Below are 43,311 nucleotides of genomic sequence, written 5' to 3'. Positions count from 1 at the left end.
GCCTTGGTTTCCCGCGTCGGGGCTGCCGGCGCCTTGGTTTCCCGCGTCGGGGCTGTCTGCGGTCCGGTCAGCCGGCAACATCGAACCCCTCCCCGGTAAGCGCCACAAAGCGGTCTTCCAGGCTTTCGCGTTCCACGCCGAACCCCCGGACCCTGACGCCCGCCGCAACCAGGTGCGCCACGATGTCTTCCGGCAGCAGGGCGGGGACTGCGGGGCCAGCTGACGCCGGCAATGCGGCCAGCACCTGAACGCCATCGCCGCCCGGTTCAAGGGTGTCCGCCGCGGGGACCAGCCCCAGGCGGACCAGCTCCTGCCGGCCCAGCGCGGCGTCAGGAGTCTCCAGCCGGATCCGGACAGTGCCTTCACGGCGCAGGTCGGCGAGTGGCCCCTGGGCCACCAGCCTGCCACTGCTCATCACCGCCGCGTGGGTGCACATTTGCTCCACCTCGGCCAGGAGGTGGCTGGAGACGAAAACGGTGGTGCCGTCGTGGGACAGGGCCCGGATCAGGTTCCGCACCTCACGGGTACCTTGCGGGTCCAGCCCATTGGTGGGCTCGTCCAGGACCAGCAGCTCTCGGGCGGACAGCAACGCGCCGGCGATACCCAGCCGCTGTTTCATCCCCAGGGAATAAGCGTGGACCTTTTTCCCGGCGGCGTGGGCCAGCCCCACCCGTTCCAGGGCCTGGCCCACCCTCAGCTTCCGGGTGGCCGGGACGGTGTGGGGCCCGGCCGCGTCCATCCGGTGCAGGTTGGCGGCGCCGGACAGGAACGGGTAGAACCCCGGGCCTTCCACCAGCGCTCCCACCCGCGGCAACACTTTGTGCAGCTCCCCGGGCATGCTGGCGCCCAACAGCTTCACGGTCCCCGCTGATGCGGCGGCCAGGCCCAGGAGCATGCGGATGGTGGAGGTTTTACCGGAGCCGTTGGGCCCCAGGAACCCGAAGACGGTCCCGGCGGGAACGGCAAGGTCCACGCCGTCCACGGCCGCCTGCCGGCCGAAGTGCTTGGTCAGGCCGGAAGTCTCGATGGCCAGGCCGGAAGCGCCGGCCCGGGATCCCCCAACGCCCGCGCTCACTGCGCGGCGGCCGCTGCAGCCTGGAGCCGCTCCCCCGGGACCAGGCCGGCCAGGAGCCGGCCGTCGGCCATGACCAGGACAGTGAAGAGGGGGGTGGACAGCAGCTTTCCGCCGGGCACGTCCACGGCGGCCTGGGACAGCAACGGGTCCGCCAGCAGCGCGTTGGCGCCGGCACCGGTACCGCCGGCTGCGGGCGCCGGCACGGCCAGCACGCTGGTCCACCCGCTGCCTGTCACAGCCGGCCGCGGACCGGAAGGCGGCGTCTCCGAATCACCGACGTCGTGGGACAAACCGGGGGCAGGCGGCACAATTTCGCGGACGCTGCTGCCGGCCGGCGGCACAAACGTGAACAGCGAATCGTCCGGCGCGCCCAAGGCCAGGGCGGTGAACCCGGACCGGAAGGCCGGTGTTGCGGCTCCGCGGGCCGTGACCTGCACGGACAGGGGCAACCCTGTTTCGCCGTCCACGGCAATGGCGATCCTGCCCACCAGGGTGTCGGCGGTCCTGGGTTCGAGGAGGAGGTTGTAGGCCGCCCTGCCGGCCACCTCAACCTCGGCCCCGACAGAAATTTCGGTGTCCGGATCCGCTGCGGCCAGGAACCGGCCGGCGATGTCCGCCGGGGTGGCGGTTGACGGGTCGCCGGAGCCGCGGTCCGGAGCCTGCAGAACCAGGTGGGCGGCGGAATTGTCCTTGGAGGCGTAGAACCAGACATCCGTTCCGCGGCGCACCATATTGCGTTCGGCGAAGCTGCCGTCCGCCACCTGGACCCGGAGCTTGGCCGGGCCGTCGGCATAGACCCGGGCTGTGTGGTCCGCGGCGAGCAGCCCGGCAATGGACGCCACACTTCCGGCGGGACCGTCCCCGGCCGCCGCAGGACCCGACGAAGGCCCTGCCGCGGGGAGGTCCGGCAGGCCAAAATCCGTCGCCTGTTCCAGGGTGCCGGTGAATGACACGGCCGTGCGGGTGCCCATCAGTTCGATGACCTGCGCGGGTGTCCTGGCCGGCAACGGGTCGGCGGCACCGGCGGGCAGCGTCCCCACCAGCACTCCGGCGGCAATCACGGCCGGAACCGCCACCGAGGGCAGCCATCGGGTCCACACGCGGGAAACTCCCGGCGGTTTCCGCCGCGGGTGCAACTGACCGGATCCCGGAAGGGGGCTCATAACTTCAAGGGTACGCCTGTCCCCGACGGCGCGCAGGAGTCCGCGCACCTGGGGACGGGAGCTCCGGGCGCACAGGCGCGGTGGGTGCCGCCCTGGTCAGGCGGCGCCGAGGATCGGCCCGAAGCGGGCGCGGTCAGCCAAACGGGGATCCTCGCGGTCCGGCACCACCATCACGGGGCCCTTGGCGTGGTGCAGGACGCCGTCGGACGTTGATCCCAGCAGCATCCCCGTGAAACCGCCGCGGCCGCGGGTGCCCACGACGACCAGTTCGACGTGCCGGCCCTCGGCCACGAGGACCTCCACCGGTGACCCGTCGCGCAGTTGGGACTCGGCGGACAGGCCGGGATAGTGGCTCCGCAGCCAGGCCATCCCCGCGTCCAGGGTCACCTGGATGTCCGCGAACAGCGCCTTCCGGTCCAGCGGAGCGGGAACCCAGGCGAGGGAGCCGCTGTACTGCGGAACGGCGCAAACGACACGAAGGGAAGCACCGAGGCGAAGGGCCTGGTCCGCCGCCTCGAGGACGGCGATCCGTGCCTGCTCCGAGCCGTCCACGCCCACCACCACCACGTTTTCCACGGGCTGGTGTCCGGATTTTGCCTGTTCTGCCTTGACGCGCCGGTCCTCGGTGGTTTCCCCCAGCCGGTCGGAGCACACCAGGGGCACCGTGACGGTGGGGCACTTGGCGTGGGCGGGCAGGGCGCTGCTCACGGAGCCGAGCAGGCGGCCCACAAAGCCGCCGCGCCCGCGGGTGCCGAACACCAGAAGTTCAGCCGACTCGGAGAGGTCCAGGAGCACCCCGGACGCGTCGCCGTTCTCCACGGAGGAACTGACCTCAATGTCGTAGCCGGCGATTTTGTCCAGGGCCTGGCGCACGATGGCCTCGGCGCCTTCCCGGATCACGGAATCGTCAACGGTGGCGTAGCCTCCGTCCAGGCCGGATGCCGCGAAAATAGGGACGGAATACGCGGTCACAATATGAAGCGGCCGACGGCGGCGCACGGCTTCGCGGGCAGCCCACACCAGCGCGCACTGGCCATGCTCTGAGCCGTCCACGCCCACAACGATCCCCTGCGGAGCGGGTGTTTCGCCGCCGTCCTCACGCTCCGGGTCCGGATGCCACTCTTGTGCGCCCATGGGGCCGCCTCCTCGCGTTACCGCTGTGATGTTCCGGCCATTCTGCCAGACAGCGGGGCGTTCCCCCGCCACCGTGCACTGCGGCCGGAGCCGCCGGCGAAATTCCGCCTGCAGTTCCCACTATTCTCTGTCCGGTATTGCATGGCAAGCCTGTTCAGGAGCGGTTTGGCCGGGTTATCCACAGGCGTGGGGCACCCCCTTGGAAAGCGCGTTCAGCCGCTGGAGAATGTTTACGCCACGGTCTATCCAGCGGCCCGTTTGTTCTGTAGTCTTCAGGACATTGTTGGTCCGGGACTATGCCGTACGTAATCCATCAGGCTGCCCGGCCCCGCACGGCGGCCGGACTGAGGGGGAAACGGGGCGCACGTCGGCCAGGAGGCCGGCACCGGCGTTGAAATCCTTCGAAGGAGTGATCTGTAGTGTCTAGCCTGCCCCTGACTGCCAGGACCGAACAGACCACCACCGTTATCATCGGCACCGGACTTTCCGGCCTGGCCGTAGCTGCGGAGCTGCGCCGCCGGGGCGTGGACTCCATCGTGGTGGACGGGCTGGATATCCTCGGCGCCGCTTCGCCGCCCAATACCTCGTCCCTGCAGCGCTGTGACGCCGCTGATTCCGCCAGCCTGCAGGAACGCAACGAAATCCTCCGGCACCTGCGCAACTATGCCGCAAGCCATCACGTGGATGTCCGCAACACCACCCGGGCCGTGCAGCTGACCATGGTGGACGGCGTGGCTCTGGATGGGATTGCGGCCACCCCTACCCATTGGGAAGTGCATACCCCTACGGGCATCCTGCTTGCCGACCACATCGTCCTCACCCGTTGCGCCCACAGCCAGCTGCGGCGCATGCTCAACGACTTCGGCATCGCAGTGGGCAGGAACCTTGCCGCTGCGATGCGGGCCATCGGGATCTACCTGGTGGGAGTGGGCGAGCTGATTACGCCTTCACCCAAGGAAGTCCTGCGGCAGGCCAAAACCGTGGGGCTGGCCATCTCCGCCAAGGTCAACCCCGATGCCGGAACGCTCCCGGCTACCGGAAGCCTCGCCGTCCTGCCCTGCTAGGAACGTGCGGAAAGCCGGGCCCGGCGAAGCGCACCCGGCGGGCAGCCGGGAAGCACCGCGACCGCGTCAGCTCTCCGTGTCCTCCCGGTCGTTGCCGGAAAGCCGGCGGCGGGCCAGGACGGCCAGCGCCACCAGCAGGCCCACAGCCACCACAGCGAAAATCACGATGCTCCACTGGAACGGCTCCCCCGAACCGGCCGGCTCGGCGGGTTCTGCGGTGGTACCGGGCTGGGCGCTGCCCATCCCGGGAACGGTGGGGGCCGCCGTCGGGCTTGCCGGAACTGTACCCGACGGGGTGCCTGACGCAGCACCACCGGGCGAAGCGGCAGTTGCCGTGAAGCTGAAGGTCCCCTCAATGGGATGCGAATCGGAACTGACAACGCGCCAGGCCACGACGTATTCCCCGGCGGGGCCGCCTGCCCGCAGCTTTTGGGACACCACGTTGTCCACAATCTCCACGGCCCCGTCCGCCCACTCCGTCCCGGCCGCATCCTTGACCGAGATGGAGGGCCCGATGCCCAACGGGTTGTTGTTGAAGGTCACCGACACTTCTGCCGGCGGGGTGTCCACCGCAGCGCCCTGGGCCGGGCTGGTGGACTCGGCAGCGTCATGGGCGGCGGCGGGACCGGCCAGGCCCAGCACGGCGGCGGCGGAGACGAGGACACCGAGCAGGAGGCTCAGGAACTGGCGGCGGATGGAACGCATGGGGGGACTGCTCCTTGTGTTGGCTTCCTTACAGACTAGGGGAATTTGCCGGCCGATCCCCCGCCGCCACCATAGGATGCTGGTATCCCCACAGACTTCCCCCGGAGGACTAATGCTTAAGCAAGGCTCTGCCCTGGACCGGTACTTCAAGGTCACCGAGCGCGGCTCCAATCTCTCCCGCGAGATCCGCGGCGGGTTCGCCACCTTCTTCGCCATGAGCTACATCGTGGTGCTGAACCCGCTGATCCTCTCCGGCCCGGACTCCAGCGGCAACACCTTGGGCTTCACGGCCGTCGCCGCCGTGACGGCCTTTGTGGCGGGCATCCTGACCATCCTGATGGGAGCCTGGGCCAGGCACCCCTTTGCGCTGGCCACCGGGCTGGGCGTCAACGCATTCGTGGCGGTCACCGTGGCCACCAACCCGGGCCTGACGTGGCCGGACATGATGGGCCTGGTGGTCCTGTCCGGCGTCACCATGCTGATCCTGGTCCTTACCGGCTTCCGCACCGCCGTCTTCAAAGCCGTCCCGGATGGGCTGAAAACCGCGATCGTGGTGGGCATCGGACTCTTCATCGCGCTGATCGGCCTGGTCAACGCCGGGTTTGTCCGGCGCATCCCGGACGTGGCAGGCACCACCGTCCCAGTAGGCCTGGGCTTTGACGGCAAACTGCTGGGCTGGCCCACCGCCGTGTTTGTCTTCGGCCTGATCCTCACCATCGCCCTGGTGGTCCGCAAGGTCAAGGGCGCCATCCTGATCGGCATCATCACCTCCACCGTGATCTCCGTGATCCTGGAAATGACCCTGCACATCGGCCCCAGCTTCGATGGCGAAACGTCCAACCCGCAGGGCTGGTCCCTGGTGGCGCCGGCCTTCTCCGGCTGGGCCGCACCGGACCTGTCGCTGATCGGCAAGGCCAACCCGTTCGGCGCCTTCGAGCACCTGGGCTTTGTGGCCGCCACGCTGCTGGCCTTCGTGATCCTGCTCAGCATCTTCTTCGACGCCATGGGCACCATGGTGGGCCTGGCCAACGAGGCCGGCACCATCGATGAGCACGGCAACATCCCCGACGTGGACCGGGTGCTCCAGGTGGACGCCCTCGGCGCCATCGTGGGCGGCGGCGCGTCCGTCTCCTCCAACCAGATCTATGTGGAGGCCGGCGCCGGCATCGGTGAAGGCGCCCGCACCGGCGTGGCGTCAATCGTCACCGGCCTGCTGTTCCTGGTGGCCATGTTCTTCACCCCGCTGATCAACCTGGTGCCGTTCGAAGCGGTGGCCCCGGCCCTGGTGGTGGTGGGCTTCATGATGGTCTCGCAGGTGGGGAAGATCGACTGGCAGGACTGGGGCATCGCCATCCCGGCGTTCCTGACCTTCACGCTGATGCCGTTCACGTACTCCATCGCCAACGGCCTGGGCGCAGGCTTCATCGCGTTTGTGCTGATCCGCACCTTCCAGGGCCGGATCAAGGAAATCCACCCGCTGATGTGGGCCGTGGCGGCCGCGTTCCTGCTCTTCTTCGCCGTGGGTCCCATCGAGGCCGCCCTGGGCATGTAACTTCCCCTTCCCGGTGGGGTTACACGGGGGTGTTGGGCGCCAGCCCTTCATCCCCGGTCACCGCCCGCGCCTTCCGTTCCCGCAGCCGGTCCAACCGGTTCATCAGGGGCGAGGTGGTGGCACCGTGGATCACGATCGAGAGCGCCACCACCAGCCCCACGAAGGCCCACAGTTCCCGTGCCTGGCCGCCGAACTGGCCTTCGGCAAGGGCGTAGGCCAGGTAGTACAGCGAGCCGATACCGCGGATCCCGAAGAAGGACAGCGCGATCCGTTCCCGCGGCCCGGTTTTGCCGCCCAGCAGTCCCAGCCAGCCCGCCACGGGACGCACCACCAGCAGGAACGCCAGGGCCACCAGCACCTCGGCAAGCCCGACGCCGGCAAGCAGGCCGCGGGCAATCGCACCCCCCAGCAGCACCAGGATCACCACGGTCAGCAGCCGTTCCAGCTGCTCCACGTAGGAGTGCAGCACCCGGTGGTAACCGTGGCTGTGTTCGGCGGCACGAATGGTGACCGCGCAGACAAAGACCGCGATGAAGCCGTAGCCCTCCGCCAGTTCTGTCAGGCCGTAGGCCAGGAACGTGGCTGCCAGGGCCACAAAACCTTCCGAGTGGTTGGACAGCCGCAGGCTGTCCGCCTTGGCCGAGAAAAAGAGCCGCGCCAGCAGCTTTCCGGTCAGGAACCCCGCCAGCAGGCCAACAGTCAGCCGCCACACCACGTCCACGCCGAACCATTCCGGAAACCACTCCGACGGCTGTGAGCCCACCACGCTGATGATGATCGCCAGATAGACAAAGGGAAATGCCAGCCCGTCGTTGAGGCCGGCCTCGGAGGTAAGCCCGAACCGGACCTCGTCCTCCTTGTCCGCCTCGTCGTCGTGGTCCGCAGGCTCGCCCACCTGGACCTCCGAGGCCAGGACCGGGTCCGTGGGCGCCAGGCTGGCCGCCACCAACAGTGCAGCGCCAAGGCCCAAACCGAGGAACCACAACCCCAGCAGGGTCAGCCCCACGATGCACAGCGGCATGGCGATGCCCAGCAGCCGCCAGGTGGTGGCCCACCGCTTCCGCCCCACGGGCCGGTCCAGCGCCAGCCCGGCGCCCATCAGCGACACAATCACGCAGATCTCGGCAAGGTGCAGGACAAATTCGTTGTGGGCGATCGGGTCCGGGCTGGGCAGCGTGGGGATCAGCGCGAAAGCGGCCATCCCGGCGCCGAGGAACACCATGGGCATCGAAAAAGGCATGTTGCGCAGGGCTTTGGGCAGGATAGCGGCCACAAAGACCGCCAGCCCGGCGGCCGCGAAAAGGATGTTGGGACCTTCAAACATGGGGTACTGCTCCGGCCTGGATCGTGGCGCCCGTGGGCGCAGGCAAAGGGTAACGGTCCCCGGGGGAAGGGATTGCTCCACCATAGCCCCCGGGCGGCCCGAAAGTTCTTGGATTCCAGACAGTCCACCGGCGGTGTTGCTGGCATTCGCGGCCTGCATGCGGTGAGCTTGGACCATGGATCTGCTGCCCGCCGCCGTCGACGTCCCGCCCCGGCCCTGGACGGGCAGGTTCGACGGCGACGCGGCCGAACACCGCCGCTGGTGGCAGGCGGTGGAAGCAGGCCGGGACGTTGATGAGGATGCCAATGACGGCGGGGACACCGTGGCGGATACCGCACCCTGGGTGCCGCACGGCGGTGCCGCTGCCGGATCCGCGCGGGCCCGTCCCGCAGGCCGGAACGGTAACCCCAGCCCGGCGGTGCTGCTGGGCTTTGCCAGCGACGAGGGGGTGCGCCGGAACAAGGGCCGCACCGGCGCCGCAACGGCACCGGCGGCCATCCGGCGCGCGCTGGGGCCGTTGGCATTCCACCTGGACCGTGAGGTGGCCGACGCCGGCGACGTGGTGGTCTCCGGCGGGGACCTGGAAGCCGGCCAGGCGCGTGTCGGCAAAGCGGTGACGGCCCTGATCGATGCCGGCAACCTGACGGTGCTGCTGGGCGGCGGCCATGAAACCGCCTACGCCAGCTACCTGGGCGTCAGCGCGTCAGCGGCCGTCACGGCAGGCCAGCGGCTGGGCGTGCTGAACCTCGATGCGCACTTCGACCTGCGGGACGAACCACTCCCCAGCTCCGGCACCCCGTTCCTCCAGATGGCCCGCGCCGAAGCGGCCGCGGGCCGCGAACTCCGTTACGCCGTCGTCGGGATTTCCGAAACAAACAACACCCGCGCGCTCTTTGATACTGCCCGGAAGCTGGATGTGGCGTACCTGCTGGACGAGGAATGCGACGCGGACCGGGTGCGGGGCTTTGTGGCCGGGTTCCTGGCCGGCATCGACGTGCTGTACCTGACCATCGACCTGGACGTCCTGCCGGCGGCTGTCGCTCCGGGCGTCAGCGCGCCCGCGGCCTTCGGCGTCCCGTTCCCCATCATCAGCGCCATCTGCCGGCAGGTGGCCTGGAGCGGGAAGCTCCTCCACCTGGACGTGGCGGAACTGAACCCGGCCTACGACCTTGACGGCCGGACCGCGAAGGTGGCGGCCCGGCTGGTGGACACCCTGCTGCGCTGAGCGGTGGCTACCGGCCCTTTAGGACGTAACGGCGTTCCGGCCGGCCCACGCCGTACTTGAGCCGGACGTCGAGGGTCCCTTCGTCGTGCAGGTATTCGAGGTAGCGGCGGGCACTGACGCGGGACGTGCCCAGCTGCTCGGCCAGCTCTGCTGCGGAGAGGTCTGACGAGGTTGCGTGCAGGGCGGTTTCCACCAGTTTCAGGGTCTCCACGCTGCAGCCCTTCGGTAGCGGCCGTTCGGTGCGGTCCAGGCCGAACACCCGGTTCACATCCGACTGGTCGGCGCCGTCCTTGGCCTGTTCGAGCCCCTGGTAAGCGTTGCGGTAGTGCTCCAGCCGCTCCTGCAGGTCCGTCTGCGAGAAGGGCTTGATCAGGTAGTGCACAATTCCGCCGCGGAGGGCCTTGCGGACGGTTTCCACTTCGCGGGCGGCGCTGATCACCAGCACATCCAGTTCCGGGGCGACCGCCCGCAGCCGGTGCATCAGGTCCAGCCCGTTGATGTCCGGCAGGTGGATGTCCAGCAGCACCAGGTCCGGTTGCAGCCGCTCGGTATCCGCTACCGCCTGCGCCCCGGTGTGGGCGGCACCCACCACCGTGAACCCTGCGGTGCGCTGGATAAAACCTGCGTGCACCTTGGCCACCATAAAGTCGTCGTCGACGATCAGGACCTTGATCATTTTCCTGCACCTCTTTGGAATCGTGCCGTGAAGACTGCACCGTTGTCGTTGGCCACCGTCAGGTCGCCGCCGGACCGGCGGCACACCACCCTGGAAAGCGCCAGGCCGAAACCGCGCCCGCCTTCCTGCCGGGGGTCCTTGGTGGTGAACCCCTGCTGGAAGATCTTCGCTGCAGTGCCCGGCGGCACACCCGGACCATTGTCCCGGACCGTGACGGTCACCTGGCCGGCCCGCTCCGCCACCAGCACCAGGACTTCGGCGGCCGGCACCCCTGCCAGCGCGTCGAAGGCGTTGTCCACCAGGTTCCCGGCAACGGTGGCAAGGTCCCGTGACAGCCCATCATCCACGGCCTCCAGCCGGGAATCAGGGGACAGTTTAAGCGCCACACCCCGTTCCGTCGCGAGGCTTGATTTGGCGATCAGCAGGGCGGCGAGCGCCGGATCGTGGATCCTGCCGGTCACTTCATCGTTGAGCCGGGTCCGGTCCACGGTGGCGCCGTTGACGAACTGCACCACCGAGTCGTACTCGCCGATCTGGATCAGGCCCGAGATCACATGCAGCTGGTTGGCGAACTCGTGTGCCTGGGCCCGGAGCGTATCGGTGGCGGTCCGGGTGGCCCCAAGCTCCCGCTCCAGCGACGAAAGCTCCGTCCTGTCACGCAGGGTGGTGACGGAGCCGATGGCCCGGCCCCGGGACCGGATGGGAACCCGGTTCAGCACCACCAGCCGCTCCCCCACCAGGACCAGCTGGTCCGTTTCGGTCTGGTCCCGGGTGAGGACCACTTTCAGGGCTGGGTCCACGTGGAGGGAACCGAGTTTCCTTCCCACGCAGTCGGCCGGCAGGCCCAGCAACTCCCGGGCGCTGTCGTTGGCTACGGTGATGCGCTCATTCGGGTCCAGCGCCACCACGCCTTCCTTGAGGCCGTGCAGCATTGCTTCCCGGTTTTCCACAAGGCCCGTGATCTCGCTGGGTTCCATGCCCAGGGTCTGCCGCTTGACGCGGCGGGACAGCAGCAGCGAACCGGCAACACCCAGGACGCTGGCCACGCCCAGGTAGGTCAGCAGGTTGGGTACGGCGTCGCCCAGGCGTTCCAGCACGGTGGGATAGTTCCTGCTGATGGAGGCGATCCCGATCATCTTGCCCGAGTCGTTGAGCACGGGGACGTGCGCTGACAGGACGGCGGGGCCGGTCCCGGCCACCACCCCGGTCCAGGCCCGGCCTTCCATGACCCGGCTTTCCCCCAGCTCCAGCTGCCCGCCCAACAGCCCGGGGTCCGAGGTGGCCACCACCGTGAGGTCGATTTTCGCGAGCGCCACCTGGGCTGATCCGGAGACCGTGCGAACTGACTCGGCCACTGCCGTCAGTGCCGCACCGCCCCTTGGTTCCGCCTCGGGCAGGAGTTCCCGCACGGCCGGGCTGTTGCCCAGCGCCTCGGCCGCAGACAGAGCCCGGCGGCCCTCGATCCGTTCAAAGGTGGCGGCTGACTGGGCCAGGGAGATGGCCACCACGGCGACGAGCACGGCAAGGACAATCAGCAGCTGAAGCACCAGATACTGCCCCGCCAGGGACATTCCTCTTCGACGAGTCACTCTGGTTGGTCCTTATGGTGGGGTGCGGCAGCCGGCCGGTGCCGGGGTACCGGAACTATACCGCAGGCCCGCGGACCGGCGGGGCCAGGCCTTCGGCCGCACGCGCCGCCGACAGCTGGTGATGAGGGGCCGGAAACGTGAACGCAATGAACTTAACTTTCTCTGCGTACATAAGAGTGACCCCGATCACGGACACCCTTAGCATCGAAACACCAGTCAGTCCTGCTGAACATATTTCTTGAGAAGAGGAACACCATGCGCCAAATCCGCGCATTGCGTATTGCCGCCGTCGCCGCCGGCATCGCCCTGATGGCTACCGGCTGCGGTGCCACAGGTAAGAGCTCCACCGGTTCGGAAAGCTCCGGCGCCGCTGCCGGCCCCATCACCGGACTGCAGATCATGGTCCCCAACACCCCCGGTGGCGGCTATGACACCACCGCCCGTGCCGCCGCGAAGGTCCTCGATGACGAGAAGATCTCCACCAACACCGAGGTCTTCAACCTCGCCGGCGCCGGTGGCACCGTGGGCCTGGCCCGCGTGGTCAACGAAAAGGGCAACGGCGACCTCACCATGCTCATGGGCCTTGGCGTGGTGGGCGCCAGCTACACCAACAAGTCCGAATCGAAGCTGACGGGCACCACCCCGCTGGCCCGCCTGATCGAAGAGCCCGGCGCCATCATGGTGAGCAAGGATTCGCCGTACAAAACCATCGATGACCTGGTGACGGCATGGAAGGCCGATCCGGGCTCCATCGCCGTGGGCGGCGGCTCCTCACCGGGCGGACCGGACCACCTGCTGCCCATGCAGCTGGCCGGCGCGGTGGGCATCGACGCCACCAAGGTCAACTTCGTCTCCTACGACGGCGGTGGTGACCTGCTCCCCGCGATCCTGGGCAACAAGCTCGGCTTCGCCGCTTCGGGTGCCGGCGAGTACCTGCAGCAGATCCAGTCCGGTGAAATCCGGGTTCTCGCCACCAGCGGTGCCGAGCGGCTCGAAGGCGTGGATGCACCCACGCTGAAGGAATCCAAGATCGACCTGGTCTTCACCAACTGGCGCGGCATCGTGGCCCCTCCGGGCATCAACGACGCCGACAAGGCCGCACTGATCGCCGCACTCGAAAAGATGCACGCGAGCGCCAGCTGGAAGGAAGCCCTCAAGACCCACAGCTGGACCGACGCGTTCATCACGGGCGACGAGTTTGCGTCCTTCCTCACCGAACAGGACAAGCGGGTGGCTGACGTCCTGACGAAGCTCGGGTTGGCGTGAGTTCCTTGGCTACCAGCCTCAAAGGCCGCTCCGAGCTGGGGGTAGCCCTCCTGCTCGGGGCGGCCGGCGTTGTGGTTTTCCTCGACGCCAACGGATTGGTCACCCCGTATTCGAAGTCGGATCCGGTGGGGCCCAAGACCGTCCCGTTCATCGTGGCGGCCCTGCTGATCGTCTGCGCCGTGATGCTGGCCATCAACGTCCTCCGTGGCGGCAAGGGTGAAGCCGAAGGCGGCGAGGACGTTGACCTCAGCCACCCCGCCGACTGGAAGACCGTCCTGCCGCTGGCAGGGGCGTTTGTCCTGAACATCCTGCTCATCGACTGGGCCGGCTGGGTCATCTCCGGAACTGTCCTGTTCTGGGGCAGCGTCCTGGCCCTGGGCAGCCGCCACTACATCCGTGACGGGATCATCTCGGTGGCACTGTCGCTGCTGACCTTCTACGGCTTCTACCTCGGCCTCGGCATCGCCCTGCCCGCCGGACTCCTGGAAGGAATCCTCTGATGGACGTCTGGTCCTCATTGATGGACGGTTTTGCCACCGCCCTCACCCCGCTGAACTTCATGTACGCCGTGATCGGCGTCATCCTGGGTACCGCCGTCGGCGTCCTCCCGGGCCTGGGCCCGGCCATGACGGTGGCACTGCTGCTTCCCGTCACGTACGCCCTGGAACCCACCAGCGCCTTCATCATGTTCGCCGGCATCTATTACGGCGGCATGTACGGCGGGTCCACCACCTCCATCCTGCTGAACACACCCGGCGAATCGTCGTCGGTGGTGACAGCCATCGAAGGCAACAAGATGGCCAAGGCCGGACGGGCGGCGCAGGCGCTGGCGACGGCGGCCATCGGCTCGTTCGTCGCCGGCACCATCGGCACGGCCCTCCTGGCCGTCTGCGCACCGATTGTGGTCAAGTTCGCCGTCAGCCTGGGCGCGCCGAGCTACTTCGCGATCATGATCCTCGCCTTGCTTGCGGTCACCGCCGTCCTGGGTTCGTCCCGGCTCCGCGGCTTCGCCTCGCTGGGCCTGGGCCTGGCCATCGGCCTGGTGGGCATCGACTCCGTCACCGGCCAGCGCCGCCTGACCTTCGGCCAGCCCCTGCTGGCCGACGGACTGGACATCGTGGTGGTGGCCGTGGCCATCTTCGCGGTGGGCGAGGCACTCTGGGTCGCTGCGCACCTGCGCCGCACTCCCCTGCACGCCATTCCCGTGGGACAGCCCTGGATGGGCAAATCGGACTGGAAGCGCTCATGGAAACCGTGGCTGCGCGGCACGGCGTTCGGGTTCCCGTTCGGTGCACTGCCGGCCGGCGGCGCCGAAATTCCCACCTTCCTGTCCTACGTGACGGAGAAGCGCCTCTCGAAGCACCCGGAGGAGTTCGGGAAGGGCGCCATCGAGGGCGTGGCAGGCCCAGAGGCCGCAAACAACGCGGCCGCCGCCGGAACCCTAACCCCCATGCTGGCCCTTGGCCTGCCCACCAACGCCACGGCAGCGGTGATGCTCGCGGCGTTCACCAGCTACGGCATCCAGCCCGGACCCCAGCTGTTCTCCAGCCAGGGACCCCTGGTGTGGGCACTGATCGCCAGCCTGTTCATTGGCAACTTCCTGCTCCTGATCATCAACCTGCCGCTGGCACCCCTGTGGGCCAAGCTGCTGCAGCTCCCCCGCCCCTACCTGTACGCCGGCATCCTCTTCTTCGCCACACTGGGCGCCTATTCGGTGAACCTGCAGGCCTTCGACCTGATGATCCTGCTGGTCCTGGGCGCCCTGGGCTTTATGATGCGGCGCTTCGGGCTTCCGGTCCTGCCCCTGATCCTTGGCGTTATCCTGGGCCCGCGCATCGAAGGCCAACTGCGGAAGACCCTGCAGCTGAGCGCAGGCGACCCGGCAGGGCTGTGGAGCGAGCCGATCGCCGTCGTGGTGTACATCATTGTGGCGATCATCCTGGCCTGGCCGTTCGCGCTGAAACTGATCAAGCGCAACCGCCCCGGGAAGAAGCCACTGCTGCCCGCCAATTCCGGAGCAGCCGACTACAGCGACTGAAAAGCCGCAGGCCTCCCAGCCATCCATCAACCGTGTGCAGACCCAAGGAGCAAACATGACGATCGTTGTGGGATACGTCCCCACCCCGGAAGGTGAAGCGGCCCTGACCCAGGCCATCGCCGAAGCCCGGAAAACCGACACCACCCTGCTGGTCATCAACTCGTCAAAAGGTGACGCGCTGGTGGACAACCGGTACGCGCAGGATTCCGAAATCCAGAGCATCGAAGACCGGCTGGCGACCCAGGGCATCAAACACGTGATCAAGCAGCCGGTCCGTGGCCACGATGCTGCAGCTGAAGTCCTGGACGCCGCCGAGGAGCACAACGCGGAGCTGATTGTGATCGGCCTGCGCCGCCGCACCCCGGTGGGCAAGCTGATCATGGGCAGCGTCTCGCAGCGGATCCTGCTCGAGGCCGACTGCCCGGTGCTGGCCGTCAAAGCCGGCTAAAGAAACCCAGGACGCAACGAGCCCCGACCTGCCCTCCCTCGCGGACCGGCGGTCGGGGCTCTTTGTTATGACAGCGCCTGACGCGATTTCATCCAGACCCTTGATTAACCTGGGTGGGAGCGGCTGACAAAACTGTCACACCGTAGGCCGTTCGCACAGTGATCCGCCAAGGGAAGGACTTATGGAATGCGTAAATCCAAGCTGGGAATCGCCGCTGCCGCCGTCGCAGGGGCCGTGGGCATAACGTTGTTTGCGACGCCGTCGATGGCTTTCGCCAGCGGCGGGGCATCGGTGGGTGGATCGTCAGCCTACTGGAATTCGGCCACAAATACGGTCTCAAGCACCGATACCCGGAAGGACGGCATTTCGTCCGTGGCGCAGCTTCAATACACCCTTAACGGGCGCACCTACACGGCGACCCTGACCAACAGCAATGGAACCGGAACCACCTCTGCTGCCCAGAACAGCGGCATCGGCGGAACTGTCTACCTGCGTGCCTGCCTCAACAACCGCAGCGCAAATACGGGAATCTGCGGATGCTCCGGCTGGGTGGCCCTGGCAGCCTGATATTTTCGGCAGGAGCCCCGTCGGAGGTGCACCAGCACGGCGCACCCCCGGCGCGTTTTGTTATGTTCCGGCGCGGAACAGTTCCTGGCGTTGGCGTCCCAGGCCTTCCACTTCGACTTCAACCACGTCGCCCGGCTGGAGGTAGGGAAAGCGGCCGCTGAGCGCCACGCCTTCCGGGGTTCCGGTGAGGATGACGTCCCCGGGTTCCAGCCGCATGTACTGGCTGCAGTGGTGCACCAGCGTTGCGGCGTCAAAGATCAGTTCCGCCGTTGACGAGTCCTGGCGGGGTTCCCCGTTCACCCAGCTGCGCAGCGGCAGGGTGCCGCCGTCCGTATCAGCCGCCGGGACCAGCCAGGGGCCCAGGGGGGTGCTGCCGGGAAGCGATTTGCCCTTGGTCCACTGGCCGGCCTCGCCGGGCAGTTGGTACTCACGCTCCGACAGGTCGTTGGCGGTGACGTAGCCGGCGATGCAGGCGGCAGCTTCCGCCGTGCCGGCCAGGTAGCTGGCCTCCCTGCCGATCACAATGCCCAGTTCCACCTCCCAATCGAATTTTCCGGAGCGGGGCGGGACTGGCGTTGGATCGAACGGGCCTGCGACAGTGTTGCTGGGCTTGAGGAAGACCACCGGGATCTCCGGCGGAGCGGACCCGGACTCTGCGGCATGGGCGGCATAGTTCATTCCGATTCCCACCACTGATCCGGGCCGGGCCACGGGGGCGCCGACGCGCAGCGTTTCCGCGCCGTCGAGGACGGGCAGGGTGCCGGCCGCCACGGCTGCCCGGACCTGCTCCATCCCGCCGCCGGCCAGGAAGGCACCGTCCACGTCTGCAGTCAGCGGCAACAGGCTGAAGTACTGTGGCGGGGCGTCCCCATCGGTCACCATCACGGCGGGCTGTTCGCTGCCGATCTTGCCCAGGCGCATGATTTTCATCGGGATTCTCCTTCGGTCCGGTGGCTCAGCGGGATGCTTCCATGGTTGCTTATGGCACCATCCGGCCGCCAACGAAGCAGATTGTGACCAGCCCCTCATCACCGGCTGACCTGCGGCGGCAAGGCTTTCCGGCGGGAAATTCACCTGTCTGGTAGGCAGTCATCTGACATATTTACTGTCCGGACGGTAGAATGGGAGCTGCCCTGAGGCACGAAACACAGAAAGTTCACTCATGACTGCAGCCACCCTCGAACGACTTCCCGCCACCACCGGCCCCGCCGGAACGGGGCCGGTCACGTCCATCGACCTGGAATTCTCCCGCGCCCTCGACGTCCACGCCGGACTGGAAGAGGCCGTCGCCGGGCTGATCGAAGGGCCAGCGCAGGAGGCCGGCTGCGGCATCCTGGTGACCCGCCTGCACCCGGGCCGCTACACCGTGGCACTGGACGAGTCGGTGCCCTTCGGCGAAACCTACGAGGCCATCGCCGCGTAAGCTGCCAGCTGCCGCTTGACTGCCGTGGCTTCCGCGCCACAAAAAATCCCCGCCCTGCCGATGCAGTGCGGGGATTTCCGGTTCCCGGAAGAACAGGCTGGGGATGGTTGTCAGGTCCGCCGGACCTGGACACCGTCCGATTTCAGGAAGAGTGGCTTCTCAGCCGGGCCCGCCGCGACGAGCCAGAGGACGTTTCCGCTTTGGGAAACCTCTTCCACCTCCCCGGCAGCCACCAGTTGAGCGTGTTTGATGATTTCTACGTGATCCCCAACCCGGAGGTTCTTCCAGTTGGAAATTTCGGCGGAATGGGCGCCGCGCCTTGATAGGACTGCCCCGCGTGCTTTCATGTGAACTTCTACCCCTTTGTATACGTTCTGCGCCACAGCTTCGTTGATGTGACTTTCACTACACCTTCAGTTCTACTACACTCAGCGCCGCCACCGCGCCACGACGGGCGGATATTCCGCCTGTCGGACGCTTCGGCCGGGAACACGAAAGATTCTTCGGCCCTACGCAAGCGTGCCGACGGCGGATTCGGCGGCCTGCAGCACCTCGCCGCCTGCCACTAGAAGGTCGGCAGCTTCCAGTTCCGGTGAGAGGAAGCGGTCCGTTCCCGGTCCCTCCACAACGGCGCGCAGCACGGCCAGTACAGCTGTCCCTGCGGGCCCCGGGGTCAGGACACCGCCGGAGAGCTGGGTACGGATGTCCAGTGCCCGGGCGGAGGTCACCAGTTCGATGGCGAGGACCCGCCGCAGGTTCTCCACGGCTTTTCGGAGCTTGCGGGCCGCATGCCAGCCCATGGACACGTGGTCTTCCTGCATCGCCGAGCTGGGGATGGAGTCCACTGATGCGGGGACGGCAAGACGCTTGTTTTCGGACACCAGCCCGGCCTGCGTGTACTGGGCAATCATCAGGCCGGAGTCCACGCCGGGATCGGCAGCCAGAAACGCGGGAAGCCCGTGGGACCGGGCCGGATCCAGCATCCTGTCGGTGCGCCGCTCAGCCATGGAGCCCAGGTCCGCGACGGCGATGGCCAGGTAATCCAGCACGTACGCCACCGGAGCGCCGTGGAAGTTTCCGTTGGAGCTGACCTCGCCGTCCGGCAGGACCACGGGGTTGTCGATCGCGGCGGCCAGCTCACGGGACGCCACCAGTTCGGCGTGCGTCACAGTGTCCCGGACCGCCCCTGCCACCTGCGGCGCGCAACGCAGCGAGTAGGCGTCCTGGACCCGGGTGTCCCCCACCCGGTGTGAGGCAACAATCGGCGAGCCGGACAGGACCCGCAGCATGTTCCCGGCGCTGGCGGCCTGCCCCGGGTGCGGGCGCAGCGCGCCGTGCAGCTCGGGGCGGAACACCTGGTCCGTTCCCAGCAACGCCTCGACGCTGAGCGCGGCGGTGATGTCCGCCGTCGTCAGCAGGTGCCGGATGTCCGCGATGGCCATCAGCAACATGCCCAGCATTCCCTCGGTGCCGTTGACCAGCGCCAGCCCCTCCTTTTCGGCGAGGACCACCGGCTCAATGCCATGGGCTGCCAGCAGCGCCGCGACCGGTTCCTCGCCGCGCCCGCCGTAACGGACGCCGTCGGGCCCTTCCGCTTCGCCTTCACCCATCAGCACCAGGGCGCAGTGCGACAGCGGGGCGAGGTCGCCGGAGCAGCCCAGCGATCCGAACTCGCGGACCACCGGCGTGATGCCGGCGTTCAGGACCGCCACCATTGCCTGCAGCACCAGGGGCCTGACGCCGGTGCGGCCCGAGGCGAGCGTCTTGGCGCGGAGGAACATAATGCCCCGGACCACTTCGCGTTCCACGGCGGGTCCCATGCCGGCAGCGTGCGAGCGGATCAGGCTTTTCTGCAGCTGGGTGCGCAGTTCGTTGGGGATGTGCCGATTGGCCAGGGCCCCGAAACCGGTGGAAATGCCGTACGCGGGGACGTCGCTGGCTGCCAGGCTGTCGATGTGCGCGCGGACCCGGGCAACCTCGTCCAGGGCGTCCTGGGCGATGGTCACTTTGGCGCCGTGGCGCGCGACGGCGACAACCTCCTCGGGCGTGACGCCGCTGGAGCCGAGGGTGACGGTGCGGGGTGTGTGGGTGGTGACGGTCATGGTTCCTACTTCGGTGGTTCCTCCCAACTGACTCGCAGTTGTTGTCGTTTTGGGGGCTCAAAACGACAACAACTGCGAGTCAGTTGGGGTGGGGCGGGCGTGGGGAGGGTGGGCTAGCGGGTTTCGTTCATGGGGATGCGGACGCCGCGTTCCCCGGCGACTTCCAATGCCCGGTCGTAGCCGGCGTCTGCGTGGCGGATCACTCCCATCCCGGGATCGTTGGTCAGGAGCCGCTCAAGTTTTTGCGCCGCGAGGTCCGTGCCGTCCGCGACGGACACCTGGCCGGCATGGATGGACCTGCCGATGCCCACTCCCCCGCCGTGGTGCAGCGAAACCCAGGTGGCGCCGGAGGCGGTGTTGAGCAGGGCGTTGAGCATGGGCCAGTCGGCGATCGCGTCTGAGCCGTCTGCCATGGCTTCGGTCTCTCGGTAGGGGGAAGCCACCGAGCCGGAATCCAGGTGGTCGCGGCCGATCACGATGGGCGCCTTGACCTTTCCATCCCTGACCAACTGGTTGAACAGCAACCCGGCCTTGGCGCGGTCGCCGTAACCCAGCCAGCAAATACGGGCGGGCAGGCCCTCGAATTCGACGCGCTCCTGCGCGGCATCGAGCCAGCGGTGCAAATGTTTGTTGTCCGGGAAGAGTTCCTTGATGGCCCGGTCCGTGACGGCAATATCCTCCGGATCGCCGGAAAGGGCCACCCAGCGGAACGGGCCGAGGCCCTCGCAGAACAGCGGCCGGATGTAGGCGGGCACAAATCCGGGGAACTCGAAGGCGCGGGTGCAGCCGCCCTTGCGGGCTTCGTCGCGGATGGAGTTTCCGTAGTCGAAGACTTCGGCGCCGGCATCCTGGAAGTCCACCATGGCCGCAACGTGGCGGGCCATGGACGCCTGGGACTTCTTGGTGAACCCGTCCGGGTCGGACGCAGCTTCGCGGTGCCACTCTTCGACGGACATTCCTTCGGGCAGGTAGCTCAGCGGGTCATGGGCGGAGGTCTGGTCCGTGACGATGTCCACTGTCAGCTCGCCGGCACGGTGGCGGCGCAGGATCTCCGGGAAAACTTCGGCGGCGTTGCCCACGTAGCCCACAGACCAGCCGCGGCGCTCCGCTTTCGCTTTCTGCACCTTGGCGATGGCGGCGTCGAGATCCGTTTCCACCTCGTCCAGGTAGCGCTTCCCGGCGCGTCGGCGGAGGCGGGATTCGTCGACGTCGACAATCAGGCAGGCGCCGTCGTTCAGGGTGACGGCGAGCGGCTGGGCGCCGCCCATGCCGCCGCAGCCGCCGGTCAGGGTCAGGGTGCCGGCGAGCGTGCCGTTCTCGTCACCGGTGAGCTTGCGGGCGATCGCCGCGAAGGTTTCGAAGGTGCCCTGCAGGATGCCCTGGGTGCCTATGTAAATCCAGGACCCGGCCGTCATCTGGCCGTACATCATCAGGCCCTCGGCCTCGAGCCGGCGGAACTCGGGCCAGTTGGCCCAGTCGCCCACCAGATTGGAGTTGGCCAGCAGCACACGTGGTGCCCATTCGTTGGTGCGGAAGACACCCACGGGCTTGCCGGACTGGACCAGCAGGGTTTCATCCGCTTCCATGGTTTCCAGGGTGCGGGTGATCGCGTCGAACGCGGCCCAGGAGCGGACTGCCCGGCCGGTCCCGCCGTACACCACCAAGTCATCGGGGCGCTCGGCAACCTCGGGGTCCAGGTTGTTCATCAGCATGCGCAGCGGCGCTTCGGTCTGCCAGGATTTGGCAGTGAGCGTGGTGCCCCGGGCGGCTTTGACCGGGCGGGCACCGGTGGTGAAATCGGCGGGTGCCATGGTGGCTCCTTTTTGTCTGCATAGCGGATTGTCCTGTATCCACTAAAGCCCCTGGCTCGGCCCGGCGACAGGACTTTTGCAGGGGTCCTGTCCGGGATTCCAGACAACCCCGCCCCGCCCCCAAACCAGGTAGCAGTTGTTGTCGTTTAGAGCCCCCAAAACGACAACAACTGCGAGTCAGTTGGGAAGGGGGGCACGCAGGCGGCCGCCCACCGCAAGCAGGGCGGGGTCAGGCCGCCGGCCGGCCGTGGATGCGGACCGAGAGGTCGTCCGCGGCCTTCTGCACCCGCGCAGCGAGAACGGGCCAGTCAGCCGACGGCAGCTTGTCCTCGAGGAAAGTGACCGCAACCGCGGCGGTGGGCCAGCCCAGGTGGTCCGTGACGGCGGCGGCGATGGACCCGAACCCAGGCGTTACTTCGCCGTGTTCGGTGGCGTAGCCGCGCTGCCTGACCTGGTCCAGGTGCGAGGACAACGCCGAGTACTTCATGATGGCGCCGGGCACCTCATGCCGGGCAGAGAAGGCAGCAGCATTCGGGTACAGGGCCCTGACCTGGGATTTTGGCAGCGCAGCCAGGATGGCCCGGCCGCTGGCGGTGAGATGGCTGGGGAGCCTGACACCCACGTCGGTCACCAGCGACGGCCGGTTTTTGGCACGCTCCTCCACGATGTACAGCACGTCCCGGCCGTGCAGCACGGCCAGGTGCGCACTCTCGCCCAGCACATCCACCAGCGCGGCCAGCAGGGGCCTGCCCAGCCGGGATAACGGCTCCTGCCTCGAGTACGCGGAGCTCAGTTCGAAGGCGCTGATGCCTAGCCCGTACCGCTGTTCCTCGTGCAGGTGGAGCACAAAGCCGTTCGCCTCCATCACGCCCAGCAGATGGTAGACACTGGAGCGCGGCAACCCCAGCGAGGACGCGATCTGCGACGCCGCCATGGGCCCGCGCCGGGATGCCAGCAGCTTCAGGATCCGCAACGTGTTTTCGGCGGCGGGCACTTTGGACGGAACCCTGCCATCCGCCGCGGGGGCAGGGCTGGTGCTGGGTGCTGCAGTCATGGGCGAAATCGATCCTTTGGTTGCGCGTGTCCGGTATCCCGTACCCAAGCATGGCCCCGTACCGGCCGCTGCGGCACGCCGCCGGGACAAGCCGGTGTCTGGAATACCGGATGAATCGGCGAACGACGGCGGCACGGAAGTACCGCCGTCGGGTCACCCTAGCCGTGGACCGGTTCCTCCACCAGGGCGGTGGCGATGCTGGCGGCGTCATCGAGGGCAGCGAGGAACCGCTCGGCATCGAGCGCGGCGGCGCAGCCGGTGCCGGCGGCGGTGATCGCCTGCCGGTACCGGTGGTCCACGGCGTCGCCGCAGGCGAACACGCCGGAAAGGTTGGTGACGGTGGTGGGGGCGTCCACCCGGATGTAGCCGTCTTCATCGAGGTCCACCTGGCCGGCCACAAGCTCGGTGCGCGGCAGGTGACCGATGGCCACAAAAATGCCGGTGGCGGACTGTTCCCTGGTTTCGCCGGTCCGGGTGTCCTGCAGCGTCACGCCGGTGACCTTACCGTCGCCGTGGATGGCGGTGATGGCCGAGTGCCAGGCGAAGCTGATCTTGGGGTTGTCCTTGGCCCGCTGCGCCATGATGCGGGAGGCCCGCAGCTCACCCTTGCGGACCACCACCGTCACGGTCCTGGCGAACCGGGTCAGGAACGTGGCTTCTTCCATGGCCGAGTCGCCGCCACCCACCACCACGATGTCCTGTTCCCGGAAGAAGAACCCGTCGCAGGTGGCACACCAGGAGACGCCGTGTCCGCTGAGCTTCTTCTCCTCGGGCAGGCCCAGCTCCTTGTATGCGGAGCCGGTGGCCAGGATAACGGCGGGCGCCTGGTGGGTTTCCCCGGCGCCGGTGACCACTGTCTTCAGCCGGCCGGCCAGGCTGACTTCCGTGACGTCGTCGAACACTACCGTGGCGCCGAACTTCTGCGCCTGTTCCTGCAGCCCATCCATCAGTTCCGGGCCCTGGATGCCACCCGGGAAGCCAGGGAAGTTTTCCACCTCAGTGGTGTTCATGAGGGCGCCGCCCGCGGTGACGGAACCGGCCAGCACCAGCGGCGCGAGGCCGGCGCGGGCCGCGTAAATCGCCGCCGTGTAGCCGGCCGGGCCGGAGCCGATGATGATGAGCTGCCGGGGCTGGCGGTCCTGGCTGCTGGGGGTATCCACGCTCATGTTCGGTTCCTTCGGATTGACGGTGGGCGGCGGAGCGCAGGATGCCGTAGGCGGGCTGCGCGCGGGGCAGGCTGCACCGCTTGATGCCTACCAGTGCACCAAGACCGGCCCCAGGGATCAAGTCCCGGACCCCCGGCAACGGAAAATGCCCGGCGCCCCAAGGGGAACCGGGCATCCTCCGCGCTGCGGCAGAAGCGGTCAGTTGCTGGCAGCGGCCGTCCGGAGTGCCTCCGAAAGGGAGGTGGTGGGGCGGCCGATGAGGCGGGCAAGATCGCCGGAGCTGACCAGGAGGTCTCCCCTGGCGATGCCCAGGTCCGAGTCCGCCAGGATGTCGGCGAAGGGGGCGGGGACGCCGACGCCCACCAGGATTCCTGCGTAGTCCTCGGCGGGAAGATCGGTGTAGGTGATCTCCTGGCCGGTGGCTGCAGTGATTTCCGCGGCCAGGTCAGCCATGGAGAAGGCGTGGTCGCCGCCCAGTTCGTAGACCTTGCCTGCCTGGTCGCCGGCCACCAGGACGGCCGCCGCGGCGTGGGCGTAATCCGCCCGCGCGGCTCCGCTGACCTTGCCGTCACCCGCACTGCCGGCCAGGGCGCCCTGGGCCAGGGTGCCGGGAAGCTGTTCGGTGTAGTTTTCCAGGTACCAGCCGTTGCGCAGCAGGACAAACGGGACGCCGGATTCGCGGAGCAGGGTTTCGGTGGCCTGGTGCTCGCCGGCCAGTTTCATGCCGGTGGTGTCCGCGTTGGCAATGCTGGTGTAGGCCAGCAGTTCCACGCCCGCTGCCTTGGCGGCCTCAATGACGGTCCGGTGCTGTTCCACACGCTGGCCCACTTCGCTGCCGGAGATGAGCAGGACACGGCTGGCTCCTTCGAGGGCAGCAGCCACCGAGGCCGCGTCCGCGTAATCCATGGCCCGGACCCGGACGCCCCGGGCGGCGAAATCGGCCAGCTTGCCGGTGTCCCGTCCGGTGGCTACGATCCCTGCAGCGGGGACCCCGCGCTCCAGCAATGCGGCGATGACGTGGCGGCCCAGCTGTCCGGTGGCTCCGGTAACAACAATGCTCATGATGAATCCTTTCGGGAATTATTACGGTGTCGCAGGGCATAACCTGCAGCGGACCGGATTACTTCCGGAAAGAGAGTACGCACTTTGAGGTAAGGTACTGACCTCAAAGTAAGCTGGGGTCATGGAAGCATCAACATTGCCGGCTCCGCTGCCCGCCAGCTTCACCTATGGCGTGTTCCCGGCCGCTTGTCCCAGCCGCACCCTGCTGGACCACGTGACCAGCAAATGGGGTGTCCTGATCCTGGTGTCGCTGTCCGAGGGAGAACAGCGGTGGAGTGAACTGCGCCGGCGGGCGGAGGGAATCAGCGAGAAGATGCTGGCCCAGACGCTCAAGACCCTGGAGCGCGACGGACTGGTGCGGCGCACCGCCCAGCCCATCATTCCGCCGCGCGTGGACTACAGCCTGACGGACCGCGGCTACGAACTGAGCGGACACCTGATCCCGCTGGTTGGCTGGGCGTTTACCAACGCCGAGGAAATCATCAACGGCGGCGCACCGGCGGGGGCGGATGCCGTTGCCAGCGCCGGGGCGCAGTCCAAGTAGTGCCGCCCCCAGCCCGGTCCGGTCCTCAGCGGGCGGACCAGCCGCCGTCCATGGTGTAGCTGGCCCCGGTGACCATGCCAGCGTGGTCGGAGGCCAGCCAGGCCGCCAGGGACGCCACTTCAGCAGGCTCCACCAGCCGCTTCACGGCGGACTCGGTGAGCATCACCTTGGCCAGCACCTCGGATTCGGGGATGCCGTGCAGGTGGGCCTGGTCCGCCAGTTGTTTCTCCACCAGGGGTGTGCGCACGTAGCCGGGGTTGATGCAGTTGGAGGTGACGCCCCGTTCGCCGCCTTCCAGTGCCGTCACCTTGCTCAGGCCTTCCAGCCCGTGCTTCGCGGAGACATAGGCGCTCTTGAACGGCGAGGCCCGCAGTCCGTGCACCGAGGACAGGTTGATGATGCGGCCGAAACCGTTGGCGTACATGTGCGGGAGCGCGGCCCGGATCAGCAGGAACGGCGCCTCCAGCATCAGCGCGAGGATCCGCCGGAACTCCAGCGGGTCAAACTCCTCGATGGGGCTGACCCGCTGGATTCCTGCATTGTTGACCAGGATGTCGCAGTCCAGGCTGAGGGTGGCCAGGGCGTCGACGTCGAGCAGGTCCACGGCCCAGGAGGTGCCGCCCACCTCATCGGCGAGCGCGGCGGCCCCGGCGGCGTCGACATCGGCCACCACCACCTTGGCGCCCCGGGCGGCGAGTTCCCGCACGCAGGCGGCGCCGATGCCGCTGGCACCGCCGGTGACCAGCGCCTTGCGTCCGTTCAAAGTGCTTTCCATACCCATCCCTGCTCCCAACCTGGCCTTGTCCTTCGGCTGTACCACCGGCTCCGGCACCTCAGCGGGTCCGGGCCGGAACGAGTCCTTCGCGGGCGGCGTCGGCCTGGTCCACGTCCTCCAGGGCGATGCCCTTGGTTTCCTTCAGGCTGAGCACTGCCACGGCGGTAATGGCGCAGGCCACCACCAGGTACAGGGCGGTGGGAAGCCAGGAACCGGTGTCCTTGAGCCACTGGGTTGCCAGCAGCGGGGCCAGCGACCCGGCGAAGATGGACGTGACCTGGGAGCCCAGCGAGACGCCGGAGTACCGCATCCGGGTGGGGAACAGCTCAGCCATGATGGCGGGCTGTCCGGCGTACATAAACGCGTGCAGGACCAGGCCGACGGTTACCGCGGCCACAATCACCACGGCGTTGCGGGTGTCGAACATGGGGAAGGCGAAGAACGGCCAGGTGGCGCCGGCGATGGCACCAAACAGGTAAACGGGCTTGCGGCCTACATTGTCCACCAGGCGGCCCACCTGGGGGATCACCAGGAAGTGGATCACGTGGGCGATCAGCAGGGCGAGCAGCAGCGAGGAGGTGTCGTACTTGTGCACAGTCTTGAGGTAGACGATCGCGAAGCTCACCACCAGGTAGTACATGATGTTTTCCGCGAACCGGAGGCCCATGGCCTGCAGGATGCCCTTCGGGTATTTGCGGACCACCTCGAAGACGCCGTAGCTGACGGCCTGCTCCTTCTCCACAAGCGCCTTGGCTTCGAGGAAGATCGGTGCCTCGGTCACGTGGGTGCGGATGTAATAGCCCACAAACACGATCACGGCGGAGAGCCAGAACGCCACCCGCCAGCCCCAGCCGAGGAAGGCCTCCGGACTGAGGGTGGAGGACATCACAAACAACACCAGGGTGGCCAGCAGGTTGCCCACGGGGACGGCCGCCTGCGGCCAGCTGGACCAGAAACCGCGCGACTTGTTGGGGCTGTGTTCAGCCACCAGCAGGACGGCGCCGCCCCATTCGCCGCCGAGCGCGAAGCCCTGGATGAAGCGCAGGGCCACCAGCAGGGCGGGTGCCATGTAACCGATCTCGGCGAAGCCCGGCAGGCAGCCCATCAGGAACGTGGCCACGCCAACAATTACAATGGTCAGCTGCAGCGTGGGTTTGCGGCCCAGCTTGTCGCCGATCTGGCCAAACACAATGCCGCCCAGGGGCCGGGCAACGAAGCCCACCGCATAGGTGATGAACGCCTGGATGATCCCGTCCAGCTCGTTGCCGGTGGCGGGGAAGAAGTACTTCCCGAACACCAGGGTGGCGGCGGTGGCGTAGAGGAAAAACTCGTACCACTCCACCACCGTCCCCACCATCGAGGCGGCGACGATCTTCTTAAGTCCGGACCCCTTGCCTGCGGGTCCTGCGGCGTTGTCCGCCGGGCGTTGTCCTACGCTCATGGGTTTCTCCTTGGTGTCCACGGTGACACGTGCTGTGATAGCCAGCACAAATGGCTTCCTTGAGTATTGCTGCACAAACTTGCACGGACAATGCCCAATCCGGCACCTGCTGTGTGCACAATTGCAGACATGAAGGCGAACCCGGATGACCTGCTGGTGTTGCTTGCGGTGTCCCGCTCAGCGAAATTCACGACGGCGGCACAGGCGTTGGGGTTGAACCACACCACAGTCTCGCGCAGGATCGCCGCGCTGGAGAAGTCCCTGGGCGGCCGGGTCCTGGCCCGGGCATCGGGCGGCTGGGAGCTGACAGAGCTGGGCGCGAAGGCGGTCCGCGCGGCCGAGCAGGTGGAGGCTGTACTGGGCACGCTGGGAGCCGACGGCGCGGCACCGGACCCGGTTGCCGGCGTCGTCCGGATGACCGCGACGGATGGCTTCAGCGCCTACATCGCGGCGCCGGCGGTAGCGGGGCTGCGGCGGGATCATCCGGGGCTCAGCGTGGAGGTGGTGACCATGACCCGGCGGGCGCTGCAGCAGCGTTCCGGGCTGGACATCGAGGTGGTGGTGGGCGAACCGCAGGTGCACCGGGCCGAGGCCATCCGGCTGGGCGACTACATGCTGGGGATGTATGCGTCCAGGACGTACCTGGCCGAGCATGGCACCCCGGACAGCGTGGCCGGGCTCAGCGGTCACCCGCTGGTGTACTTCGTGGATTCAATGCTGCAGGTGGACAGCCTGGACGCGCCCCGCCGGCTGGTGCCGGACATGCGCGACGGGCTGACGTCCACCAACGTGTTTGTCCACGTTGAAGCGACGCGCGCCGGGGCCGGGATCGGTTTCCTGCCGTGCTTTATGGGCGACCTGCACAATGACCTGGTCCGGCTGCTGCCCGATGAGATCGGCGAGCTGCTCCCCTACTGGATGGTGCTCCGGCCGGACTCCATGCGGCGCCCCGCCGTGGCCGCCGTGGTGCAGGCGCTGCGGGGCCGGATGGCGGAGCACCGGGAGAAGCTGCTGGGCCGCTGAAAACACTAACTACGTGGGCCCACGCCCGCCGGGTTCCCTGGCCGATCTTGCGAGGTCAGGGTGCGGGTGGTGTGGGCCCACGCCCGCCGGGTTCCCTGGCCGAGCTTGCGAGGTCAGGGTGCGGGTGGTGTGGGCCCACGCCCGCCGGGTTCCCTGGCCGAGCTTGCGAGGTCAGGGTGCGGGTGGGGAGGATCGGAGCGGACGGGGGCGCCGGCGGCAAAGGCCCGCACCTGCGCATCGTCCCACAGGTGTGCCGGCACTGCACCGCCGAGCAGCCGGCGGACCAGCCGCGGATCGTCGGCGAAAGGGATATCGCTGCCGGCCATCACCATATTGCCGTAGCGGCGGCCCTTGAGCATGGCGGGATCGGCGATGATCGCGGTATAGGCAAAGGTGGCCGCGATGGTGGCGGCGTCCTCCCGGGCGTTTTTCAGGTCCGGGGCGTCGCCTGAATTCACCACGTACATCCCGCCTGGCGCCAGCACGCGGGCAGCGTGCCGGTTGAATTCGGCGGTGGTCAGCGGCCGCGGGGTCAGGGCCCCGGCGAAGACGTCCCTGATGATGAAGTCACGGGTGTCGGCGGTGAGCGTTTCGGTGACCTCGCGGGCCTCCCCAACCCGCAGCCGCAGCAGGGGCGCCTTGGGCAGGTCGAACCAGCCGCGCACGTACTCGGCCAGTTTCCCGTCCAGCTCCACCACCACCTGGCGGGCATCCGGGTAGGCCGCGGCGAAGTACCGCGCCATGGAGCAGGCGCCGCCGCCCAGGTGCAGGCCCCGGATCCGGCCCGGCTGGCCTGCCCCGGAAGAAGCGTCCGACGGCGGCCAGCGGGACTCGATGAGCGCGGCCATCCAGCGCATGTATTCGAAGTCCAGGAACAGCGGGTCGGCCAGGTCGATGTGCGAGCTCATGACCCCGTTGATCTTCAGGAGCCAGCCGGTGGAGTTGTCCTGGTCGGCGATGAGTTCGCAGTCCCCGGTGTCGACGTAGTACACGCCTTCCACCGGACCATCGGGCCGCGTGCCCTTGGGGATCTCCACCACGCCTGCTGCCGACCTGCTGCCCCGGCCGGCCGCCCGTCCGCGTTTCGCCATTACCCGCGCCGCACTTCATTCATGCTTCAACCCTAGTGTGCAGTTCACGGCCGGAAAGTTGGCGGCCTGCGGGCCGCCGGCAGGTACGGCAAACGCGACGTGCCCGGGACCGCATTCGCCTGCATCTGTTGTCCGGCCCGCCGTCACCGGTTGGTTGCCGCGCCCTCCCCATCCCGGATCCGGTTGACAACGGCAGTGGTGGACCGCTCCGCGACGTAATCCAGGATGGCCACCCGGCCGCCGTACTCCTCCACGGCGGGTGTTTCCGCCAGCATCTCAGGGGTGTAGTCGCCGCCCTTGGCGTACACCTCAGGCCGCAGGTGCCGGATCAGCGGCGCCGCCGTGGGGGTGTCGAAGACCGTCACGTAATCCACGCAGCTCAGGGCGGCCACCACCGCGGCCCTGTCCGCAACGTTGTTGATGGGCCGGTCGGGGCCTTTGAGCCGGCGCACGGAATCGTCGCTGTTGAGCGCCACCACCAGCACGTCACCGAGCTGCCTGGCCTGGGACAGGTAACGGGTGTGGCCGCTGTGCAGGACGTCGAAGCAGCCGTTGGTCAGCACAATCCGCTGCCCCTCAGCCCGGTGCAGCTCCATCTGGCGGAGCAGTTCGTCAGCGCCCAGCGCCGTGTCGGCAAACGCCCGCAGGTACCGGCTGAGCTGCCCCGTACTGCAGACGGAGGTGCCAGGCTGATGGACCACCACGTCCGCCGCCGCCTGGGCAAGGTCCAGTCCGGCTGCCAGCGGCAGGCCACCGGCGATCGCCAGCGTCAGCGCCGCCACAAACGTATCCCCCGCCCCTGAAGCCTGCTTTTCGGCGGCGGGCCGTGCCCAGGTCCGGTGGGCCATGCCGCCCGGCCCCAGCAGGACAGTCCCGTCGCGGTCCAGCGTGACCACCACGGCCCGGGATCCGGTGGCAGCCAGCAGCGCCGGCGCCGCCGCCGCCACCGCGTCCACCCGCTCCGGCCCTTCGGGCAGCCGGCAGCCCAGCAGCCGGGCCGCTTCCTGGGCGTTGGGCGTCACCAGGTCCGGCCCAAGCTGCGCCCAGGGACGGGGATCGTGGGAATCCACCACCACCAGCGGGCGCCCCGGGCCGCCAGCGGCTGGCCCCGGGCCGGTTCCGCCCAGGACAGCCAGCAGCGCAGCCCGCACGGGTTCCGCAAGCACTCCGGTCCCGTAATCACAGACCAGCACGGCGCTGCGGCGGCCGACGGCGTCCCGCACCGAAGCGGCCAGCGCGGCCAGTGCATCGGGCGGCACGGCCGTGGCTGAGTCATCCATCCGCAACAGCACCTGGCCGCCGCTGCTGATCCGGATTTTGGTGGTGGTGACCATGTCCGGGTGCGACTGCAGGTACCGGACGTCGATTCCTGCGGCCACCAGTTTGTCCCGTAGCTCCACCCCCGCGGCGTCCGTGCCGATGATGCCGGCAACGGCCACCCTGGCGCCGAGCGCCGCCAGGTTCATGGCGGTGTTGGCCGCGCCGCCCGGGGCAGCCCCGCGGGAGTTGATGTCCACCACGGGCGCAGGAGCCTCGCGGCACATCCGCTCGATGCTGCCGGTCCACCAGCCGTCCAGCATCACGTCGCCAATCACCAGCACGGCCGGCTGTTCCGCGGCCAGCCGGCCAGGCAGCCAGTCGGCAAGGGCCTGCTGGTTGGCGAGGTCCACCTGCCCCGGCTCCGCATCCTCCGCCGCGGGATTCATACCTTTTCCTCAGCGTTTCCGCTGGGTGCCGGCGGCGCAGCGATGTGGACCACTTTGACCTGGCTGAACTCGTCCAGCAGCTCCGGCCCGTAGCCAAACCCGTGCCCGCTCCCGCCCCGGGGCTGCGCCGCGCCACCGGGTGCCCCGCCAAACACCGCGTTGATCTTCACCGTTCCCACCGGCAGGTCCGCCACGGCCTGCTGGATGTGCGCCACCGAGTTGGTCAGGACTGTGGCTGCGAGGCCAAACCGGCCGCTGCACGCGAGGCGGAGGCCGTCGTCGAACGTGTCCACCACCTGCACCGGCGCTACGGGGCCAAACGTCTCCTCCGCCATCACGGCCATGGCCTCCGTGCAGCCGAGCAGCACCGTGGCCGGGTAAAACGACCCGGGACCGGCGGGCACGGCGCCGCCTTCCGCCGCCCGGGCACCGTGGTCCAGGGCGTCGGCGACCTGGGCATGGACAGCCTCCCGCAACCGCCGGTCCACCAGGGGCGCCACCGAACCGTTGGCGTTCCGCAGGGCAGCCTCCGCTTCGAGCGCGGCGCAGAACCTTTCAGCAATGTCAGCGTGGACGTAGATCCGTTCCACGGCCGTGCAGATCTGGCCGCTGTTGCTGAAAGCGCCGACGGCGGCCTGCCCGGCGGCCCAGGCCGGGTCCACGTCGCGATCCACCAGCAGCGGATCGTTGCCGCCGTTCTCCCGGATCACGTGGGCGCCGGCGCGGGCCCCGATCACGGCGATGCCGGCGCCCGCCGCGCTGGAACCGACGTGGGCCAGCACATCCACCCCGGACCCTGTGAGGAGCCGCCCCACCCCGGCGCCACCGGTAACGGTGGCGAGCACTCCGGCCGGGAAGGCCGGTGCCAGCACTTCACCGAGGGCCTCCCCCAGCCGGGGGCAGCGTTCGCTGGGCTTGTGGATGACGGTGTTGCCGGACATCAGTGCGGCCCCGATCAGTCCACAGGACACAGCCACCGGATCGTTCCACGGCGTGAGCAGGACGGCCACGCCGCGCGGTTCCGCCACTGTGTAGTCGCTGGCGAGCCTGTCACCTCGGAGGCTGTGGCCGCGGTGCACGGGACCCAGCTCGGCGTACTGCTCCAGCGTGGACACCCCGGCGGCGATCCCGGCGAGGGCCTCGTCAATGGGCCTGCCGGTTTCACTGGCATTGAGCCCTGCCAATTCGGCGGCGGCCTCAGCCAGGGCTGCTGCCGCGGCGCGGACAGCTGCCCCGCGTGCTGCCGGGGCTGTTGCTGCCCAGCCCGCGGCAGCACCCCGGGCCACGTGGACGGCGTGGTGCACCGCCTCCGGGGGCGTTTCCGGTACCGTCCACAGGGTTTCCCCGGTGCGCGGGTTGATGATGGTGATCCCGGCGCTGACGGCCGGTTCGTGATGGTCAAGGGTTTCGGTGGCAGCGGTAGGCATGTTTGGCTCCTGTGGGTTCGGTCCCGGCTGATCCCTATAAGGGTCAGGGCCAGGAGCCCTCTTCTTCGTGGCAGACCAGCATTTCGCGGATTTCGCATCCCGGCGGCTGGGTCAGCGCGAACAGGATTGCCTGGGCCACGTTGCCGGGATCGTTGAGGCGCGAATCGTCCTGGGGCTTGTACTGTTCGGTGCGGTCATCAAAAAAATGTGTTTTCATCCCGCCGGGAATCATGGTGGTGACCCCGATTTTCCCGCCGGTTTCCGCTGCCAGGGCGTGACTGAAGCCCACCACCCCGAATTTCGAGGCGCAGTAGGCTGTGGCATCGGCCACGGCCCGCTTGCCCAGGGTGGAGGCCACGGTCACCACCCGGCCGTGCGTTGCGGCCAGGTGCGGCAGTGCGGCCCGCACCACGGAGACGGTGCCCATCAGGTTCACCCCGATCACCTTCTCCCATTCAAGGGCGTCCACGTCCGCCAGCGCACCGCACCGGTCGATGCCTGCGGCCGTCACCACGGCGTCGAGTCCGCCGAGCATTCCGGCAGCCTCGCGCACGGCGGCTTCCACGGCCGGCCGGTCGGCAACATCCACTTCCACGGCTTTGACCCCCGCCACCTTGCTGATGTCGCGGTCCAGTACCACCGGGGTGCCGCCGGCCTCAAGCACGGCACTGACGACGGCGGCCCCCAGTCCCGAGGCACCGCCGGTGACGAGCACCCGGCCTGGTGAGCGGCGTGCAGTCAGGTTTTCTGCGGTCATGATGTTCCCTTCGGTAGGCGAAACAGGTCAGCCGACTTTGGCCAGGGCGTCGGCAAGGCCGGTGGTGGAACGGGCAGGGTGGAACGGGACGGTGAGGCAACGGCCGCCCCAGCTTTCGACCAGGTCCGCTTCCGGCAGGCGCGCGCCCCGGTAGTCGCCGCCCTTGACCCAGATGTCCGGACGGAGCCGTTGCAGGGCAGCTTCAGGGTTGTCCTCATCGAACACCAGCACCGCATCCACGCATTCCATGGCGAGCAGCAGTTCGGCCCGGTCCTGTTGGCTGATGATGGGCCGGCCGGGACCTTTGAGCCGTTGTGTTGAGGCATCGGAATTCAGGCAGACCACCAGGCAGTCCCCCAATTCGCGGGCGGCGGCAAGGGAGCGGACATGTCCGGCGTGCAGGAGGTCGAAGCACCCGCCGGTGGCCACCACCGTGCCGCCGCCGCCGCGGACGGTGCGGGCCAGAAGCAGGGGTTCGGTGCTGCGCCTTCGCGCCGGGGTCCGGGACGGCGGCGCCAGGGCGGGTCCCGCCGGGAAGCCCGCCTGTTGGGATACGGCTGCGGACACTGCGGCGGCGGCCGGTGCGGGACCAGCGGGCAACGCAGGAGTCGCGATGCCCTCACCGGCTCCGGCGAGGGCCGAAACACCGCCGGCTGCGAGGAAGTCAGCGGCGTCCCGGACCGCCAGCGTGGCGGCCTCCTCCAGGCCGAGGCCGGACAGCAGATGCACCGCCAGCCCGGCTGCCAGCCGGTCCCCCGCACCGCAGGGGTCCCCGGTTTCCACCCGTGGCGCCGGAACGCAGCGGGAAGCGGCGTTGCCTTCCTGCAGCAGGACGGCACCATCGGCCCCGGTGGTCACCAGCACGGCGCCGCTGCGCCACCGGGCCAGCAGGACATGGGCCAGGCGGGCGGCTTCCCCCGCAATTGCTGTTTCTCCGGCAACCTCGCCGGAAGCAGTTTCGGCTGAAGCCCGGGCACGGGTTCCGCCTGGATTGTCTCCGTGGCCAGTCCCCGCCGGCTGGCCTGCCGGCGCTGCGGCGGCGGCTTTTCTGGCTTCCGCGAGGTTGGGCGTTACCACTGCAACGCCGGGCACCGGATCCGCCCCGGCGGGGTGCGGGTCCCAGATGACGGGCACCTTCTTTGCCACCTGCTCCAGGACGATGCGCAGCTGCGGATTGGCGGCCAGGCCCCTGCCGTAATCGGCGACAATCACCACCTCCGCGGCTTCCACGGCCCTGAGCATGTCCGGCGTGGCGTGCGGAACCGGCGTGGCGGCGCAGCCCTGGTCGAACCGGACCACCGGGTGCGAGCCGGCCCGGACCCTTGTTTTCACCGGCGACGGGTGGCTCGTGGCGCCTGCCACCAGCTGCACACCGGCGAGTTCAGCTGCCAGCTGGCGGCCGGCGTCGTCAGCTGACAGCACCGTCACCAGGGTCACCGGCCGGCCGTCTGCCGCCAGCATCCGGGCGACGAGGCCGGCGCCGCCTGCCCTGCGCCGGACGCTGGTGACATCGACCACCGGGACAGGCGCGTCCGGGCTGAGCCGCGTGGCCTCCCCGGCAAGGTCCACATCCAGCATCACATCGCCCACCACCACAATGGTCATGGCCGCAGTCCTTCCGGCATGCGGCCGGCGTTGCCCGCCGCGCCGCGCCGTGCCACCTCGAGGTCAAAAGCCCGGCACACCGCGTGCAGCGCGATCAGGTGTGCCTCCTGGGCGTTGGCGTTAAGGGCATTCACAGTGACGGCCTCATCGCACGCAGAGGCCAGTGGATTGGGGGCGACGCCGGTCAGCGCCCAGGTCCGGACGTTCAGCCGGGCTGCCACCTCCGCCGCCCGGAGCAAGTTCGGGCTTTGGCCACTGGTGGACAGCAACATCAAGACGTCACCGGAGCGGCCGTGCGCCCGGACCTGCCGGGCAAACACCTCGTCGTAGCCGTAGTCGTTGGCGATTGCGGTCACGGCCGAGGTCTCCGCGTGCAGGGAGATGGCCGAAAACGGGACGCGCTCGCCGTCGAACCTGCCCACCAATTCGGCGGTGAGGTGCTGGGCTTCCGCCGCTGAGCCGCCGTTCCCGGCTGCCAGCAGGCGGTGGCCGCGCAGCAGGCGCTGGGCCAGCTCCACCCCCCATGCCGCCAGCCGGTCCGACTGGCTACGCAGCGATTCCAGCGCCGGTAAAACATTGCCAAGATGGACGCGGACGGCGTCCGCGCTGGCCTGGTTCACATACGGTCCGCCCGGACGCGGCCCCTGCCGGGCAGCGGTGCGGGCGAGGGCATCAAAGGCCACATCGCGGACCGAAAATTCTGCCGTCACAGCGCGGCTCCTTCCATGGAAACGGCGCCGGCCGTTGTGCCGGCGATGGCAGCCAGGTACGCCTCTTCGGTTAGGGCGGCCACCCGGTCCCAGGAGTAGAGGGTGCGTGCGCGCTGCTCACCCGCGCTTCCCAGCCGGGTCCGCAGGGCCTTGTCCGCCAGCAGCATGGCGAGCGCAGCGGCGATGGCGGCAGGATCGCGCGGCGGAACGTGCAGACCGGTGCCGCGATCCACCACCGTGTCCTGCAGTCCGCCCACGGCGGCGGCCACCACAGGGACTCCGCAGGCCATCGCTTCGAGCGGCACAATGCCGAACGGTTCGTACCAGGGAGCACACACCACGGCGTCGGCGCTGCGGAAGATGCCGGGCATAGCATCACGCGGCACCTGCCCGTGCAGGCTTACGTGGTTGGCGACGCCGAGGCGCGTGGCAAGGTCCAGCAGGCGCCGGACCTCAGAGTCCGGGTCAAGCGCAAGTGCGTTCCCGCCACCGCCCACAATGAGCAGTTCGACGTCGTCGAAGCCTGCTGCCTGCAGGTGGGGCAGGGCGCGGATCACCAGGTCCACACCCTTGCGCGGCACCAGCCGGCCCACTGAGAGGACCCGGTGCCGCCGCCGTCGGGCGTCTGCCGGCCCGTCCGGAGCGAAGAAGTCCAGGTCCACCCCGCAGGGTGCGGTGGATATCTTCGCCGCGTCGATGCCCATGGCGGTGAGTTCCAGGACTTCATCCGGGCAGGTGGCGATGATGCCGTCAGCGGAGCGGCCCACCCCCGGTTCCAGCCAGGTGCGCTCGGGCGGGCTGGTGTCCTCCGCACCCTGGTGCCGGCGCTTGACCGTGCCCAGCGCGTGGAAGGTCTGGAGCACCGGGACGCGGTGACCGGCGTCGGCCCGTCGGGCAGCGTCCAGGGCGGCAAGGCCGGACATCCAGAAATGTCCGTGGACCACGTCCGGCGGCCGCCTGGCCCAATCCGCAGCCACCCCGGCGGCCAACTGGCCCATGTAGGGCAGCAGCTGGTCCTTTGGGACGTGCCGGGCAGGGCCCGCATCCACGTGGACCACCTCAAGGCGCTGCCCCACCCTGACCCGGGCGGGAAGCTCCGTTGCGTCCCTGCGGGTGTAGACGGTGACATGGTGGCCGCGGCGGGCCAGGGCCTCGGAAAGGGCTGCGACGTGGACGTTCTGGCCGCCAGCGTCAACTCCGCCCAAGGCCGCCAGCGGGCTGGCATGCTCGGAGATCATGGCAATTCTCATGGTGCCTTCCTCTCTTGTGCCGGGACAAGGATCTGCTCGCCGGGGCCAGGGGTACTGTCTGCGCTGCTGCCGGTGAGCTCGGCCAGGAGTCCGTCCCAGCGGCCCAGGAACCGGCCCAGCCCGTAGCGTTCCAAGGCCGCTGCACGCCCGGCGGCCCCCCGCCGTCGTGCTTCCTCCGGGTCCGCCAGCAGGATGCGGGCGCAACGGACCAGCTCGTCAAGGTCTGCGGACACGGCGCCGGCCTCGGGCCGGACGGCCCGGGGAGCCTCGGTGCTGGCCAGCGCCACCACGGGCATGCCAAGGTGCATGGCTTCCAGGAGCGAGAGCCCTAGCGACGTCCAGCGCATGGGGTGGATGTAGACGCGGCAACGGGCAAGTTCGCGGTGCAGCTGGGCGGTTTTCAGGTCTCCCCGGGCCCGCAACCGGGATCCGTCAACACCAATGGCCGCGGCCAGGCCGTGCGTTTCCATCCCGAACACCTGGAGCGGGGCCACCGCAGCAAACGCGGGGAGCAGGTCCGTTCCCGTAACCCGACCGCGGCGGACGGGTTCATTGACCACCACCGCCAGTTCGGGCAGCTCGCCCGTGTACAGCAGCCCGGGGTCCGGAATGCCGTGTTCGATCACGGTTGCCCGGGCCCGGCCGTTGTCCCAGGCCAGCTTGTTGAAATGGGTAACGTGCACCAGCGGGATGCGGTCCTGGTCGGCGAGCGGATGCGCAGCGAAGGGGAACCCGGTTTTGGGCGTGTTGTGTTCCAGGTACACGGCGGGGACGTCCACGCCCGGAACCCTGCCCAGGAGCAGGGCTACTGCCGATGCCTCGTCCGGCCGTTGCAGGACCACTGCGTCCACGGCCTCGGCCGGCAGCGTGGCCAGGTCCACCTCGTGGACGGAGGCGGGCCAGTCCCGGCCGGCGCGGCCCAGCCCCCAGGGGCCGCCGCCGGGGAGCACGGGGAGGAGGTACTCGTGCCTGCCGCGGACAAAGGCGTCGGTCCACGAACCGTGGACATGCCAAAGCAGAATCCTCATCGGTTCCACGCCTTTCGACGCGTGCTGGCGTGGGTGCTGAAGGAGCGGACGCCACCGATCAGGCGCTCTACGGCGGCCACCACGTCCTCCGGTGACACGGAATCCAAACAGGGGTGGCCGGGCACCGGACATACCCGGGCGCGGGTCAGCCGGCACTCGGCGTCCTGGTCCCCCATCAACTCCAGCGGCACGCCGTACGGTGCCCAGCGAATGGCCGGCACCACGGGCGAAAAGAGGCACGCGATGGGTGTTCCCACCGCCGCTGCCAGGTGGGCGGGGCCGGTGTTGCCGGTGATGAGGGCGTCGGCTCCCGCCATCACGCCAGCCAGGGTCCGCAGGTCGGTGCGGCCGCCCAAGTCCAGTGCGGACGGTCCCGCCACCGTCGCAGTCAAGGACGTTTCGGCGGGCCCGCCGGTGACCACCACCCGGCGTCCGGCGCCTTGGAGGAGCTCCACCGTGGCGGCGTGGTGCAGCGGCGGCCAGGCCCGGGCGGGGACGGCCGCACCCGGATGGACCACCACGTACGGCTCCCCGCCGACCAGCGGGCCGGTGTTGGGAACGGACGAAAGGCGCAGCCGGCCGTCGTCGCCCGCAGGAAGCCGGAAGCCGGCCGACGTTGCGATCCCCAGGGCGCGCTCCGCTTCGGGCTGGTCCTCCGGAAAGTCCTCGCCGGGCTTGAGCCGGATGTCCAGCAGGGACCCGGCATAGTCGGTAGAGGCGCCGGTGATGCGTTCCACGCCGGCAAGCCGCAGCAGCAGCGCCAAGGGCAGCGGTGACTGGTGGAAGGAGGTGAGGATGACAGCCTCGGTGACCCGTGAATTGCGCACATAATCGATCAGCCATTCTGCGTGCGGCCCGGTCAGGGCAGGCGCCGGGTTCATGATCCAGGGACTGTCCCAGCTGCAGACCTCCGTGACGCCCGGCAGCATTCCGGCGGCAGCCTCGCCGTCCCGGCCGCACAACAGCACCACGTTGTTCGGCCGCCGGCCGTCAGCAAGGCGGCCGTTGGCCACCGCCCGGACGGCCGGGCCGGCCAGCAGCACGTCGCCCATGCTATCCAGCCTGGCCACCAGGACGCTTCCCACTACGGAGCTGCCGGAAGATAACCGGCTTCATCGAGGAGTACGACGGCGGACGCAAGGCTGGGTGCCACCATCCTGGCCGTTGCTACTTCTTCAGCCCGGGTTACCGGGGTGGGCACCAGGACGCCGGCCGCACCGGCCGCCTCGGCAGCGCCAACATCAGCACCGATGTCGCCGATCAGTGCCGCCTCAAAGGGCTCGATGCCCAGCTTCCTGCAGGCGCTCAGGATCATGCCCGGAGCCGGCTTCCGGCAGCTGCAGCCATCCCCATCCCCGTGCGGGCAGATTTCCCAGACATCGAACGGACCCAGGATTTCCTCCACCCGCCGGTTTACCGCCGCCACCTGGGCCGGGGTGACGAGGCCGCGGGCAATCCCGGACTGGTTACTCACCACTCCCGTGGCCAGTCCCGAAGCGCGGATGGCGTCAAGGACCGGTTTGGCGCCGGTCACCGGTTCCACCAGGCAGGGGTCCCCGTTGTACGGGACATCGAGGACCAAGGTGCCATCGCGGTCGAACAGGACCGCCCGCAGCTTTGGCCTTTCGGAACTTTCCATACCCACCTTGTTCCCTCCTGATGCCTGCCTAAACAGGCTCCGCCACTTTTCCTGCCGGCCCTCCGCGTGCTGCGGAAAGGCCGGCAGGCAGGGGGCAGCACCCCGCCGGCGGCGGACTTCCTGCCGTCGCTGCAGCTACCCCACCGAGCCGGGATCTCCCGGCCCGGGAAAGCATTCCCGGCCGGCCCGGTCAGCTGCCGGCAAGGTCCCGCGCCCGGATGCCGCCTCTTCGAGCCGGCCCTGAAGCTCCACCAGGACCCGTGCCAGCCGCCGCGACACCTGCATCTGGGACATCCCCAGCCTCTTCCCCAGTTCCGCCTGCGTTTCCTCGCAGAAGTAGCGGCGGTACAGGAGGTCCCGGTCCGCGTCCGCCAGGCCCTGGATGGCGCCGCGCAGGCAGGCCAGCTCCTCAAGCCTTTCGAGCGGTGAATCCTGGCACGGCAACACGTCCCCGATGCAGGGCGCGTCTGTGCCCGGATTGACCGCGTCCAGCGAATCAGGATGCAGGCTGCTGCCCGCCGAGATCGCTTCCCGCACCTCAGCCGGATCCACCTGCAGTTCAGCAGCCAGTTCCGCCACACTGGGGGTGCGCCCCAGGTCTTGGGTCAGTTCGGGTTCGACCCGGAACATCCGCGTCCGTAGATCCTGGATGTTCCGGGGTGGCCGCACCACCCAGGTCCTGTCCCGCAGGTACCTTTTCAGTTCCCCGGTGATAGTGGGTGCGGCGTAGGCGGGGAAGCTCCCGCCTTTGGCCGGGTCAAAGCCCCTGGCTGCCTTGACCAGGCCAAGGTAGGCCACCTGGTTGAGGTCTGCGCGTTCGCGGCCCCTAGCCTCGAACCGTCTGGCCAGGGCCTCGGCGAGGTCCAGGTAGCTGAGGACCAGCTCATTGTCGAAGGTTTCCTGCAGCCGGCCGGCGGGCTTTGGACGGGATGGTGGCGGGTATTCTGCGGGGCACTGGCGGTCAATAATGGGCTCCAGTGCGGCGGCAGCAACGGATTCGGGCATTGGGATGATTCCCTCGGTCTGGTTTCCGAAAGCCTGGGGCAAGACTTGTAAGCAGGAAATCATAAGGCTGCTTATTAAACAAGCTTTCCGGGGCTAGGCTCGGATGGTAGGGCCCGAACCGTCAAACCGCCAAGGAGTCTTCGCCATGCACATCGCCATCACCGGAGCCAGCGGAAACGCCGGCACGGCATTGCTGCGGAACCTGCAGGGACAGCTGGCCAGGAAGCCCGGCAGCCTGCGGTTGACAGCGATCAGCCGGCGACTGCCGGACACCGGCCGGCAGCCCTACGCCGGGGTCGACTGGCACTGCCTGGACGTTGGGCTGGCTGCGGACCGTTCCAAACTGGAGCAGGCCCTGGCCGGCGTGGACGCCGTGGTGCACCTGGCCTGGCAGATTCAACCCAACCGCGACCTGGAACAGCTCTACCGGACCAACGTCACCGGCACCCGGAACGTCCTGGCCGCCGCCAAGGCGGCCGGGGTCAAGCAGATTGTCTGCGCCTCCTCGGTGGGGGCATACAGCAAAGCGCCAAAGGACCAGCGCACAGACGAGTCCTGGCCGGCAGGCGGAATGGCCGGCTCGCATTACAGCCGCCACAAGGCCGAGCAGGAAGAAGCACTGGACCGCTTTGCGGCCGCCGAGCCCGGGATTGCCGTGGCCCGCCTCCGGCCCGGCCTGATTTTCCAGGGTGATGCCGGCAGCGAAATCGGCCGCTATTTCCTGGGCCCGGTCTTTCCGCGGCTGCTGCCCAAACGGCTCCGAATTCCGCTGCTGACCGTTCCGGAAGGCTTGATTTTCCAGGCGGTGCACGTCGATGACGTGGCGGAGGCGTACTGGCGGGTAGTGGACCAGCGTGCCAGCGGTGCGTTCAACATCGCTGCAGAGCCTGTGGTCACACCCCAGGTGCTGGCCCGCATCCTGGGGGCAAAGCGCATCCTCCCCATCCCGATGGGACTTCTGCGCGGCCTCGCCGGACTGACCTGGCGGCTCAGGATCCAACCCACGGATTCGGGCTGGGTGGAGATGGCTGCCGGCGCGCCCATCATGGACACCGGGAAAGCCCGGCGGGTCCTTGGCTGGGAGCCACGCATCTCTTCCGCCGATGCGGTCGCGGAAGTGCTGCGGGGCATGGGAACGGGCGACGGCGTTGCGCCCTCGCCCGTCCTCACACCCCGGTAGCGGGGGCCCGGCTAGATCTTCGGTTCCCCGGGATTTCCCGCGCGGCGCCGCCCTGTCCCTTCGGCGTCGGCGTCCCGCGCCACATCAGGACGCTGGCCGCCATCCCGGGCACCGGCGTCGGCGTCCCGCGCCACATCAGGACGCTGGCCGCCATCCCGGGTATCAGTATCGGGGTCCAATTCATCGGCCCGGCGCGTTTTCTGGCCAATATCCTCGCGCACCGACTGCGCCTCCGTGGAGTGCTTTTCGGCTTCCTGGCGCAGCCTGGCCGCATTCACCTGGGCCTGCTCGGCGTCCGCACGGGCGCGGGCAGCCTTGGCTTCGCGTTCGCGGGCATCAAGCTCCCGGTTCTCCGCCTCTTTGCGGATTTCCGCTGCTTCCTGCCGGTGATGCTGGTCCCGCTTCTCCTGGGCCGCCTTGCGCCGCCTCCCGGACAACAGGAGCAACACCACCAGGACCACCACAACAACAGCAACCACAATCCAAACCCACGGGGCTGATTCCACGCTTTCCACCACTTCCACCTCGATATGACCGGTCAGGCCCTCCGCCGTTCCGACTGACTTTGCCAAGACCGTTTAGAACCAGTTAGCAAGGGTACTTACCAATTGGTAGTAATCGTGCTTATTATTTTACGGCCAGAACAGCAGGTTACTTATCTACGGCCACTTCTCGCCGGTTTGGGCCAACCAAACCGGCCTGTTGGAAAGAGAGAGCAACGATGACAGAGAACCAATGGTCTGATACGCCAGCACCCACCGCCGGCACCGGCGGATTCGGGGCGACCACGGAGTACGTTCCGGACGCCACCCCCTTGGGCGATGTGACGGGCACCTCACGCAAGGACGCCGCGAAGGACGAGGCAACTGATGTGGCCCGGACCGCGGCGGATTCGGCGCAGAATGTCGCGCAGACGGCCAAGGAGGAAGTCGCCCATGTGGCGTCCGAGGCCAAGTCCAGTGCGAAGGACCTGATGAACCAGGCAAAATCCGGGCTCACCAGCCAGGCCGGGACCCAGCAGCAGAAGGCTGCCGAGGGAATCCGGAACATCTCCAGCCAACTGCACAGCATGGCCGAGGCTCCCGGAGAGCAGGGCATGGCTACTGACCTCATCCGTGAAGCGGCGGAACGCACTTCCTCCATCGCCGGCTGGCTCGAGAACCGGGATCCGGGTTCGCTCCTTAGCGAGGTCCAGACCTTCGCCCGGAACAAGCCCGGCACCTTCCTGCTGCTGGCAGCCGGCGCCGGCATCCTTGCCGGCCGCCTCACCCGTGGACTCACCGCCGGGGCTCCGGAAACGTCCGCCAACGGTGGGCAGGCACTTGGCTCGACTCCGTACCCGCCGGTTGCCGGTGGCACTACTCCCCCACCGCCGGTCCACCTTCCAGGCCCGGCCGTCGCCACCGCCGGTTTCGACGGCGGCGCACCGGGCAGCAACTACCCGTCCGCAGGGTCCGCGTCCTCGCTGGACAGCCCGCAATTGGTGGAGGAGCCGTGGACCGGGAACAGGTTGGATGACGAGTCCTTCGCCACCGATCCCCTTACCGGCGATCCCGTCACCCGGGACCCGTCGGACGGCCAGTCTGGCAGGTTCTGATGAGCAGCGAAGTTCCCGAAGCACCGGCCAGCGCGGCCCATCGGAAAGCGGATACTACCTCGTTGGGTGAGCTTCTTGGTGATGTCACC

The 43,311-nt window shown here is 68.5% G+C and carries 41 protein-coding genes; 13 read left to right on the top strand and 28 right to left on the bottom strand.

Annotated features, from left to right (window positions below; translation table 11 throughout):
- Nucleotides 1-67: 67 nt before the first annotated feature.
- The 3 genes from QRN07_RS19385 to QRN07_RS19375 all read right to left on the bottom strand — a co-directional run bounded on the left by QRN07_RS19385 (nucleotide 68) and on the right by QRN07_RS19375 (nucleotide 3,372).
- The gene (locus tag QRN07_RS19385; RefSeq protein WP_285241954.1) at nucleotides 68-1,075 is read right to left on the bottom strand and encodes an ABC transporter ATP-binding protein; all 1,008 of its coding nucleotides are present in this window, start codon (nucleotides 1,073-1,075) and stop codon (nucleotides 68-70) included.
- Entirely contained in the window at nucleotides 1,072-2,175 is a 1,104-nt protein-coding gene (locus QRN07_RS19380; RefSeq protein WP_285241953.1) for a LolA family protein, read from the bottom strand. The genes QRN07_RS19385 and QRN07_RS19380 overlap by 4 nt, the downstream gene beginning before the upstream one ends.
- 159 nt (nucleotides 2,176-2,334) lie before the next feature.
- Complete coding sequence (locus QRN07_RS19375) at nucleotides 2,335-3,372, bottom strand: universal stress protein (RefSeq protein ID WP_050684949.1); 1,038 nt, start codon at nucleotides 3,370-3,372, stop codon at nucleotides 2,335-2,337.
- Nucleotides 3,373-3,800: 428 nt separating this feature from the next.
- On the opposite strand from QRN07_RS19375, the gene QRN07_RS19370 reads away from it, so the two are divergent.
- Nucleotides 3,801-4,436, top strand: coding sequence for an NAD(P)-binding protein (locus QRN07_RS19370; protein WP_082178236.1), 636 nt, complete (start codon nucleotides 3,801-3,803; stop codon nucleotides 4,434-4,436).
- 66 nt (nucleotides 4,437-4,502) lie between these two features.
- Here QRN07_RS19370 and QRN07_RS19365 read toward each other — a convergent pair whose 3' ends face one another.
- Nucleotides 4,503-5,141: a copper resistance CopC family protein gene (locus tag QRN07_RS19365; protein ID WP_285241952.1), complete on the bottom strand. Its 639-nt coding sequence runs from the start codon at nucleotides 5,139-5,141 to the stop codon at nucleotides 4,503-4,505.
- Nucleotides 5,142-5,253: 112 nt separating this feature from the next.
- Here QRN07_RS19365 and QRN07_RS19360 point away from each other — a divergent pair, with 112 nt between their 5' ends.
- Nucleotides 5,254-6,693, top strand: coding sequence for an NCS2 family permease (locus QRN07_RS19360; protein ID WP_285241951.1), 1,440 nt, complete (start codon nucleotides 5,254-5,256; stop codon nucleotides 6,691-6,693).
- A 19-nt stretch (nucleotides 6,694-6,712) separates the two neighbouring features.
- Here QRN07_RS19360 and QRN07_RS19355 read toward each other — a convergent pair whose 3' ends face one another.
- Complete coding sequence (locus QRN07_RS19355; protein WP_285241950.1) at nucleotides 6,713-8,017, bottom strand: cation:proton antiporter; 1,305 nt, start codon at nucleotides 8,015-8,017, stop codon at nucleotides 6,713-6,715.
- Between the two features lie 175 nt (nucleotides 8,018-8,192).
- Between QRN07_RS19355 and hutG the strand changes: the two genes are divergently transcribed.
- Nucleotides 8,193-9,242: a formimidoylglutamase gene (gene hutG / locus QRN07_RS19350; protein WP_285241949.1), complete on the top strand. Its 1,050-nt coding sequence runs from the start codon at nucleotides 8,193-8,195 to the stop codon at nucleotides 9,240-9,242.
- Between the two features lie 7 nt (nucleotides 9,243-9,249).
- Here hutG and QRN07_RS19345 read toward each other — a convergent pair whose 3' ends face one another.
- Nucleotides 9,250-9,918, bottom strand: coding sequence for a response regulator (locus tag QRN07_RS19345; RefSeq protein WP_050684955.1), 669 nt, complete (start codon nucleotides 9,916-9,918; stop codon nucleotides 9,250-9,252).
- On the bottom strand, nucleotides 9,915-11,489 hold the full coding sequence (locus QRN07_RS19340) for a sensor histidine kinase (RefSeq protein WP_050684956.1): 1,575 nt from the start codon (nucleotides 11,487-11,489) through the stop codon (nucleotides 9,915-9,917). The genes QRN07_RS19345 and QRN07_RS19340 overlap by 4 nt, the downstream gene beginning before the upstream one ends.
- A 273-nt stretch (nucleotides 11,490-11,762) precedes the next feature.
- Here QRN07_RS19340 and QRN07_RS19335 point away from each other — a divergent pair, with 273 nt between their 5' ends.
- From QRN07_RS19335 to QRN07_RS19315, 5 genes are all read left to right on the top strand, one after another.
- On the top strand, nucleotides 11,763-12,773 hold the full coding sequence (locus QRN07_RS19335) for a Bug family tripartite tricarboxylate transporter substrate binding protein (protein WP_050684957.1): 1,011 nt from the start codon (nucleotides 11,763-11,765) through the stop codon (nucleotides 12,771-12,773).
- The gene (locus tag QRN07_RS19330) at nucleotides 12,770-13,273 is read left to right on the top strand and encodes a tripartite tricarboxylate transporter TctB family protein (RefSeq protein WP_050684958.1); all 504 of its coding nucleotides are present in this window, start codon (nucleotides 12,770-12,772) and stop codon (nucleotides 13,271-13,273) included. The genes QRN07_RS19335 and QRN07_RS19330 overlap by 4 nt, the downstream gene beginning before the upstream one ends.
- Nucleotides 13,273-14,811 (top strand): tripartite tricarboxylate transporter permease, encoded by a 1,539-nt coding sequence (locus tag QRN07_RS19325; RefSeq protein ID WP_050684959.1) that lies wholly within the window; start codon nucleotides 13,273-13,275, stop codon nucleotides 14,809-14,811. The genes QRN07_RS19330 and QRN07_RS19325 overlap by 1 nt, the downstream gene beginning before the upstream one ends.
- 55 nt (nucleotides 14,812-14,866) lie before the next feature.
- A complete protein-coding gene (locus QRN07_RS19320) occupies nucleotides 14,867-15,259 on the top strand; it encodes a universal stress protein (protein ID WP_050684960.1) in 393 nt (130 codons plus the stop codon).
- Between the two features lie 186 nt (nucleotides 15,260-15,445).
- The gene (locus QRN07_RS19315) at nucleotides 15,446-15,826 is read left to right on the top strand and encodes a hypothetical protein (protein ID WP_285241948.1); all 381 of its coding nucleotides are present in this window, start codon (nucleotides 15,446-15,448) and stop codon (nucleotides 15,824-15,826) included.
- Nucleotides 15,827-15,886: 60 nt separating this feature from the next.
- On the opposite strand, the gene QRN07_RS19310 is transcribed toward QRN07_RS19315, so the two are convergent.
- Nucleotides 15,887-16,756: a fumarylacetoacetate hydrolase family protein gene (locus QRN07_RS19310; protein WP_285241947.1), complete on the bottom strand. Its 870-nt coding sequence runs from the start codon at nucleotides 16,754-16,756 to the stop codon at nucleotides 15,887-15,889.
- 232 nt (nucleotides 16,757-16,988) lie between these two features.
- On the opposite strand from QRN07_RS19310, the gene QRN07_RS19305 reads away from it, so the two are divergent.
- Complete coding sequence (locus QRN07_RS19305; RefSeq protein WP_197273542.1) at nucleotides 16,989-17,249, top strand: hypothetical protein; 261 nt, start codon at nucleotides 16,989-16,991, stop codon at nucleotides 17,247-17,249.
- Between the two features lie 110 nt (nucleotides 17,250-17,359).
- Here the strand turns inward: QRN07_RS19305 and QRN07_RS19300 are convergent, their stop codons facing one another.
- The 6 genes from QRN07_RS19300 to QRN07_RS19275 all read right to left on the bottom strand — a co-directional run bounded on the left by QRN07_RS19300 (nucleotide 17,360) and on the right by QRN07_RS19275 (nucleotide 24,444).
- Complete coding sequence (locus QRN07_RS19300) at nucleotides 17,360-17,596, bottom strand: hypothetical protein (protein ID WP_056599954.1); 237 nt, start codon at nucleotides 17,594-17,596, stop codon at nucleotides 17,360-17,362.
- Nucleotides 17,597-17,758: 162 nt separating this feature from the next.
- Nucleotides 17,759-19,351, bottom strand: coding sequence for a histidine ammonia-lyase (hutH, locus tag QRN07_RS19295; RefSeq protein ID WP_285241946.1), 1,593 nt, complete (start codon nucleotides 19,349-19,351; stop codon nucleotides 17,759-17,761).
- Between the two features lie 113 nt (nucleotides 19,352-19,464).
- Entirely contained in the window at nucleotides 19,465-21,162 is a 1,698-nt protein-coding gene (hutU, locus tag QRN07_RS19290; RefSeq protein WP_285241945.1) for a urocanate hydratase, read from the bottom strand.
- Between the two features lie 229 nt (nucleotides 21,163-21,391).
- Nucleotides 21,392-22,216 (bottom strand): IclR family transcriptional regulator, encoded by an 825-nt coding sequence (locus QRN07_RS19285; RefSeq protein ID WP_050684970.1) that lies wholly within the window; start codon nucleotides 22,214-22,216, stop codon nucleotides 21,392-21,394.
- Nucleotides 22,217-22,374: 158 nt separating this feature from the next.
- On the bottom strand, nucleotides 22,375-23,382 hold the full coding sequence (gene trxB / locus QRN07_RS19280; RefSeq protein ID WP_050684972.1) for a thioredoxin-disulfide reductase: 1,008 nt from the start codon (nucleotides 23,380-23,382) through the stop codon (nucleotides 22,375-22,377).
- 198 nt (nucleotides 23,383-23,580) lie between these two features.
- Complete coding sequence (locus QRN07_RS19275) at nucleotides 23,581-24,444, bottom strand: SDR family oxidoreductase (protein ID WP_285241944.1); 864 nt, start codon at nucleotides 24,442-24,444, stop codon at nucleotides 23,581-23,583.
- Between the two features lie 121 nt (nucleotides 24,445-24,565).
- Between QRN07_RS19275 and QRN07_RS19270 the strand changes: the two genes are divergently transcribed.
- The gene (locus tag QRN07_RS19270) at nucleotides 24,566-24,988 is read left to right on the top strand and encodes a winged helix-turn-helix transcriptional regulator (protein ID WP_050684976.1); all 423 of its coding nucleotides are present in this window, start codon (nucleotides 24,566-24,568) and stop codon (nucleotides 24,986-24,988) included.
- Nucleotides 24,989-25,013: 25 nt separating this feature from the next.
- Here QRN07_RS19270 and QRN07_RS19265 read toward each other — a convergent pair whose 3' ends face one another.
- Nucleotides 25,014-25,763, bottom strand: coding sequence for a 3-hydroxybutyrate dehydrogenase (locus QRN07_RS19265; protein ID WP_050684997.1), 750 nt, complete (start codon nucleotides 25,761-25,763; stop codon nucleotides 25,014-25,016).
- Between the two features lie 58 nt (nucleotides 25,764-25,821).
- Nucleotides 25,822-27,204, bottom strand: coding sequence for an MFS transporter (locus QRN07_RS19260; protein WP_285241943.1), 1,383 nt, complete (start codon nucleotides 27,202-27,204; stop codon nucleotides 25,822-25,824).
- A 129-nt stretch (nucleotides 27,205-27,333) separates the two neighbouring features.
- Between QRN07_RS19260 and QRN07_RS19255 the strand changes: the two genes are divergently transcribed.
- Nucleotides 27,334-28,227 carry a LysR family transcriptional regulator gene (locus tag QRN07_RS19255; RefSeq protein WP_050684977.1) on the top strand — a complete coding sequence of 298 codons (894 nt, stop codon included), beginning with the start codon at nucleotides 27,334-27,336 and terminating at the stop codon, nucleotides 28,225-28,227.
- 113 nt (nucleotides 28,228-28,340) lie between these two features.
- Here QRN07_RS19255 and QRN07_RS19250 read toward each other — a convergent pair whose 3' ends face one another.
- From QRN07_RS19250 to QRN07_RS19200, 11 genes are all read right to left on the bottom strand, one after another.
- Nucleotides 28,341-29,318 carry a spermidine synthase gene (locus QRN07_RS19250; protein ID WP_285241942.1) on the bottom strand — a complete coding sequence of 326 codons (978 nt, stop codon included), beginning with the start codon at nucleotides 29,316-29,318 and terminating at the stop codon, nucleotides 28,341-28,343.
- 143 nt (nucleotides 29,319-29,461) lie between these two features.
- Entirely contained in the window at nucleotides 29,462-31,024 is a 1,563-nt protein-coding gene (gene rfaE2, locus QRN07_RS19245; RefSeq protein WP_285241941.1) for a D-glycero-beta-D-manno-heptose 1-phosphate adenylyltransferase, read from the bottom strand.
- Nucleotides 31,021-32,451, bottom strand: coding sequence for an aldehyde dehydrogenase family protein (locus QRN07_RS19240; RefSeq protein ID WP_285241940.1), 1,431 nt, complete (start codon nucleotides 32,449-32,451; stop codon nucleotides 31,021-31,023). The genes rfaE2 and QRN07_RS19240 overlap by 4 nt, the downstream gene beginning before the upstream one ends.
- 43 nt (nucleotides 32,452-32,494) lie before the next feature.
- On the bottom strand, nucleotides 32,495-33,208 hold the full coding sequence (locus QRN07_RS19235) for an SDR family oxidoreductase (RefSeq protein ID WP_050684984.1): 714 nt from the start codon (nucleotides 33,206-33,208) through the stop codon (nucleotides 32,495-32,497).
- A 27-nt stretch (nucleotides 33,209-33,235) separates the two neighbouring features.
- Complete coding sequence (locus QRN07_RS19230) at nucleotides 33,236-34,813, bottom strand: PfkB family carbohydrate kinase (RefSeq protein WP_285241939.1); 1,578 nt, start codon at nucleotides 34,811-34,813, stop codon at nucleotides 33,236-33,238.
- Entirely contained in the window at nucleotides 34,810-35,433 is a 624-nt protein-coding gene (locus QRN07_RS19225) for a D-sedoheptulose-7-phosphate isomerase (RefSeq protein ID WP_285241955.1), read from the bottom strand. Before QRN07_RS19225 ends, QRN07_RS19230 begins: the two co-directional genes overlap by 4 nt.
- Before the next feature lie 86 nt (nucleotides 35,434-35,519).
- Nucleotides 35,520-36,773, bottom strand: coding sequence for a glycosyltransferase (locus tag QRN07_RS19220; RefSeq protein ID WP_285241938.1), 1,254 nt, complete (start codon nucleotides 36,771-36,773; stop codon nucleotides 35,520-35,522).
- Entirely contained in the window at nucleotides 36,770-37,801 is a 1,032-nt protein-coding gene (locus QRN07_RS19215; RefSeq protein ID WP_285241937.1) for a glycosyltransferase, read from the bottom strand. Before QRN07_RS19215 ends, QRN07_RS19220 begins: the two co-directional genes overlap by 4 nt.
- Nucleotides 37,798-38,886, bottom strand: a complete 1,089-nt coding sequence (locus QRN07_RS19210; RefSeq protein WP_285241936.1) for a glycosyltransferase family 9 protein — start codon at nucleotides 38,884-38,886, stop codon at nucleotides 37,798-37,800. Before QRN07_RS19210 ends, QRN07_RS19215 begins: the two co-directional genes overlap by 4 nt.
- Complete coding sequence (locus QRN07_RS19205) at nucleotides 38,886-39,440, bottom strand: D-glycero-alpha-D-manno-heptose-1,7-bisphosphate 7-phosphatase (protein ID WP_285241935.1); 555 nt, start codon at nucleotides 39,438-39,440, stop codon at nucleotides 38,886-38,888. Before QRN07_RS19205 ends, QRN07_RS19210 begins: the two co-directional genes overlap by 1 nt.
- A gap of 135 nt (nucleotides 39,441-39,575) precedes the next feature.
- Nucleotides 39,576-40,445 carry a sigma-70 family RNA polymerase sigma factor gene (locus QRN07_RS19200; RefSeq protein ID WP_285241934.1) on the bottom strand — a complete coding sequence of 290 codons (870 nt, stop codon included), beginning with the start codon at nucleotides 40,443-40,445 and terminating at the stop codon, nucleotides 39,576-39,578.
- Between the two features lie 145 nt (nucleotides 40,446-40,590).
- On the opposite strand from QRN07_RS19200, the gene QRN07_RS19195 reads away from it, so the two are divergent.
- Nucleotides 40,591-41,625 (top strand): NAD-dependent epimerase/dehydratase family protein, encoded by a 1,035-nt coding sequence (locus QRN07_RS19195; protein WP_285241933.1) that lies wholly within the window; start codon nucleotides 40,591-40,593, stop codon nucleotides 41,623-41,625.
- Nucleotides 41,626-41,636: 11 nt separating this feature from the next.
- On the opposite strand, the gene QRN07_RS19190 is transcribed toward QRN07_RS19195, so the two are convergent.
- Nucleotides 41,637-42,197, bottom strand: coding sequence for a hypothetical protein (locus QRN07_RS19190; protein WP_285241932.1), 561 nt, complete (start codon nucleotides 42,195-42,197; stop codon nucleotides 41,637-41,639).
- A 149-nt stretch (nucleotides 42,198-42,346) separates the two neighbouring features.
- Here QRN07_RS19190 and QRN07_RS19185 point away from each other — a divergent pair, with 149 nt between their 5' ends.
- On the top strand, nucleotides 42,347-43,222 hold the full coding sequence (locus QRN07_RS19185; RefSeq protein ID WP_285241931.1) for a hypothetical protein: 876 nt from the start codon (nucleotides 42,347-42,349) through the stop codon (nucleotides 43,220-43,222).
- The last annotated feature ends 89 nt before the right edge of the window (nucleotides 43,223-43,311 follow it).

This window comes from Pseudarthrobacter sp. MEB009, assembly GCF_030208875.1.
Taxonomy (GTDB): domain Bacteria; phylum Actinomycetota; class Actinomycetes; order Actinomycetales; family Micrococcaceae; genus Arthrobacter.
This window is presented reverse-complemented; position numbering and strand designations above follow the sequence as displayed.

Bases quoted from the DNA above. Each gene is read 5' to 3' on its own strand.
- QRN07_RS19375 (WP_050684949.1), bottom strand. From the start codon at position 3,372: ATGGGCGCACAAGAGTGGCATCCGGACCCGGAGCGTGAGGACGGCGGC.
- QRN07_RS19365 (WP_285241952.1), bottom strand. From the start codon at position 5,141: ATGCGTTCCATCCGCCGCCAGTTCCTGAGCCTCCTGCTCGGTGTCCTC.
- QRN07_RS19360 (WP_285241951.1), top strand. From the start codon at position 5,254: ATGCTTAAGCAAGGCTCTGCCCTGGACCGGTACTTCAAGGTCACCGAG.
- QRN07_RS19355 (WP_285241950.1), bottom strand. From the start codon at position 8,017: ATGTTTGAAGGTCCCAACATCCTTTTCGCGGCCGCCGGGCTGGCGGTC.
- hutG (WP_285241949.1), top strand. From the start codon at position 8,193: ATGGATCTGCTGCCCGCCGCCGTCGACGTCCCGCCCCGGCCCTGGACG.
- QRN07_RS19345 (WP_050684955.1), bottom strand. From the start codon at position 9,918: ATGATCAAGGTCCTGATCGTCGACGACGACTTTATGGTGGCCAAGGTG.
- QRN07_RS19340 (WP_050684956.1), bottom strand. From the start codon at position 11,489: ATGTCCCTGGCGGGGCAGTATCTGGTGCTTCAGCTGCTGATTGTCCTT.
- QRN07_RS19335 (WP_050684957.1), top strand. From the start codon at position 11,763: ATGCGCCAAATCCGCGCATTGCGTATTGCCGCCGTCGCCGCCGGCATC.
- QRN07_RS19325 (WP_050684959.1), top strand. From the start codon at position 13,273: ATGGACGTCTGGTCCTCATTGATGGACGGTTTTGCCACCGCCCTCACC.
- QRN07_RS19320 (WP_050684960.1), top strand. From the start codon at position 14,867: ATGACGATCGTTGTGGGATACGTCCCCACCCCGGAAGGTGAAGCGGCC.
- QRN07_RS19315 (WP_285241948.1), top strand. From the start codon at position 15,446: ATGCGTAAATCCAAGCTGGGAATCGCCGCTGCCGCCGTCGCAGGGGCC.
- QRN07_RS19310 (WP_285241947.1), bottom strand. From the start codon at position 16,756: ATGAAAATCATGCGCCTGGGCAAGATCGGCAGCGAACAGCCCGCCGTG.
- QRN07_RS19305 (WP_197273542.1), top strand. From the start codon at position 16,989: ATGACTGCAGCCACCCTCGAACGACTTCCCGCCACCACCGGCCCCGCC.
- QRN07_RS19300 (WP_056599954.1), bottom strand. From the start codon at position 17,596: ATGAAAGCACGCGGGGCAGTCCTATCAAGGCGCGGCGCCCATTCCGCC.
- hutH (WP_285241946.1), bottom strand. From the start codon at position 19,351: ATGACCGTCACCACCCACACACCCCGCACCGTCACCCTCGGCTCCAGC.
- hutU (WP_285241945.1), bottom strand. From the start codon at position 21,162: ATGGCACCCGCCGATTTCACCACCGGTGCCCGCCCGGTCAAAGCCGCC.
- QRN07_RS19285 (WP_050684970.1), bottom strand. From the start codon at position 22,216: ATGACTGCAGCACCCAGCACCAGCCCTGCCCCCGCGGCGGATGGCAGG.
- trxB (WP_050684972.1), bottom strand. From the start codon at position 23,382: ATGAGCGTGGATACCCCCAGCAGCCAGGACCGCCAGCCCCGGCAGCTC.
- QRN07_RS19275 (WP_285241944.1), bottom strand. From the start codon at position 24,444: ATGAGCATTGTTGTTACCGGAGCCACCGGACAGCTGGGCCGCCACGTC.
- QRN07_RS19270 (WP_050684976.1), top strand. From the start codon at position 24,566: ATGGAAGCATCAACATTGCCGGCTCCGCTGCCCGCCAGCTTCACCTAT.
- QRN07_RS19265 (WP_050684997.1), bottom strand. From the start codon at position 25,763: ATGGAAAGCACTTTGAACGGACGCAAGGCGCTGGTCACCGGCGGTGCC.
- QRN07_RS19260 (WP_285241943.1), bottom strand. From the start codon at position 27,204: ATGAGCGTAGGACAACGCCCGGCGGACAACGCCGCAGGACCCGCAGGC.
- QRN07_RS19255 (WP_050684977.1), top strand. From the start codon at position 27,334: ATGAAGGCGAACCCGGATGACCTGCTGGTGTTGCTTGCGGTGTCCCGC.
- QRN07_RS19250 (WP_285241942.1), bottom strand. From the start codon at position 29,318: ATGGCGAAACGCGGACGGGCGGCCGGCCGGGGCAGCAGGTCGGCAGCA.
- rfaE2 (WP_285241941.1), bottom strand. From the start codon at position 31,024: ATGAATCCCGCGGCGGAGGATGCGGAGCCGGGGCAGGTGGACCTCGCC.
- QRN07_RS19240 (WP_285241940.1), bottom strand. From the start codon at position 32,451: ATGCCTACCGCTGCCACCGAAACCCTTGACCATCACGAACCGGCCGTC.
- QRN07_RS19235 (WP_050684984.1), bottom strand. From the start codon at position 33,208: ATGACCGCAGAAAACCTGACTGCACGCCGCTCACCAGGCCGGGTGCTC.
- QRN07_RS19230 (WP_285241939.1), bottom strand. From the start codon at position 34,813: ATGACCATTGTGGTGGTGGGCGATGTGATGCTGGATGTGGACCTTGCC.
- QRN07_RS19220 (WP_285241938.1), bottom strand. From the start codon at position 36,773: ATGAGAATTGCCATGATCTCCGAGCATGCCAGCCCGCTGGCGGCCTTG.
- QRN07_RS19215 (WP_285241937.1), bottom strand. From the start codon at position 37,801: ATGAGGATTCTGCTTTGGCATGTCCACGGTTCGTGGACCGACGCCTTT.
- QRN07_RS19205 (WP_285241935.1), bottom strand. From the start codon at position 39,440: ATGGAAAGTTCCGAAAGGCCAAAGCTGCGGGCGGTCCTGTTCGACCGC.
- QRN07_RS19200 (WP_285241934.1), bottom strand. From the start codon at position 40,445: ATGCCCGAATCCGTTGCTGCCGCCGCACTGGAGCCCATTATTGACCGC.
- QRN07_RS19195 (WP_285241933.1), top strand. From the start codon at position 40,591: ATGCACATCGCCATCACCGGAGCCAGCGGAAACGCCGGCACGGCATTG.
- QRN07_RS19185 (WP_285241931.1), top strand. From the start codon at position 42,347: ATGACAGAGAACCAATGGTCTGATACGCCAGCACCCACCGCCGGCACC.